The organism is Mesorhizobium sp. BAC0120, assembly GCF_033542235.1.
Lineage (GTDB): Bacteria > Pseudomonadota > Alphaproteobacteria > Rhizobiales > Rhizobiaceae > JAWRCU01.
Genome location: NZ_JAWRCU010000003.1, coordinates 1 through 56381, shown reverse-complemented (window position 1 = coordinate 56381; position 56381 = coordinate 1). Strand labels below are relative to the sequence as shown.

Annotated in this window: 53 protein-coding genes (1 of these 53 running past the window's edge); 30 read left to right on the top strand and 23 right to left on the bottom strand. The window is 62.8% G+C overall.

Annotation, left to right across the window (positions count from 1 at the left end; translation table 11 throughout):
* Nucleotides 1-678 carry the 3' portion of a D-amino acid dehydrogenase gene (locus tag SAZ10_RS07185; RefSeq protein ID WP_318608527.1) on the top strand. 579 nt of this gene lie to the left of the window's left edge, so the window shows 678 of its 1257 coding nt (coding positions 580-1257); the start codon falls outside the window, past its left edge; the stop codon is at nt 676-678.
* Between the two features lie 69 nt (nt 679-747).
* On the opposite strand, the gene SAZ10_RS07180 is transcribed toward SAZ10_RS07185, so the two are convergent.
* Nucleotides 748-1188, bottom strand: coding sequence for a DUF2267 domain-containing protein (locus tag SAZ10_RS07180; RefSeq protein WP_318608526.1), 441 nt, complete (start codon nt 1186-1188; stop codon nt 748-750).
* A gap of 233 nt (nt 1189-1421) precedes the next feature.
* Here SAZ10_RS07180 and SAZ10_RS07175 point away from each other — a divergent pair, with 233 nt between their 5' ends.
* Nucleotides 1422-1913, top strand: a complete 492-nt coding sequence (locus tag SAZ10_RS07175) for an Hsp20/alpha crystallin family protein (RefSeq protein ID WP_318608525.1) — start codon at nt 1422-1424, stop codon at nt 1911-1913.
* A gap of 280 nt (nt 1914-2193) precedes the next feature.
* Nucleotides 2194-3972 carry a sigma-70 family RNA polymerase sigma factor gene (locus SAZ10_RS07170; RefSeq protein WP_318608524.1) on the top strand — a complete coding sequence of 593 codons (1779 nt, stop codon included), beginning with the start codon at nt 2194-2196 and terminating at the stop codon, nt 3970-3972.
* Between the two features lie 12 nt (nt 3973-3984).
* Here SAZ10_RS07170 and SAZ10_RS07165 read toward each other — a convergent pair whose 3' ends face one another.
* From SAZ10_RS07165 to SAZ10_RS07150, 4 genes are all read right to left on the bottom strand, one after another.
* Nucleotides 3985-4893, bottom strand: coding sequence for a DsbA family protein (locus SAZ10_RS07165; protein ID WP_318608523.1), 909 nt, complete (start codon nt 4891-4893; stop codon nt 3985-3987).
* Nucleotides 4894-4897: 4 nt separating this feature from the next.
* Nucleotides 4898-5875 carry a manganese catalase family protein gene (locus tag SAZ10_RS07160; RefSeq protein ID WP_318608522.1) on the bottom strand — a complete coding sequence of 326 codons (978 nt, stop codon included), beginning with the start codon at nt 5873-5875 and terminating at the stop codon, nt 4898-4900.
* Between the two features lie 601 nt (nt 5876-6476).
* Nucleotides 6477-7148, bottom strand: a complete 672-nt coding sequence (locus tag SAZ10_RS07155; RefSeq protein WP_318608521.1) for a universal stress protein — start codon at nt 7146-7148, stop codon at nt 6477-6479.
* Nucleotides 7149-7626: 478 nt separating this feature from the next.
* On the bottom strand, nt 7627-8883 hold the full coding sequence (locus tag SAZ10_RS07150; RefSeq protein WP_318608520.1) for an aminopeptidase: 1257 nt from the start codon (nt 8881-8883) through the stop codon (nt 7627-7629).
* A 145-nt stretch (nt 8884-9028) separates the two neighbouring features.
* On the opposite strand from SAZ10_RS07150, the gene SAZ10_RS07145 reads away from it, so the two are divergent.
* Nucleotides 9029-9526, top strand: coding sequence for a helix-turn-helix domain-containing protein (locus SAZ10_RS07145; protein ID WP_318608519.1), 498 nt, complete (start codon nt 9029-9031; stop codon nt 9524-9526).
* Nucleotides 9527-9598: 72 nt separating this feature from the next.
* Here the strand turns inward: SAZ10_RS07145 and SAZ10_RS07140 are convergent, their stop codons facing one another.
* The 3 genes from SAZ10_RS07140 to SAZ10_RS07130 form a co-directional block, all read right to left on the bottom strand.
* Entirely contained in the window at nt 9599-10645 is a 1047-nt protein-coding gene (locus SAZ10_RS07140; protein WP_318608518.1) for an aldo/keto reductase, read from the bottom strand.
* Nucleotides 10646-10787: 142 nt separating this feature from the next.
* Nucleotides 10788-11669 (bottom strand): LysR family transcriptional regulator, encoded by an 882-nt coding sequence (locus SAZ10_RS07135; RefSeq protein WP_318608517.1) that lies wholly within the window; start codon nt 11667-11669, stop codon nt 10788-10790.
* A 227-nt stretch (nt 11670-11896) separates the two neighbouring features.
* Nucleotides 11897-12361 (bottom strand): MarR family winged helix-turn-helix transcriptional regulator, encoded by a 465-nt coding sequence (locus SAZ10_RS07130; RefSeq protein ID WP_318608516.1) that lies wholly within the window; start codon nt 12359-12361, stop codon nt 11897-11899.
* 304 nt (nt 12362-12665) lie between these two features.
* On the opposite strand from SAZ10_RS07130, the gene SAZ10_RS07125 reads away from it, so the two are divergent.
* From SAZ10_RS07125 to SAZ10_RS07095, 7 genes are all read left to right on the top strand, one after another.
* Nucleotides 12666-13070 carry a hypothetical protein gene (locus SAZ10_RS07125; protein WP_318608515.1) on the top strand — a complete coding sequence of 135 codons (405 nt, stop codon included), beginning with the start codon at nt 12666-12668 and terminating at the stop codon, nt 13068-13070.
* Nucleotides 13071-13579: 509 nt separating this feature from the next.
* Nucleotides 13580-15448, top strand: a complete 1869-nt coding sequence (locus tag SAZ10_RS07120) for an adenine deaminase (RefSeq protein ID WP_318608514.1) — start codon at nt 13580-13582, stop codon at nt 15446-15448.
* 109 nt (nt 15449-15557) lie between these two features.
* Nucleotides 15558-16541 (top strand): BMP family protein, encoded by a 984-nt coding sequence (locus tag SAZ10_RS07115; protein ID WP_318608513.1) that lies wholly within the window; start codon nt 15558-15560, stop codon nt 16539-16541.
* Between the two features lie 64 nt (nt 16542-16605).
* Entirely contained in the window at nt 16606-18183 is a 1578-nt protein-coding gene (locus SAZ10_RS07110) for an ABC transporter ATP-binding protein (protein ID WP_318609109.1), read from the top strand.
* Complete coding sequence (locus SAZ10_RS07105; protein WP_318608512.1) at nt 18180-19247, top strand: ABC transporter permease; 1068 nt, start codon at nt 18180-18182, stop codon at nt 19245-19247. Before SAZ10_RS07110 ends, SAZ10_RS07105 begins: the two co-directional genes overlap by 4 nt.
* On the top strand, nt 19244-20200 hold the full coding sequence (locus SAZ10_RS07100; RefSeq protein ID WP_318608511.1) for an ABC transporter permease: 957 nt from the start codon (nt 19244-19246) through the stop codon (nt 20198-20200). Before SAZ10_RS07105 ends, SAZ10_RS07100 begins: the two co-directional genes overlap by 4 nt.
* 2 nt (nt 20201-20202) lie before the next feature.
* Entirely contained in the window at nt 20203-20934 is a 732-nt protein-coding gene (locus SAZ10_RS07095; protein WP_318608510.1) for a creatininase family protein, read from the top strand.
* A 91-nt stretch (nt 20935-21025) separates the two neighbouring features.
* Here the strand turns inward: SAZ10_RS07095 and SAZ10_RS07090 are convergent, their stop codons facing one another.
* The 4 genes from SAZ10_RS07090 to SAZ10_RS07075 all read right to left on the bottom strand — a co-directional run bounded on the left by SAZ10_RS07090 (nt 21026) and on the right by SAZ10_RS07075 (nt 24054).
* Nucleotides 21026-21505, bottom strand: a complete 480-nt coding sequence (locus SAZ10_RS07090; RefSeq protein ID WP_318608509.1) for an SRPBCC family protein — start codon at nt 21503-21505, stop codon at nt 21026-21028.
* On the bottom strand, nt 21489-21845 hold the full coding sequence (locus SAZ10_RS07085) for a metalloregulator ArsR/SmtB family transcription factor (protein ID WP_318608508.1): 357 nt from the start codon (nt 21843-21845) through the stop codon (nt 21489-21491). Before SAZ10_RS07085 ends, SAZ10_RS07090 begins: the two co-directional genes overlap by 17 nt.
* Nucleotides 21846-21970: 125 nt before the next feature.
* Entirely contained in the window at nt 21971-22858 is an 888-nt protein-coding gene (locus SAZ10_RS07080; RefSeq protein ID WP_318608507.1) for a PfkB family carbohydrate kinase, read from the bottom strand.
* 107 nt (nt 22859-22965) lie between these two features.
* On the bottom strand, nt 22966-24054 hold the full coding sequence (locus tag SAZ10_RS07075; RefSeq protein ID WP_318608506.1) for a LacI family DNA-binding transcriptional regulator: 1089 nt from the start codon (nt 24052-24054) through the stop codon (nt 22966-22968).
* Between the two features lie 263 nt (nt 24055-24317).
* Between SAZ10_RS07075 and SAZ10_RS07070 the strand changes: the two genes are divergently transcribed.
* The 3 genes from SAZ10_RS07070 to SAZ10_RS07060 all read left to right on the top strand — a co-directional run bounded on the left by SAZ10_RS07070 (nt 24318) and on the right by SAZ10_RS07060 (nt 26948).
* Nucleotides 24318-25163, top strand: a complete 846-nt coding sequence (locus SAZ10_RS07070; RefSeq protein ID WP_318608505.1) for an ABC transporter substrate-binding protein — start codon at nt 24318-24320, stop codon at nt 25161-25163.
* A gap of 70 nt (nt 25164-25233) precedes the next feature.
* Nucleotides 25234-26160 (top strand): amino acid ABC transporter permease, encoded by a 927-nt coding sequence (locus SAZ10_RS07065; protein WP_318608504.1) that lies wholly within the window; start codon nt 25234-25236, stop codon nt 26158-26160.
* The gene (locus SAZ10_RS07060) at nt 26160-26948 is read left to right on the top strand and encodes an amino acid ABC transporter ATP-binding protein (protein ID WP_318608503.1); all 789 of its coding nucleotides are present in this window, start codon (nt 26160-26162) and stop codon (nt 26946-26948) included. Before SAZ10_RS07065 ends, SAZ10_RS07060 begins: the two co-directional genes overlap by 1 nt.
* Before the next feature lies 1 nt (nt 26949).
* Here SAZ10_RS07060 and SAZ10_RS07055 read toward each other — a convergent pair whose 3' ends face one another.
* The 3 genes from SAZ10_RS07055 to SAZ10_RS07045 are packed head-to-tail and all read right to left on the bottom strand — an operon-like array spanning nt 26950 to nt 29631.
* Complete coding sequence (locus SAZ10_RS07055; RefSeq protein ID WP_318608502.1) at nt 26950-27888, bottom strand: ornithine cyclodeaminase; 939 nt, start codon at nt 27886-27888, stop codon at nt 26950-26952.
* Between the two features lie 10 nt (nt 27889-27898).
* Complete coding sequence (locus SAZ10_RS07050) at nt 27899-28609, bottom strand: GntR family transcriptional regulator (RefSeq protein WP_318608501.1); 711 nt, start codon at nt 28607-28609, stop codon at nt 27899-27901.
* 20 nt (nt 28610-28629) lie between these two features.
* The gene (locus tag SAZ10_RS07045; RefSeq protein ID WP_318608500.1) at nt 28630-29631 is read right to left on the bottom strand and encodes an SIS domain-containing protein; all 1002 of its coding nucleotides are present in this window, start codon (nt 29629-29631) and stop codon (nt 28630-28632) included.
* 143 nt (nt 29632-29774) lie between these two features.
* On the opposite strand from SAZ10_RS07045, the gene SAZ10_RS07040 reads away from it, so the two are divergent.
* The 3 genes from SAZ10_RS07040 (at nt 29775) to SAZ10_RS07030 (ending at nt 34336) form a co-directional block, all read left to right on the top strand.
* A complete protein-coding gene (locus SAZ10_RS07040; RefSeq protein WP_318608499.1) occupies nt 29775-31265 on the top strand; it encodes an FAD-dependent oxidoreductase in 1491 nt (496 codons plus the stop codon).
* Between the two features lie 122 nt (nt 31266-31387).
* A complete protein-coding gene (locus SAZ10_RS07035; RefSeq protein ID WP_318608498.1) occupies nt 31388-32230 on the top strand; it encodes a sugar phosphate isomerase/epimerase family protein in 843 nt (280 codons plus the stop codon).
* A gap of 21 nt (nt 32231-32251) precedes the next feature.
* Nucleotides 32252-34336: an FAD-dependent oxidoreductase gene (locus SAZ10_RS07030; RefSeq protein ID WP_318608497.1), complete on the top strand. Its 2085-nt coding sequence runs from the start codon at nt 32252-32254 to the stop codon at nt 34334-34336.
* 63 nt (nt 34337-34399) lie between these two features.
* Here SAZ10_RS07030 and SAZ10_RS07025 read toward each other — a convergent pair whose 3' ends face one another.
* Together SAZ10_RS07025 and SAZ10_RS07020 are read right to left on the bottom strand one after the other, a co-directional pair.
* Nucleotides 34400-36505, bottom strand: a complete 2106-nt coding sequence (locus tag SAZ10_RS07025) for an ATP-binding protein (RefSeq protein ID WP_318608496.1) — start codon at nt 36503-36505, stop codon at nt 34400-34402.
* Nucleotides 36506-36523: 18 nt separating this feature from the next.
* Nucleotides 36524-37309, bottom strand: a complete 786-nt coding sequence (locus SAZ10_RS07020) for a response regulator transcription factor (RefSeq protein ID WP_318608495.1) — start codon at nt 37307-37309, stop codon at nt 36524-36526.
* 44 nt (nt 37310-37353) lie between these two features.
* On the opposite strand from SAZ10_RS07020, the gene SAZ10_RS07015 reads away from it, so the two are divergent.
* Entirely contained in the window at nt 37354-38037 is a 684-nt protein-coding gene (locus SAZ10_RS07015) for a response regulator transcription factor (protein WP_318608494.1), read from the top strand.
* Nucleotides 38038-38223: 186 nt separating this feature from the next.
* Here SAZ10_RS07015 and SAZ10_RS07010 read toward each other — a convergent pair whose 3' ends face one another.
* Nucleotides 38224-38385 (bottom strand): hypothetical protein, encoded by a 162-nt coding sequence (locus SAZ10_RS07010; RefSeq protein WP_318608493.1) that lies wholly within the window; start codon nt 38383-38385, stop codon nt 38224-38226.
* Nucleotides 38386-38805: 420 nt separating this feature from the next.
* Here SAZ10_RS07010 and SAZ10_RS07005 point away from each other — a divergent pair, with 420 nt between their 5' ends.
* Both SAZ10_RS07005 and SAZ10_RS07000 read left to right on the top strand, forming a co-directional pair.
* Nucleotides 38806-39264, top strand: a complete 459-nt coding sequence (locus SAZ10_RS07005; protein WP_318608492.1) for a L,D-transpeptidase — start codon at nt 38806-38808, stop codon at nt 39262-39264.
* 328 nt (nt 39265-39592) lie between these two features.
* Nucleotides 39593-39733, top strand: coding sequence for a DUF1127 domain-containing protein (locus SAZ10_RS07000; protein WP_318609108.1), 141 nt, complete (start codon nt 39593-39595; stop codon nt 39731-39733).
* A gap of 95 nt (nt 39734-39828) precedes the next feature.
* On the opposite strand, the gene SAZ10_RS06995 is transcribed toward SAZ10_RS07000, so the two are convergent.
* The gene (locus tag SAZ10_RS06995) at nt 39829-40851 is read right to left on the bottom strand and encodes an aldo/keto reductase (protein ID WP_318609107.1); all 1023 of its coding nucleotides are present in this window, start codon (nt 40849-40851) and stop codon (nt 39829-39831) included.
* 280 nt (nt 40852-41131) lie between these two features.
* On the opposite strand from SAZ10_RS06995, the gene SAZ10_RS06990 reads away from it, so the two are divergent.
* From SAZ10_RS06990 to SAZ10_RS06960, 7 genes are all read left to right on the top strand, one after another.
* The gene (locus tag SAZ10_RS06990; protein WP_318608491.1) at nt 41132-41944 is read left to right on the top strand and encodes a BtpA/SgcQ family protein; all 813 of its coding nucleotides are present in this window, start codon (nt 41132-41134) and stop codon (nt 41942-41944) included.
* Entirely contained in the window at nt 41941-43074 is a 1134-nt protein-coding gene (locus SAZ10_RS06985) for a M42 family metallopeptidase (RefSeq protein WP_318608490.1), read from the top strand. Before SAZ10_RS06990 ends, SAZ10_RS06985 begins: the two co-directional genes overlap by 4 nt.
* Nucleotides 43071-44564: an FGGY-family carbohydrate kinase gene (locus tag SAZ10_RS06980; RefSeq protein WP_318608489.1), complete on the top strand. Its 1494-nt coding sequence runs from the start codon at nt 43071-43073 to the stop codon at nt 44562-44564. The genes SAZ10_RS06985 and SAZ10_RS06980 overlap by 4 nt, the downstream gene beginning before the upstream one ends.
* Nucleotides 44561-45127: an SIS domain-containing protein gene (locus tag SAZ10_RS06975; protein ID WP_318608488.1), complete on the top strand. Its 567-nt coding sequence runs from the start codon at nt 44561-44563 to the stop codon at nt 45125-45127. Before SAZ10_RS06980 ends, SAZ10_RS06975 begins: the two co-directional genes overlap by 4 nt.
* Before the next feature lie 3 nt (nt 45128-45130).
* Nucleotides 45131-45871 (top strand): creatininase family protein, encoded by a 741-nt coding sequence (locus tag SAZ10_RS06970; RefSeq protein WP_318608487.1) that lies wholly within the window; start codon nt 45131-45133, stop codon nt 45869-45871.
* Between the two features lie 232 nt (nt 45872-46103).
* On the top strand, nt 46104-47417 hold the full coding sequence (locus SAZ10_RS06965; protein WP_318608486.1) for a GH1 family beta-glucosidase: 1314 nt from the start codon (nt 46104-46106) through the stop codon (nt 47415-47417).
* Nucleotides 47418-47695: 278 nt separating this feature from the next.
* Complete coding sequence (locus SAZ10_RS06960) at nt 47696-48073, top strand: hypothetical protein (RefSeq protein WP_318608485.1); 378 nt, start codon at nt 47696-47698, stop codon at nt 48071-48073.
* 98 nt (nt 48074-48171) lie between these two features.
* On the opposite strand, the gene SAZ10_RS06955 is transcribed toward SAZ10_RS06960, so the two are convergent.
* From SAZ10_RS06955 to SAZ10_RS06940, 4 genes are all read right to left on the bottom strand, one after another.
* Complete coding sequence (locus tag SAZ10_RS06955; protein ID WP_318608484.1) at nt 48172-49365, bottom strand: heparin lyase I family protein; 1194 nt, start codon at nt 49363-49365, stop codon at nt 48172-48174.
* A 111-nt stretch (nt 49366-49476) separates the two neighbouring features.
* A complete protein-coding gene (locus SAZ10_RS06950; protein ID WP_318608483.1) occupies nt 49477-50394 on the bottom strand; it encodes a carbohydrate ABC transporter permease in 918 nt (305 codons plus the stop codon).
* 14 nt (nt 50395-50408) lie between these two features.
* The gene (locus SAZ10_RS06945) at nt 50409-51530 is read right to left on the bottom strand and encodes a sugar ABC transporter permease (RefSeq protein WP_318608482.1); all 1122 of its coding nucleotides are present in this window, start codon (nt 51528-51530) and stop codon (nt 50409-50411) included.
* Between the two features lie 101 nt (nt 51531-51631).
* Entirely contained in the window at nt 51632-53308 is a 1677-nt protein-coding gene (locus tag SAZ10_RS06940) for a sugar ABC transporter substrate-binding protein (protein ID WP_318608481.1), read from the bottom strand.
* A gap of 288 nt (nt 53309-53596) precedes the next feature.
* Here SAZ10_RS06940 and SAZ10_RS06935 point away from each other — a divergent pair, with 288 nt between their 5' ends.
* The 3 genes from SAZ10_RS06935 (at nt 53597) to SAZ10_RS06925 (ending at nt 56173) form a co-directional block, all read left to right on the top strand.
* Nucleotides 53597-54655, top strand: coding sequence for a sn-glycerol-3-phosphate ABC transporter ATP-binding protein UgpC (locus tag SAZ10_RS06935; RefSeq protein WP_318608480.1), 1059 nt, complete (start codon nt 53597-53599; stop codon nt 54653-54655).
* 118 nt (nt 54656-54773) lie between these two features.
* Nucleotides 54774-55229, top strand: a complete 456-nt coding sequence (locus SAZ10_RS06930) for an RbsD/FucU family protein (RefSeq protein ID WP_318608479.1) — start codon at nt 54774-54776, stop codon at nt 55227-55229.
* Between the two features lie 5 nt (nt 55230-55234).
* The gene (locus tag SAZ10_RS06925; protein ID WP_318608478.1) at nt 55235-56173 is read left to right on the top strand and encodes a ribokinase; all 939 of its coding nucleotides are present in this window, start codon (nt 55235-55237) and stop codon (nt 56171-56173) included.
* Nucleotides 56174-56381 lie beyond the last annotated feature (208 nt).

Here is a 56381-nt window from a genome sequence, read left to right as displayed (position 1 = left end):
GGGGACGAGACCGGGGATTGCAAGATGTTTACCGAGAAGCTCGCGGCCCACGCCGCCGGGCGCGGGGTCACGTTCCGGTTCGACACCACGATCGAGCGGATCGCGGTGGAGGCGGGCAGGATTGCAGGCGTCTGGACAAGCGCTGGATTGCTGACGGCCGATGCCTATGTCGCTGCCCTCGGCAGCTATTCCCCGATCATGCTGCGGCCGCTCGGCATCTCGGTCCCCGTCTACCCGATCAAGGGCTATTCGATCACCGTGCCGATCACCGACCCGGACGGCGCACCCGCCTCGACGGTCATGGACGAAACCTACAAGGTGGCGATCACGCGTCTAGGCGACCGCATTCGTGTCGGCGGCACAGCCGAAATCGCCGGCTATGACCTCAGCCTGCGCGCGGCCCGCCGGGCCACGCTCGAGCATTCCGTCGGTGACCTCTTCCCCGACGGCGGCGACCCTTCGCGGGCAAGCTTCTGGTCCGGCTTGCGCCCGATGACGCCGGACGGACCGCCGATCATCGGCCCGACGAAATACCCGAATCTATACCTGAACACCGGCCACGGAACGCTCGGCTGGACAATGGCCTGCGGCTCCGGACGCGTGCTCGCCGACCTCATCTCGGGCAGGAAGCCGGAGATCGACGTGACGGAGCTGGCAATCGGCCGATATGGATTCTGAGTCCCGCGCTGTTGGGTGCTGACCGGGGATAGCTTCGGCCCGACCTGGTCGAGCCGAATGCGTTCGACGTCAGTGCCGGATGTCGGGATCCGGCCAGAGGTCACGGACGTCACCGGGAAGCGCCAGCCGAACCTTACGCACTTCGCACGGGTCGATGTAGTGCGACAGCACCTTGAACACGCTGCGCACCGCCTCCTTCGAATCGACCGGCCGCGTATATCTGAGTTCCTGCTGGACCTGATGCAGGAACTCGTCCAGCGAGCGGGACTTATCGGGCTGCCTGGAAGGCTCGAACTGGTCATAATAGGTTCCCCGGACCAGCAGCGGAAGCTGTGCGCCCAGATTTGCCGAGAGATCGGTTGTCAAGCGATCGCGAAGCACGTGCAAGACGGCGCTCAGCACATGCCAGGCTACCTGCCGGTCCGGACCGTGATCGGCCATGATTTCGTTCAACCACGTATTGGTGACCTGAATCGTTTTGTCGAAGGCGTCTATGCCGGTCGTACTCATCTTGATCCTCCTGATCGCGTCAGTCTTTCCGGGCAGAACGCCCTGCCATTGCCATTGTTTCGTAATGCCTCGGAGAGGCTGGCGCTTTTTTTGCTCGCGACGGGAACTTCGCCTGACACCGCTGGTTCAGCGGGATGCCGCGCACTTTGTTTTTGCGGCATGGTCTTGTCCGAGAAGTCTACAATTTTTCGGGATCATGCCCCACGTAGCGGCAAATCGAACAGGAGGAAAAGATGCCAAATCGCAGCCTTGCGTCGTCGGGCTCGTTCCGCCGCCCGGCCGTATTCGAGCGTGATCCTTTTCTGTCATTCAGACAGCAGATGGACCGCCTCTTCGACGATTTCTTCGCGCCTATGGAATCGCAGGGGCAGACCTTGTCCTTACGGGCCGGCGGGTGGCCGAGCATCGACATGCATGAAACAGACCAGGCCTATGAGGTCGAGGCGGAACTGCCCGGCCTCGAGCAGAAGGACGTCGAGGTCAATCTGCGCGACAACAGCCTGTTGATCACCGGCGAGAAGCGCAACGAGCACAAGGAGGAAACTGGCGGCCGACACTATACCGAGCGTAGCTACGGTCGATTCGAGCGGATGATCCCCTTCGATGTCGAAGTCGATCCCGACAAGGTCGAGGCTCGGTTCAAGAACGGCGTGCTCAGCGTAAAGGTGCCGAAGAACCCGAAAGCCAGCTCCAAGACGCGCCACGTCGAGGTCAAGGCTCAGTAAAGGTCATGGCTGGCGCGCGTGCCCCCTGAAGAACAAAGAACCCTGCCTGGCAGGGTTCTTTGCTTGTGCGCCAGGCGCGTCCTGTCGCAGTCTTATCGAAAAGATTGATTTTCCGTCGCCCTGTCCCCATCTGGGTGCGAGACTGGCCGCCGGTGAAGCCGGGCGAAGACAGGGCGATCCCATCCCGCAAGGCACCAAGCCGCATCGACAGGTCGATGCGGGGCATGGGTTCGAATTTTTAGTCAATCCGGACCGGCGATCTCGACACGAGCATAGATCCATGAGCTATCCGCACACCCGGTTCGGCACGACCGGGGAAGACACGACGATTGAACTCGAGGACCGCCCTGGCTTCGCCGAGAGCGCCGAGGAACCTGCTGGCCCGCGTGGCGATGCCCTTCCGCGCGAGAATGTCAGCGTATCTGAAGCTCCCCTCGAGCCCGGTCTCGATGACATCGTGAGAAGCGCACTCGAGCAGACGGATCTGCCCAGGCCTGCCGACGGTCCTCCATCGAAGCGAGAGCCCGTGCTCTCGCGCGACCCGGTCCGTGCCTATCTCCGGGATATGGGGGCAAGCGAGCCGCTTACGCGAGAGGAAGAGGTGGCGCTCGCTATGCGCATCGAGGCGGCGCAGAACACCCTGGTGGCGAAGCTGTCCGGTGTCCCGGCTGTTGTCGAACGCATCGCCGAGTGGATCGAAGGCCTTCGTGAAGGTCGCCTTCGCGCTACCGACCTGTTCGAGCTGTTTGGCTCAGGGCAGCATGAGCCTGCAGATTTCGAGGAGCCCGAACAATCCGAGTCCGACGCCGGTGCCGACGAGGCGCAGTCCGGTGCGACCGACAAAGAAGAGATCTTTGCGGCAGCGGCCGATCCACAAGGTGATCTTGCTCCGGTTCTCGACCGCCTTACCGTCATTGCCGCCGAAATTTCGGCCCTGAGGCATGAGCGTCTTGTCGTCGGCGGGGATGACGATCACGACGTTCTGGCCCGGCTCAGCGACCGGCTATCGTGCTTCGCCGAGGCCTCGGCGATTCCCCTGCGGGCGGACCGCGTATCTCAACTGATGGAAATGCTGGAAGCAGAAAGCAAGCTGCTTCGTTCCACGGAGATCAAGCTTGCCAAGCTTGCAGCTGCCTGCAAGATCGAGCGTCGGCAGATGCTGGACATGCTTGCGGGTAAGAGGTTCGATCTTGATCGGTCCCCGCCAGGGATCGAGGACGGCATTGTTTCGCTGCGCGAGGAGCTTGCGGCCGTCGAGCGGCGTGTGGGGCTTCCGCATGCGGAGTTCCGGCGTGCGGCAGCCGAAGCCGGCAAGGCCTGGCGCGAGCTCAGGGCGCAGCGTGAACGGATGGTGCGCTCGCAACTGCCACTCGTCGTTTCGATTGCCCGCAAATACAAGCATCGCACGTCCCTGGAGCTCCTTGACCTGATCCAGGAGGGCAATCTCGGCTTGATGCACGCCGTGGAGAAATTCAACTATCGCCGCGGCGTGAAGGTTTCCACTTATGCGGTGTGGTGGATACGCCAGTCGATTGCCCGCGCGATCGCCGATAAGGGCCGCATGATCCGGGTGCCGGTGCACATGGCGGAGACGACCGGCAAGGTGTTGCGGGAACGCCGTATCTTGCATCAACGCGAGGGCCGGCAGGCCGAAGCGGATGAGATCGCTCGCCGTACCGGCCTTCCCATGGAGCATGTCAAGCGGGCTCTGACGCTCGTGCAGGAGCCGACTTCGCTGGATCTTCCGGTTGGCGAGGATGGCGACGCAACGCTCGGGGACCTGATCGAGGCTCCCGACGCGGTCAATCCACACCAGGCGGCGGAGGCCAGTGCGCTGCGGGAGTCGATTGCTCGGGCTCTCGACGAGCTCACTCCGCGCGAGCAGCGCATCCTTCGGATGCGGTTCGGGATCGGCGACTCGTCGGAGCACACGCTGGAAGAGGTCGGCAAGGTATTTGGGGTCACCCGCGAACGCATCCGGCAGATCGAGGCAAAGGCGCTCGGCAAGCTTCGCCAGGCGCGGCGCTCGCGCGCGCTTTCCACGTTCATCGAGCCATGATGAGCGCTTGATCTAGCTTTTTTCGTTCGACGCCTGCCGATGCAGGTCAGCTGATCCTTGCACGGGTTCACCAGAAGTCCCCGATGAAGGTGTATGGACCGAGCCAGCCGAAATCGCTTGCTGGGAGCGGCCGAACGCCACTGCGACTTCCGGCTCGAGTACGCCGGCCCAATATAGAGCATAGGCGTCGGGATTGGCTGGCTTGCGCTCCGCCCCGAGGTTGGGCGCGCAGTCGCGCACAGCCGCGACGAGCGCTTCCCACGGCCGCCAGCCGACCAGCCAGACTGGTTCAGCCCCGGAGCGACTGAGTCCAAGACAGGGAAAGCGTCTGACTCCCCGGAAACGGGCCTCGCGCACATCCTCCTCGAGTGCAGTGCGCGCCTCGCGTCCGGCGAAGTCGCGCTCGAACAGTTCAGCATCGATCAAATCCGGCCGCTCCTGCGCAAGGCTCTGCGCGATGTCGATCAGCACGTCGTGGCGCGCCACATTGCGGCCCTGGATCATCACTGCCTCACGCACCCGACGGAGGTAGAGATCGGCGGCGGCCGGCAATTGCAGGCCGGCGGCCTTGACGGCCAGGCAAGATGGCCAAGACGAAGCCGGTGCATCGTGCACCCAGACGGTCGGCTCCGCCGCCATCCCCGTGATCGTTCCGGCCTGTATCCAGAGTGGGCCCATCTGCGCCGGACGGTGGATGTCATTCAGCGGATCGCTGAAGCCGTTCCAGTCCCCGATCATGCCGCCCATCCGCAGCCGCAGGGCGATGCGGCCGGCGAAGGCGTAGCGCAACCGCCTGAGCTGGGGCTCGAAACCCCAACTCCAGCAGCAGAGCGGATCCGTGAAGTACGATATCTCGAGAGCCGGTATCGCCGCCCGGAGCGGCGCCGTCGCTCCAGGCAAGGCGGATGGGCTTGCGGCCACGTCCTCAGGTCCGTGTCGTGTCGGCTTCCATTGGGCTTTCGACGGATTCTTGCGGATAGGACGACCATTGCGTCGGAGCAGCAGAAGTCTTCATCTTCACCTCCTCGCTCCGCTGCCTGGAAAGCTCCTTGTCCTTCTCCTCCACCTCTTCCTGGGTGATGTTCACGGTCTCCGGCTGATGATTGATCTCGCCTTGCGTGTCGATGACGTGCCTGTGCGGCTCGTTGATATATTCCCAGCTCTCGCCGGCACTCCAAGGCCCCTGGCCCTCGTTCCATGGGCCGCGTGCATCGGCGCCGTTCGACAGGTTGAAATAGGTATGCGTGTGCCGAGGGTCGCCCTGCAGGATTCCCATCGGGAAGTTCGGCTTGATGGTGTCGAGCGCGGCGCCGAACATCTGGAAATGCGCGATCTCGCGCGTCATCAGAAAGCGCAGGCTGTCGTGAACGAGCGGGTCACTCGTAAATTTCATCAGGTACTCGTAGGTGATCTTCGCTCGAGCTTCGGCGGCCATGTCCGAGCGCAGATCCACAGTCAGATCGCCATTGGCGTCGATATAGCTGCCTGAGAAGGGCACGCCCTGGCTGTTGGTCAGCGTCGGTCCACCTCCCGACTGGATCAGGAAGAGCGGATTGGTCAGCGCCTCGTGCATCAGCTCGTCCTTGCCGTTCCTCGAGGTCAGCTTCCCCAGCGGGCTGGCCTCGGCGGCGTTCTTCAACTCGCCGTTCAGGCCGTCGAGCAGCATCGTGACGGTTGCGCCGACAATCTCCAGATGGCTGAACTCCTCTGTCGCAATGTCCATCAGCATGTCGTACTTGTCGGGATAGGGCTTTCGCGTCGAGAAAGCCTGGGTGAAGTAGCGCATGGCCGCTGCCAGCTCCCCATTCGCACCGCCAAATTGCTCGAGCAACAGGGCAGCGAATTTCGGGTCCGGCTCGGATACCCGCGCGTTAAATTGCAGTTCCTTGACGTGGTAGAACATCGTCGTCTCCATGGCAGAGGGGTGATCGATCCTGCGGTCCGGCACCCGGACTGCGGACGCCGAGAGAGTTCGCGGGACAATGGCCGCAGGCCGAACTTGCATGAGCGGGGTGGGTTCCCCAACCGTGCAGACTTTCTCCGTCGCAGGCCAAACCTGTTCGCGAGACCACTGCGCCGAAGCGCGCGGCGAGATCAGTTCAGGCATAAAGCTTTGACGGCGCGCGGCGCTCGCGCGCTCCACCTTGATCGGCGCCCGCAAGGCGGGATCCGGGGCGCCCGGCAATCGCAAAGCAGACCGAGCTTCCAGCGCATGGAGCGGAAGACAGCCCTGCAGAATCGCTCAAGGTGCTATCTCTCTTTCACGCAACAAAACAGAAGCCCCCCGCCTTTTGGGATAAGGCAGGGGGCTCCGGTTGCGCAGGACGGTCAGCTTGCAACCTAAAACTATGTCAGAATAGGTGCGAGGAACCATTGACGCGAATCAATTCTCCGTACGGCGTGAATGAGATCAGGTTGCAAGGCGCGGATGCATTGGCGCCAACCTCTACCGAGGCACGTCGAGGCGGGGCACGGCCAAGCCGATGTCGAGCAATCGGCGGTGCTCAATGGGAAAGGAGAGTCGGGAGGCGCAAATCACTCAACACGTCTTCTGTGGCGCTGCCGAGGACGAACTCACGAATCCTGGAATGTCCAAAGCCGCCCATCACCAGAAGATTGCAGCCGAGTTCGATCGCCCGCTCCTGGAGCAGCACGCCAATCGGACAATCCTCTGCATTCATGGGGACCGGCTCGGCGGTACATCCACGCTTTCGTAACCCGTCGACGAGGCGTTCCTCAACATCCGTGTTCAGCAGCGGCTTATCTCCGCGAACGGTGAGGACGAATATTCGCGAGGCAGCTTTCAGAAATGGGTGCGCATCCGCAACTGCGCGCGCCGCAACGCGACTTCCATTCCATGCAATTGCGACCTGATCGATCGACCTCACCTCATACAGCTCCGGCAGCAGAATGGTCGGGCGGCCGGAGTCGAAGATCAGGGCTTCTGCTGCCATTCGCGAGGTCGCGTTCCCGGCCTCCCAGCCGAGCAGGACGAGGTCGAAAAGGCGGGCGCGTATGGCTGTGGCCTCACACAACAGCGCGGGCGCAGTTGTGATCTCTTCCGTCGTGATACCGAGGCCCGCGGCCGAGGCTCCTTTCCGAAGAGCACGGAGCAAATGGTCGCCGCGCCTGCTGCTCAGACCCTGGGCTTCGCGAGTGTCGACATTTGCCGCCAATCCATGAATGTCGGCCTCTAGCTGCGCTGCCAGCGCGACAGCGCTTGCAATGACGGCATCCGAGTTGGGCTCAGGGTAGGTGACGAAAGGGAGAAGGATCTGGAGCTGCATGATCCGGTCGCCTGCGTGGCGCTGCCTCCGATCAGATGCGTTTCTACTTCACCCATTGCTCATGGTTTTGGGCGCTGCTGACAAGGTTCAAGTGAAGAGCCTATTCAAGCTCCGCCGATAGCTCGGTGTCGGCATCCTGCGACATCGGATAGAGCACCGCAGTGAAGCAAAACGGGTCAAATCATGGCATGCCGCCGCCGGCCCTTCTCCACCTCTAGCGGCCGCTGAGGAATCTTGCGTTGACGCAGATCAACGCCGGCGAAGGAGCAGCAGACCATGCCTGGCCCCACCCAGGGGCAGACAGATTTTCGAGGGCGGCTAGTCCTGGCGATCGCCAAGGCAGCGTTGCCGTCGCCGCTGCCCGACCCTACGCCCACTCCCCCTGACGGAATACGGCCACCCGGCTGCCGTCAGCGCGGACGCCGTCGATGTCGATGCTATCCGATCCGATCATCCAGTCGATATGGATAAGGCTCTTATTGCCGCCCTGCGCGGCGATCTGCTCCGGTGTCAGCCTGGCGCCGTCGACGAAACATTTCGCAAAGCACTGGCCGAGCGCGATATGGGAGGCAGCGTTCTCGTCGAAGAGCGTGTTGAAGAACAGCAGCCCGCTCTTAGAAATCGGCGAGGAGTGGGGGACCAGTGCTACTTCCCCAAGGCGGCGCGCGCCCTCGTCGGTATCGAGCACCTTGTTCAGCACCTCCTGGCCGCGCGTCGCCTTTGCCTCGACGATACGCCCTTCCTCGAACCTGACCGCTATGTCCTCAATCAGAGTGCCCTGATAGGAAAGCGGCTTGGTGGCTGCGACGCGGCCTTCGACGCGTTGTGCGTGCGGGGTGGTGAAAACCTCTTCGGTCGGGATGTTGGGGTTGCAGATAATGCCGTTCTTGGCTGTCGAAGCCCCGCCCTGCCATTCGTGACCATCGGCAAGCCCGATCGTCAGGTCTGTGCCCGGTCCGGTATAGTGCAGCGCGTGGAATCTCTGCCCGTTCAGCCATTCCGTGCGGCTCCGCAGTTCGGCATTGTGGGCAGCCCAAGCCGCGACCGGATCGTCGGTGTCGACGCGCGAGGCGGCAAAGATCGCCTCGGCGAGCTTGGCAACGGCGTCGTGTTCCTGCTCGCCGGGAAACATCTGGCCGGCCCATGCGGGGGTAGGATAGGCGACGATGTTCCAATTGATGTCGAAGCCGGCGATCTTCTCGAGCGCCGGCTTGTAGGCGATCGAATTGGCCTTGTTGGCGCGCGCAACCTTCGCCGGGTCTTCCTTCGACAGGAGCATCGGATTTTCGCCGACTATGGCCAGCCGCGCAGTGTTGCCGCCAAAGGCTCTCGCAACGCCTTCATAGAGCCAGTCGGGCGCGCGGTCGAAGCTGTCGTCCTGTCCGAAGCGATAGCGCGCGAGCGTGACTTCGTCGTCGGAGAGGATCGGGGTTACGAGGCCGGCGCCTGCCCTGTAGGCATGCTCCGCGATCCGCCGCACCAGCGGCAGCGCCGCGACCGGTGCGGTCAGGAAGAGGTCCTGACCGGCGGTGAGGTTCAGCCCGACCTTGACAGCCACTTCGGCAAGCCTGTCGAGCTTGATGAGGTCGATCGGGCCGGACGTCTTGTGATGCTGTGTAGCCATGGAACCACCAGAGGATAGATCGATCGTCGATACCGGTTTTGGGCCACGGATCATAGTGTGAAGTTTTCGGTTCGGCACCACTTGCCGAGCCGTTGTGGCGCGTCGTGACTGATGCGATAATGCAACTGGTTTTCGGCGAGACAACATGAACGACCAGCACCGCTCCGGCTGCCCCATCAATCTTGCGCTCGAAGTGTTCGGCGACAAATGGAGCCTGATCATCATTCGCGACATCATGTTCGGGAATCGCCGGCATTTCCGGGAGCTTCTTTCGCGCAACGAGGAGGGCATCGCCTCCAACATCCTGGCCGATCGTCTGAAGCGGCTCACCGAAGAGGGCATGCTCACGCGCTCGGACGACCCGACGCACAAGCAGAAGGCGATCTATTCGCTGACCGAGAAGACGATCCAGCTCGTGCCGGTCTTTGCCATGATCGGCGCCTGGGGCCGCAGGCATCTGCCGGTGAGCGAGGAGCTGTCGATCCGCGCCGAGCTTTTGGAAGAGGGTGGGCCTGAGATGTGGGGCGCCTTCATGGACGAGCTCCGCCACATTCATCTCGGCAAGCCGGCGGCTCCGCCGCAGCGTTCGGTAATCGCGGAGCTTCAGCGCGGTTATGAAGCGATTGTGCAAAAAAAGGAGTAGGGGAGTACGGGAACAGGGGAATGGAGGGCCGTTCCCGGCTTCTTTCCCATACTCCCCTACTCACTTACTCCCTTACCCGCGATCAATCACCAAATCCGCCTCGCCGAACCGTCTGTTCGCGGTGAAGGCCTGGTGCCAGTAGGGATAGATCACCGGTGGCCGGCTCACACGATCGAGCCGCGCGCGCTCCTCGGCGGTGAGCTTCAGCTCGGCGGCGGCGATGTTGTCTCTGAACTGCGCCTCGTTGCGCCCGCCGATCACGAGCGTGGCGACGGCAGGCCGGCCGAGCAGCCAGGCAAGCGCCACCTGCGCTGCCGAGACGCCGCGTGCCTCGCCGATCTCGACCAGCACGTCGACAATGTTCCAGAGCCGGTTCTCGTCACGGATCGGCGGTTCGGTCCAGCCGGCGAGCTGGCGCGTGCCTTCCGGCGTGGCCTGGTTGCGGCGGTGCTTGCCCGAGAGCAGCCCCCCGGCGATCGGGCTCCACACCATCACGCCGACGCCCTGGTCGACGGCGATCGGCAAAAGCTCGTATTCGGCTTCGCGCGCCTCGAGCGTGTAGTGGATCTGCTGCGTGATGAAGCGCGGCAGGCCCTGCCGTTCGGAGACGCCCAGCGCCTTCATCAAGTGCCAGCCGGAATAGTTGGAGCAGCCGGCGTAACGGATCTTGCCCTGCTGGATCAGCGTATCCAGCGCGCCGAGGGTCTCTTCCAGCGGGGTCGTGCCGTCCCAGGCATGCATGAGGTAGATGTCGATGACATCGGTCTTGAGCCGCCTCAGGCTGTCCTCGCACTGGCGAATCAGGTGATAGCGTGACAGGCCCTCATCGTTTGGTCCGTCGCCCATGCGCATGCGTGCCTTGGTGGCGATCAGGACGTCGCCAGGGCGCTTTCCGCCCAGCGCCTCGCCGATGATCTCCTCCGAGGTTCCGCGTGAGTAGACATTGGCCGTATCGATGAGATTGATGCCCGAATCGACGCAAAGGTCGATCAGCCTGCGAGCCTCGGCGAGGTCTGTATTGCCGACTTTGGCAAAGGGTCCGCCGCCGCCGAAGGTCATGGTGCCCATGGTCAGGGTCGAGACTTTCAGGCCTGAACGGCCGAGTGTGCGGTATTCCATCGTGAGGTCCTCGCGGTTGGTCGGCCGGCAATCTTCAGGCGGGCCGGGCAGCAGCTATCGTGTGAGCTGTCGGATTTTTCCGGCAATTAGCGCGCAAGCACAAGTGGGCAAACAGGAGCGGGCGAGCGCCGCCTTCAAGCCTTCAAGCAAAGAGCGCGCGGTCCTTCTCCACCCGGCTGGCGATGAAGCTTGCCACCGTCTGCACGCGGCGCATCGGGCGCATGCTCTCGTGATAGACGAGCCAATAGGCGCGGCGGATCGGCCTTGCGGCGAGAACCGGCACCAGTTCCGGGCTCGCACGAGCGATGAAGGCGTGCAGCATGCCGATGCCGGCGCCCGAGCGCACTGCCTCGACCTGTCCGAGTGCCGAGGAAATCTCGAAGCGTGCATTCCATTGGGGGCTGAACTCCGCCGCATAGTCGAGCGACGGGCTGGCGACGAGGTCGCCCACATAGCCGACGAGGCGATGGCATGTGAGTTCGGCGATGGTCTGCGGCAAGCCGTGTTGCTCCGCGTAGCTCCGCGAGGCGTAAAGGCCTAGCGAATAGTCGACGAGCTTGGCCGCCACGAGCCGGCCTTCGGTCGGCCGGTCGACGGTGATCGCGATATCGGCCTCGCGCCTGGAAAGCGAGAAGGAACGCGGCACCGGCACGAGTTGGATCGAGAGATCTCGGTGCTCTGCGGTCAACGCACCGAGCCGTGGCGCCAGATAAGCCACGCCGAAGCCGTCGGGCGCGCCGATCCTGACGCTGCCGGAGACGGCCTCACCCTCGCCGGCGATCTCGTCGCGGGCGGCAATCATGTCGGCTTCCATGCGCTCGGCCACGCCGAGGAAGCGCTCGCCGGCGGCCGTCAGCTCGCTGCCGGCCGTGTGGCGACGGAACAGCTTGGCGTTGAGCGCTGTCTCCAGCGCCGCGATCCGGCGCGAAACGGTTGCGTGATTGAGGTCCAGCCGCCGCGCCGCGCCCAGAATCTGTCCGGCGCGGGCCACGGCGAGGAAGATGCGCACGTCGTCCCAGTTCATAGCGCCCCTCTACAGCCGAACCCGCGACAGGGGTAGCAGTTCGATCGGCTGGTGGGGAGGGGCCTCAGGAGCAGGGAGACGGTCATCGTCCGAAAAGACGGGCGCCGCCGGTAAGGTTAGCCGCCGGGGACAGTTTACTTTTTGCCGCGGAAAGGCACTGCATTTGGCCGAAGTCGCGCTGGCGGCAAAAAGTAAACTGTCTCCAGGAGCGCACTCGCCGGGCGCGACTAGCCTTTCTGCCCTGCTGCCGGCTTGCCCTCTCGCGGCCACACGCCCGAGGCAGCCTTGATCACTTCCTTGAGGGCGTGCTCCAGCGCGGCCCTTTCATCGGCCGAAAAGTTGGAGATCGCTTCGGCGATAGCGGCGGTCGGATCATGCTCGAGGATGGTGCGGGCGTTATCGGTAATTTCCAGATGCTCGGCCCGCCCGGCCGGCTGGTTGTCGGCCTTTCGCAACAGCCCTTTGGAGATCAGTGTCCGCACCGTCCGGCTAACCGGACCATTGGCAAACCCCTGAAAACGGGCCAGTGCGCTTGCCGTGCGCGCACCGTCCGACGCCTTCGAGAAATATCGCAAGGCGGTCCACTGCGCCGGATACAGACCGTCGGCATAGCCGATCGAATGCAGCGACCTGCCCGCAAGTTCGAGCAGTTCGATGAGAGCTGAGACGGATGCAGGATCGTCAGGAATCAAGGTCTGGTCTTCACGAAGTCTGAGGGGCTGGTAGCCACGCCTACAGTGATTCTATGCCATCGCCGACATTATGAAAATGGGCATCCCCACGAGAAGGGGTGACGGGCTGTCGAAGGCTCGCGGCTGCACGGTTTCTCAATCGTACGATCCCCATTTCGCCTGCCCAGGCTTTGCCCGAACTTGACCGGATTGTGGCAATTTCCCTGAATCAGATCGGTTACACGGGCGCACCCGCTGCAGCATCGGTCAGAAACAATCGGTGCCTAGTATTCTTTCCCAAGGGAATAGATCACAGGCAAGAACAATGTCCGGAATAACCAGAAATCCGAAGTCGGACCTCATCACGCAAGTGACCGAGCGCCGCACGGTGTTTCAGCGGCTGGCGCTGCGGCGGCGTTCGCATGAGCATCCAATCGCCATGTTTGCCACGATCGTGGCGGCTGCTTTCGTGTGGATACTGGTGCCGGGCGAGCCGGTGGTGAGACCTGCCGCGAGCGCACCGATCAAGACGCTCGATCATACGACGACGGGCAAGACTTCTCGGCTGCCGATGTCCGCGATCGATCTTGCCTGCGAAGGCCAGGCCTGGGGCGGAGAATCGCTCGACTGCGTGAGGATGATCGCTCGCGAGAGCGGCAAGGCGGACCTCAAGGTCCGCATGATCGCCGATGCCGCGCCCGCCGACCTCAACACCCCCAATATCTTCTAAGGACAGATTTCAAGAAGTCCGCTGACCGTCCAGCGCAACCAGAAACCTCCTGCCGTTTCCCTAGCCGGCAGGGGGTTTTTGATTCATGGCCCGGTGATTGAACCTGACGCTCGGCGTAGGTGCTTCGCCTTGTTCGATCGCCTGCTCGGTCTCAGAATTAAATTAGCAGCTGCGGCGAAGCGGAACCACTTGCTGTTCACTCTGCCGGGTGCTTCGGAGTCGGTAAAAATTATACTGGGCGACTTCGTTCTCATGCTTGAGGGCCGCCTCCGCGCGCCTGGCCATCGGGATCGAGTGGTCGGTTCCTGTGACATTGCGCCTCTCCGTCGCCGCTGCCACTCGCTTTACGATGGGAACGTGTTTCTACCCATTGTTTTGGCGAGCCTGCTTCTCTAGTGAGAGCCGGGAAGAAGCGTGATGCGACCAAGAGATAAGGCGGGCCGAATGAAGCACGCCGTGAAGAGGACACGACGAGGACGAATCATGAGGCCCGTAAGATAGACGTCCGAATGTCACAGACTGCCTCAGCCGACCTTCTGATCGAATCCGGAAATGAAATTGCCGTTCGCCAGGACCTGACCCTTGTCGCGCTCGGCAAGCGACCTGCCGATCTCGTCCTGCAGGTTGGCCGCCTGCTCGACGTCCATTCGAGAAGTTGGCTCGCTAACCAGGAAATAGTCATCAAGGGCCGACGCATTGCCTATGTCGGGCCTGCCGGTTCATGGACCGGTGAGGCTGCGCGGCGCGTGCACGAGCCCGACCTCGCTGCCGTGCCTGGGTTTGGCGAGGCGCATAAGCACATTGAGAGTTCGCACCTGACGCCGGAGTATGAGGCCGCGCTGGTGATGCCGCATGGTGTCACCTGGGTTTGTGAGGCGAGCCACGAATTTTCGAACGTGAACGGCACGCGGAATCTCGAATTTTGGCTGGAAACCCGCCGCCGCGGTCTGCCCATGAAGATTTTCCCGCTGCCGGGCTCGGCGGTGCCGCCGACCGCCTATGAATGGGGCGGAGGCTGGTATGGGTATGATGAGCAGAAGGCCTTCCTGAACGAAAGTCTCATGGTGGCCGGGCTCGATGAGGTGATGGACTGGCCTGCAGTCTGGAATCCCGAGAACCCTTCTTATTCCCGGCTCTGGGGCATGATCCGCGCAACCTTCGAGGCGCGTGGCGTTATCGAGGGCCACGCGGCCGGGTTGCGCGACATCCCGACCATCAGCGCCTTCGCCGCTGCCGGCATGGCGTCGGACCACGAGGCCTGGTTTCCGGACGAGGTCTGGGACAAGCTTACCCATGGGCTTTTCGTCGAGCTTCGGCCGCACTCGCTGCCCGACATCATCAAGGGGCTGATCGCAAAAGGGCTTTCCGACTGGTCGCAGGTCGCCTTCGTCACCGACGACCGCAGCGCGACCGATACGCTCAAACTCGGCGCAACTGATTACAATGTCCGGCTCGCGATAGAGAGCGGCCTCGCGCCAGAGATCGCCATCCAGTGCGTGACAATCAACCCGGCACGCCACATGCGGCTGACCCCCTGGGTCGGCTCGATTGCGCCCGGCCGTTTCGCCGATATCGTGCTGCTCGACGACGTGGCGGGGCTTTCGATCGCCAAAGTATGGGCCGATGGCCGGCTTGTGTCGGAAGGGAAGGTCTTTGTCGGTGAACTGCCAAAGATCGACTGGCCGGATTGGGCAACCAGCACGGTTAAGATCGAGCGAACGGTGACGGCTGAAGATTTTCGTATCCCAGCGTCCTCGAACGGCCCAACGGCGAAGGCGGCGCTGCTACGACCATTTCACTGGCACGACGATTTCATCACCATGGACCTGCCGGTGGTCGACGGCGCGGTCGAGCGCGATCCGGACCGCAATGTCACAAAATTCGCGATCGTCGATCGCTTCTCCGGCCAGGCGAAAGTCGCAAAGATGTTCTGGCTCGGCACCGGGCCGCGCACGCCGAACGCCGCGCTCGGCAGCACGCTCGGTCATGACAAGCACAATATCTGGGTCGTCGGCTCATCCGATGCAGCGATGGCAATGGTCGCGAATGCGCTGGCCGAGCAGCAGGGCGGCTGGGTTCTGGTCACGGGCGGCAAGGTTGTGGCGCGCGTCCGGTATGAGGTCGGCGGACTGATGACCGCGCGCCCGGCGGAAGCGCTCGACGCTGAGATGCAGGCGCTCTATGCCGAGGGCGCCAAGATCGACTGGATGTATGAGCCGACCTTCTCGCCGCGCTGGTGGCCGGGCTTTCCCGAGCGCCTCGCCTTCGCAACACTCACCTGCGCACCGTGGCGCTGGGTTCTCGTAGCGCCGTCGGAGCACGCGCCGGAAGGCTTCGTCAATGTGGCCACGGGCGAGACGCATCCGGTAGTGTGGTGAACATGGCAAAACGAACACCGTCCAACTCCGGGTGTGCCTGGGCAGATGGCAGTTTTCCGCTCCCGGCCGAATTCGGGCCCAGCAAATGCAAGCTGAACTAAGGGGAACAATGATGATCAACAGAATGATGCACGGTCTGAAGCTGGCAGCTCTCGCGCTGTCGCTTGTTTTTGCGGTTACGCTAGCCGCCGCTGCCGATAGCCTCAAGATCGCGATGGTGATGCCCGGTCCGATCAGTGACAATGACTGGAATTCGGTCGGCTATAACGGCCTGCAGGCGGCAGCAAAGGCACTCGGCGTGGAGGTCGCCTATTCGGAGAACGTTTCCGACGCAGACGCGGAGCGCGTTCTGCGCGATTATGCCTCGCGCGGCTATGGACTGATCTTCGCTCATTCCTTCTCCTTCGGCGACGCGGCGCTGAATGTCGCCGAGGATTTTCCCGATACCGTCTTCATGGCCGGCACGGCGAAGGAGCTTTCGGCCAATCTCGGCACCTATTCCAATCCCGACTATCAAGGCGCTTATCTCGCAGGTATGCTCGGCGCGGGCGCCTCGAAGACCAAGATGATCGGTTGGGTCGGTGGCATGCCGGCACCGAACATGGTGGCGAACCTTCATGCATATGAGGCCGGCGCGAAGGAAATGGTGCCGGACGTCAGGGTGCTCCATACCTTCATCGGCTCGTGGTTCGATCCGCCTAAGGCCAAGGAGGCCGCGATTGCGCAGGTCGAGCAGGGCGCGGATGTGCTTTCCGCGCAGGGCGTCGGCGTGATCGATGCAGCGATCGCCAAGAATGTCTATGCGCTCGGCGCCATGACCGACCAGAACCACCTCGGCCCGAAAGTGGTGCTGACCAGCGTCACCTGGGATCTCGGCCCGTTGGTGACCGCTGTCGCCAAGGCGGTTCAGGACAAGAGCTGGAAGAGCGCGAACTGGTCCTACGGCATTGCCGAAGGCTCCGTGAAACTTGCCGACTTCCACGGCCTCGATGCGGGGGTCCCGCCAGAGGTGCTGAAGGCGGTCCAGGCGAAGTTCGAAGCCATCAAGTCCGGCGCCTTCACGGTGCCGCTCGACACCACGGATGTGCAGTAAGGGCAGGTCCGGTTCACTCTGACCTTAGAGCGGTCATGGCCGGAAAAGTCCGGCCGTGACCGCCATGTCGGCCACAAGCTCGATGGACAATTCTCCATTTCCTCTCCTCGACATGCGTGGCATCCGCGTCGTGTTCGGGCTGCTCGTCGCGAACGACGCCGTAGACCTTGCGGTTCGTGCAGGCGAGATTCATGCGCTTCTCGGTGAGAACGGCGCCGGAAAATCGACGCTGATGCGCGTGCTGGCCGGGCTCATCGTTCCCGATGCAGGCGAAATCCGCATCGGCGGCCGGATCGAGCCGGTTGGTTCGGCGCACGAGGCGATGCGGCTCGGCATCGGCATGGTCCACCAGCATTTCATGCTTGTCCCGACGCTTACAGTTGCCGAGAATGTCTGCCTTGGCCTGGCGAGCACGGGCCGCTTCTTCCCCGACCTGAAGACGGCTGCAGCGAAAATTCGCGATCTCGCCTCGACCTATGGCCTCGATGTCGATCCGAACGCCCGTGTCGCCGACCTCTCCATCGCCGGGCAGCAGCGCGTCGAGATCCTCAAGGCGCTGTATCGCGGCGCGCGCATCCTGATCCTCGACGAGCCGACGGCGGTACTGACGCCGCAGGAAACGGAGGGCCTGTTCCGTATCCTGCGCGCGCTCGCGTCTGAGGGCACGGCGATCATCTTCATCAGCCACAAGCTGAACGAAGTGATGGCGCTGACGGAGCGCGTCACGGTGCTGCGGCAGGGCAGGGTGGCTGCGTCGGCCGTGACGGCCGAGACGGATGCGCGCCGCCTGGCTCGGATGATGGTCGGGGCGGAGATCGAACTGCCGAAATTGGAGGATGTTAGCGCGGCAGATGATGGCGGCCATCTGCCTGTCGGCCGGGAAAAACGCAGGGGCGACATCCTTCGCGTCTCGGACCTCACATGCCGGGATTCACGCGGCAGTCTTCGGGTCGACCATGCCAGCCTGGTGGTCGGTGCCGGCGAGATCGTCGGTGTCGCCGGCGTCGACGGCAACGGCCAGCAAGAACTCGCCGAGGCAGTGGTTGGACTGCGCCGCGCCGAGGCGGGCACGATCAGCCTTTTGGGTCAGGATGTCACTGCCGCGCCGGTGGCGCGCCGGATTGCACTCGGCCTTGCCCATATCCCTGAGGATCGCCACCGCACCGCATTGGTGGAACCGATGTCGATCGAGGACAACGTCATCCTCGAACAAGTCGGCCGTTCGCCATTCTCCAGGGGAGGTTGGCTCGATCGCGGCGCGACCCGCGCGCTCGCCAGTCAAATTATAGCCGATTTCGACGTGCGCTCGACAGGCCCGGCGCAGAAGGTCGGCACGCTTTCCGGCGGCAATCAGCAGAAGGTCGTGCTTGGGCGGGCACTCTCGCGCGACCCCCGCCTTGTCGTCGCCGTGCAGCCGGCGCGTGGTCTCGACGTCGGCGCCACGGCCTTCGTCCACCGTGCGCTTCTCGCCCGCCGCGCGGCCGGGGCCGGCGTGTTGCTGATCTCGACTGAACTCGACGAGATCCTCGCGCTTTCCGATCGTATCGTCGTGATGTTCAAGGGGGCGATCATGGGAGAGCTTTCCCGCGCCGCGGTGACGGTGGAGAAGCTTGGGCTGCTGATGGCAGGGCAAGCGGCATGAGCACTGCCGAACTCGCCCCTCAGCCGCGGTTCAAGCTTCCGCCTGCGTTCGGCGGCGGCATCATCGCCGTTGTCTCGGCCTTCCTCGTCGGCGCAGCGCTGATCGCCGCGGTCGGCGTCAATCCGCTCACCGCTTATGCCGCGTTGTTCGAGGCGGCGGTCGGAACGAAGAACGGCCTCGCCGAAACCCTGGTGCGCACTGTGCCGCTCGGGCTCTGCGGTCTCGGCATCGCGCTCGCTTTCCGCGCCGGCGTGTTCAATGTCGGCGCCGAGGGCCAGCTTTTCCTTGGGGGCACTGCCGCTGCCGCGGTCGGGGTGGCGTGCGCCGGCTGGCCGAGCTTCATTCTGCTGCCCGCCATGGCGATCGCAGCGATGCTTGCGGGCGGCCTCTGGTCGGGTTTGGCTGCCTGGCTGAAACTGCGCTTCCGCGCCGATGAGCTGATCACCACGATCATGCTGAACTATGTTGCGATCCATTTCGTCGGCTTTCTGCTGCACGGGCCGCTCAAGGAGCCAAACGGCGCGCTTGCCCAAACGGCGCGGCTCACGAGCGATGCGCGGCTGCCTGTGCTGCTCGCCGGAACACGGCTTCACGCAGGTATCCTGATCGTCCTCGTTGCTGTCGTGCTGGCGCATCTCTTCCTCTGGAAGCGCGTGAACGGCTTCCGGCTGCGGGTCGTCGGCCTCAACCCACGCGCGGCCGAGAACGCCGGCATCAATATCCGTGCCATGATGCTTTTCGGCTTCCTCGTCTGCGGCGCGCTCTCCGGCCTCGCCGGCTTTGCCGAGGTCGCCGGCGTGCAGCGGCGCATGATCGAGAATCTGTCGCCCGGCTTCGGCTATACGGCGATCATCGTGGCGCTGCTCGGCTCCACCAATCCGGTTGGCGTGCTTGCAGCCGCTTTCCTTTTCGCGGCGCTCCAGATAGGCGCGACGACGATGGAATCCGCAGCGGGTGTTCCTGGCACGCTCACCACCGTCATCCAGGGCCTCGTCGTCCTCTTCCTGATCGGTCGCCCGGCACTTTCGCTGCTGCGCGAGCGGTTGGCGGGGAGGCGCACATGAATACGCTCGCCTTTCTGGCCGACCCCGCTTTTGCCGGGTTCCTGGCGGCGTCCATGCGGCTTGCTATCCCGATCATGCTTGCCGCCCTCGGCGGGCTGTTCTCCGAGCGCTCCGGAGTGCTCAATATCGGCCTTGAAGGCGCCATGCTGATCGGCGCGTTCGTCGGCTTCGTCGCGGCTTATCTCTCTGGAAGCCTCGCACTCGGTGTCATGGCGGCCGTCATCGCCGGAATGGCCTTTGGCGTGATCCTCGGCCTCTACACGATCACGCTCGGCGCCAATCAGGTCGTGGTCGGCATCGCAATGAACCTGCTCGCTCTGGGCGTTACTGCGTTCTTCTATCGGCTGATTTTCGGTTCGGGCACGCAAAGTCCGCGCGTCGATGCCTTCACGCCGCTCGATCTCGGTCTGCTCGCCGATATCCCACTGATCGGGCCACTGCTGTTCCGGCAGGATATTCTCGCTTACATCGCGCTGGCACTGATCCTCGCCGCCTGGTTCGTCATCGCGAAAACCCGCTTCGGGCTAAACATCCGCGCTGTTGGCGAACATCCGGAGGCGGCAGAGACACTCGGCGTCGATGTCTTCCACATCCGTTATGCCGCGATTGCGATCTCCGGATCGCTTGCCGGGCTAGGTGGTGCCTTCCTTTCCCTGTCGGCGACCGGCATCTTCATTGACAACATGACGGCCGGGCGCGGCTATATCGCGCTCGCGATCCTGATCCTGGGCCGCCGCCACCCCTTCGGCGTGCTTCTCGCTGCGCTTCTCTTCGGCGCAGCCGACGCGCTCCAGCTTCGGGCGCAGTTGCTGCCGACCGGCGTGCCGTTCCAGTTCCTTTTGATGCTGCCCTATGTCTTGACCATCATCGTCCTCGCCGGCTTCGTCGGCCGCGACGGTGCCCCCGCAGCGCTCGGCGTTCCCTTCCGGCACAGCCGATCCGGAGAAACTTGACCATGCTCGATCTTAACGCCGCCACCTGGCCCGAAGTGAAGGAAGCCGTCGAAAAAGGCGCCGTTGCGGTGCTCGCCGTCGGCGCGCTCGAACAGCACGGGCATCATCTGCCGCTCTCGACTGATACCGTGATGTCACAAGGCGTCGCACGCCGGATCGCCGAGACTATCGATGGGCTTTTGCTACCGCCAATCGCCTATGGTGACGCCTGGAATAACGAGGCGTTCGCCGGCACGATCTCGCTCGGACCCGATACGATCCGCGCGGTCTTGATCGACATCGGCCGCGGCCTCGCGCGCGGCGGGTTCAAGGCGCTCGTCATTATCAATGGCCATTTTGGCAATCGCGAGCCTATCGCACTTGCTGCCCGCGCTCTGAAAATGGAGCATGGCTTTCCGGTCCTGCATCTCGACTATCCCGGCATGGAAAGGATTGCGTCGGAGGTCTGCGACAGCAAGCCCGCAGCGCCGACTTTCTATCACGCCGACGAGGTCGAGACCTCGATGATGCTGGCGCTCGCGCCGGAATTGGTGCGGATGGACAAGGCCGCGTCCGAATATCCGGTATTCCCGAAAACCTTCGGCATGGAAGCCATGGGCCTCGACACATTTAACAGGAGCGGCGTCTTCGGCGATCCGCGCCCCGCAACCGCTGTGAAAGGCGAGGCGCTCATGGCCGGGATCCTGGAACAGAGCGTTCGGCTCATCCAGGCATGGCTCAGCAAAGTTGGATAGAGCGGCGTGGCGGTTCAATTGAACGCACGCCGCTCTAGTTGTGTCCGCTTGGTGGCGTCGCCGCGATTTTTGTCGGCAGATCGTCCCTGGCTCAGCCGTTCAGCCAGTCGGCGAGGCCGTCCAGCGTCTGCAGCCCGTATTCCACCGCGCCGAAGCCGATGACCACCTGACGCCGCTCGCGGCTGGGGTGGAGCTGGCGCATGGTCAGCACGGTCTTGCCGTCCGCCTGCTCATCGAAGGTCACTGTGACGCGGAAACGGTCAGGGTCGTCAGGGTCGGGCGTGCCGTAGTCCATCACAATCCGCTCGTTCGGCACGATCTCCAGAAAGCGCATGAGGTTGGGGAAGCGCCGCTCCTGACCCTCGAACACGCCCACCATGTCGAAGCGCCAGAGCCCGCCCTCGCGGATATCGGCCTCGTGGCTCTCGATCGTGAGGCCGGCCGGGCCGTACCATTGGGCCAGAGCCTTGGGGTCCATCCAGGCGGCAAAGACCTTATCGCGCGGGTGGTTCAGCAACTTCACGAGCACGATCTCGCGATCGAGCGACCACGTCTCAAACAGATTTGCCATGTCCTTCGTCATCCTCTTCCGTCTTGTCCAAGTAGACTTCCAGCCGATCCAACCGCTCGGCCCAGCGCCGGCGCTCCGCTTCCATCCAGTCCGCCGCCTCGTCGAAGCGCGCCTGCACCAGCCGGCACCAGCGGCTGCGCCCGCGCTTCTCGCTGGCGATCAGCCCGCAATCTTCCAGCACCTTGAGATGCTGGGAGAAGGAGGGCAGCGCCATGTCGAAAGGCTCGGCGAGGACGGTGACCGGCACCTCGCCCTCAGCCAGCCGCGACACCACCGCGCGGCGGGTCGGGTCGCTTAGGGCATGAAAGGCAAGGTCGAGGGGATTCGAATGGTAAGGCATATGCCTTATTAAGACGAGTCAGGGAGCTGGTCAAGGACAATAAGGCAGTTGCCTTAGTGTCCGGTGTCCCCACAGCTCGAATCCCCGAAGTTGAACTCCGGAGACCGGTAAGCCAATCGACCTTGTCAGACTTCCTGAGGAGCTTCCGCAGGTCTGGTGGCGCGGTAGATTTCATCGAGCGTCATCATGTTTGACAGATCTACGCTCATGGGTGCGGGATGACCGAATGCCCCGCTGGTCAGGCAGGTATCCGCCGCGGCCGCGGCCGCTCTCGCAAGGATCGCGTTCGGCTGGTCGCGATGAAGGAGCCCCACCAGAACGGTCGCGATGAACGTGTCGCCCGCACCCAAGGTATCGACAGCTTTGACCGGGCTGGCGGTCGCCTCGAAGACACCCGCCTCGCCGATCAAAAGGGCGCCTTCGACGCCCCTCGTGACGAGGCTCCAACTCGCGCCTGCCGCGTGCGCGCGACGGCCGAGCGCAAGGGCCTCATCGCGGGATGTCCCGCCGCCTGAAAAGGCGATCAGGAAGCAATGCGGGGCAACCTGCGCAATGCGTGCCGGGTCGTGAACGGTTGCCAGGTCGTAGGAGACCTTCGTCGCCCGGGCGAAGCGCGGCAGCCAGGCATCGACATGGCTGGACCGCCCGGTGTGAATGGCGTCGAAATCTGGAAGCCGCGCCAAGTCTTTCGCCGAGGGTGCGATAATGGATACGCCAAGATGGGCCCCGACGAACATCCGCTCGCCGTCCTGAGTTTCGATCACGCAGTAAGCGGTCTGGCCCGGCTCTATCCGCAGCGAGGAAACGTCGACCCCTTCCTCGATCAGCGCCTGCCTGATCAGGCGTCCGGCATCGTCGTCACAGACTGCCCCAACATAGGCCGTCTCGGCGCCGGCCCGGTGGGCGAAAACGGCGTGATTTACGCAGTTTCCGCCGGGGAACATCAGGTCCTTGTCACGGTAGCAATCAACCACATTGTCGCCGAAGGCGAGTATTCTGACGGCGCGAGACATCAGGCAGGACTCTCCTGAGAAAGGGAAAGTGAGAACGTTCTCAATTACAGAACTGGTTCACGGTAGGCAAATGGAATCCTGCACCCCGCATTGCTGGCCGGTGCGGGTCAGAGCCGGGCAACGGACCCGCGTTCGATCAGTTCGGCCGGCATCAGAACGGTGCGTGGCGGATAGTCCTCGCCCCGAATGCGCTCGAGCAGCATTCGCGCGGCGGCCTCGCCCATGGCAAGGCGAGGTTGCGCGACTGTCGTAATGCCCGGGCGATGGAAACTCATCCAGTCGAGATCGTCGAAGCAGATAATCGATACGTCCTGCGGGATCGACACTTTCAGTTCGGAAAGGGCACGCATTGCGCCTTCGGACATGGTGCCGTCGGTGGTGAAGAGCGCTGTCGGCGGATCGGTCGCCTCCATCAGGCGCGGGACGACCGCTTGCGCCGCAACGGCGGAATAACTGCCGGCTCGTAGGGCCAGGCGCGGGTCCACGGGCAGGCCTTCGATCCGGTGCGCCCGGATATAGCCGAGAAGGCGTTGCCAACTCGGGTAAAGCGTCTCGCTTTCAATCGGATCGCCGGCGACGGCGCGCGCCAGGAACGTGTCCAGTCCGCCGCTCTCCTCGTCCACGAGTTCCGCCACGATGCCAATTCGCCGGTGCCCGGCGGCGATGAGATGACGTACCGCGTGTTCGGCCGCGGCGATATTGTCGGTCGCCACGCGGTCGACCATCAGGCCCGCCACGGCGCGGTCGATCAGCACGAGCGGCACGCCCATGCCCTTGATATTGTGCAGATGCCGCGCCTTGCGCGTGTCACTGGGGGTAACGATCAGGCCGTCCACCTGTTTCTGCGCAAGAAGTTCGACCGAGTGAACCTCCTTGGACTGGGCTTCGTCGCTGTTGGTGATCAGGAGCCCGAAGCCGTTCGCCTCAGCGACATTGGAGATTCCGCGCAAGACCGAGGCATAGAAGGGGTTCTGGATATCGCCGGCCACCACGCCGAGCGTTCGGGTCTTGCCGGTGATCAGGCCTCGCGCCAGCGCATTGGGTCGGTAGCCGAGAGTTTGGGCAGCCCTGAGGACCTGGTCCTTTTTTTCTTCGCTGGTGTAGCCGTAGCCACCCAGGACTCGACCGGCCGTGGCCGTAGAAACGCCTGCAACGCGGGCCACATCCGCGATCGTCGCCTTGCCCTTCTCAGCCAAGTGGAATCCTTCTCACATTGGGATGTCAACAGAATGAGAATTTATCATGTCCATTCTGCAGATGAACGGCAAGCCCTTCCCGACGTTGGCTGCTCCAATCCGCTTTTCTGGGCTGTGGAAACAGCTATCCCTAAAAAGCGGCGCTTGACGGATGATGCTTCTCAGTATCTCATATGTGAGAGCGTTCTCGCCGCAATTTCACAGAAGGGGACAAGTGAACGCTATGGGGGACCTTTGGGTCTAATCACAAGAAGGAGGCTGTGATGTTGAAATCCGTACTGGCTGGTTGTGTGCTGAGCGCGGTGCTGGCGATGCCGGCGCTTGCCGACGTCATCCCCGCCCTGCACGACGCCCTGCCGCAGGAATACAAGGACAACGGCATCAAGGCCGCGGTCTTCAACGACTGGGCGCCCGATGAATACCTCGATTCCGACGGCCAGCTGAAGGGCTGGAGTGTCGATATCGCCAAGGAAATGGAAGATCGCCTCGGCGTGCCCTTCAAGTTCGAGGGCACGAGCTTCGACGCCATCATCCCGGGCCTCCAGTCCAAGCGTTTCGACGCGGGCTTCTCTTCCTTCGGCACCACCGCCGAGCGCCTGAAGACGCTCGACTTCGTTTCCCAGCGCAAGATCGGCACTTCATTCGCTTATCCGGCGGACAGCAAGCTTGACATCAAGTCCGCGGCGGACGCCTGCGGCCTTACGGTCGCCGTGCTGAACGGCTCCTGGGACATCGGTCTCCTCGAGAAGCTGAACGCCAACGAGTGCAAAGACAAGCCCGTGGTCATGCAGACGCACAGCACGCAGGCCCAGGCCGAGCTTGCCGTTCGGTCATTGCGCGCGCAGGCGACTGTCGCCGGCTCCGTCAAGCTCGCCTACATGGCCAAGCAGACGGGAGACCTGAAGGTGTCGGAACTGGTCCTGTCCCCGGTCAACAGCTGCATCGGCGTTCGCAAAGGCGATCCGCTCGGCAAGGTGATGGCTGATGCGATTCAATCGATGATCGACGACGGCACCTATGAGAAGATCATGGCCAAGTGGGGCCTGAACGACTCCGGTGTGCTGACCAAGGCGCTTCTGATTACGGAAGAGAATCCGGCGGACCTCTAAGGGCCACCCCGGCCCGGGGATTGCTTCGGGTCGGGGGCCAGGTGGCCCGGGATCGCAGCAAGGAATGACGATGTCTAAAGAACCGCCACGCCGCCCTTCGATCCACGACCTCAAGCCTATCGCGGTACCAAAGATAGGCCACTGGATCGGCGGCGTGGTTCTGGCGGTGTTCGCAGTCATCTTTCTGCAGGTTCTCGTTACCAACAAGAACATGCAGTGGGGCGTCGTCGCCGAATACATGCTGAGCCCGGCCATCCTGTCGGGCCTGGGCATGACTCTGCTGCTGACGTTCCTTGCGATGGTCCTGGGTCTTGCGATTGGCGTCGTTCTGGCGATCATGCGCCTGTCCAGCAGCCGCGTCTTCCAATCCGTGAGCTGGGGCTGGATCTGGTTCTTCCGCGGCGTGCCGCCGCTCGTGCAGATGATCTTCTGGTACAATCTGGCGCTTCTTTTGCCCGAGCTTGCCATCGGCGTCCCGTTCGGCGGGCCGAAACTGGTTGCGTGGCAGACGAACGACCTCATTACTCCCTTCAGCGCCGCCATTATGGGCCTTGCCTTCACCGAAAGCGCCTACGCGGCCGAGATGATCCGTGCCGGCATCCAGGCGGTGAATGTCGGCCAGACGGAAGCTGCCGCGACGCTCGGCATGACACGCGGCCAGACGCTTCGCCGGATCGTGCTGCCGCAGGCGCTTCGCATCGTCATCCCGCCGATCGGCAACGACACGATCTCGATGCTGAAATTCACGTCGCTGGTCTCGGTGTTGGCGCTGCCCGATCTCCTCTATTCCGCACAGATGGTCTACGCACGTACGTATCAGACGGTTCCTCTGCTGATCGTCGCGACCATTTGGTATCTCGTGCTCACCACGGTCCTGACGGTCATAGAACACGCCGTCGAGCACCGGTTGAAATCCGAACATCCCCGCGCCGGCTCGAGGAAATCCCGTGGCATCCTCTCCTTCCGTCTGTTCGCGTACCAGCAGGAGGCTTTGTGATGGGTGAACGTCCGAGCGTCGAGCCCCTCCTCAAAGTTGAGCGCCTGCGCAAGAGCTTCGGCACGCACGAGGTACTACGCGGTATCGACGTCGCGGTGACGCGCGGCGACGTCACTTGCATCGTCGGCCCATCGGGCTCGGGCAAGAGCACGCTTCTGCGCTGCCTGAACTATCTCGAAAAGCCAAGCGGCGGGGCGATCTTCCTCAACGGCGTGCCGGTCGGCGTGCGTTGGAAGGGCGACAAGCTGTACGAGATGAGCTTCAACGAACTCGCCCGCCAGCGCCAGCGCATGGGCATGGTCTTCCAGGGCTTTCATCTGTTTCCGCACAAGACCGTGCTGGAAAATGTCATCGAAGCTCCGGTCCTCGTGAAGCGCGTCCCGCGCGCCAGGGCGATCGAAGACGCGATGGTGCTTCTGGATCGCGTCGGCATGAAGGAGCGCGCGAGCTACTATCCCGCGCAGCTTTCCGGCGGCCAGCAGCAACGCGCGGCCATCGCCCGTTCATTGGCGATGAAGCCGGACGTCATGCTGTTCGACGAACCGACCTCGGCGCTCGATCCCGAGCTCGTGGGCGAGGTGCTGGCCGTGATGCGCCAGCTCGCCGATGACGGGATGACCATGGTTGTGGTGACCCACGAAATGGGCTTCGCCCGGGATGTCGCCGATCATCTGATCTTCATGGATGGCGGTGTGATCGTCGAACAAGGCAACCCGGTCCAGGTGCTGACGCGCCCGCAGCATGAGCGCACGCGCGCGTTCCTGGCGCGTGTTCTGGCTGAAGCCTGAGTCAGCCGATCGCTCCTGCAAGGGCCGAGGCAGTGAACAGGTCGAGATGGGCGCCGCCATTGTTCTTGAAGACCGTGATCTGATCGGCGCGGGTGCGCCCCTCAACGCTTCCCTGAACGAGCTCGAAGAGATCTGCCCTGACAGCATCCCACGTGATCGCGCCCGAGGCGACGGCCTGTGAGAGGTCGCCGCCGCCTTTCATGTTGTTTCTGGTGTCGATGAAGATCGTGCCTCGCGCGAGGGCCGTGTCGTCGGCCTCGCGAAGCGTGGGGAGATATGCGCCCACCAGATCGAGGTGCGTGCCGGGACGCAGGAGCGCCCCCTTGACCAGCGCCTTGTCCGACATGGTGACGCAGGACACCACATCCGCTTTCGAGACCGATGCATCCAGATCTCCGCTGACCGTGGAGTCGATGCCCTTTTCGCGAAGCTGGGCGGACACGGCCTCGGCTCGGGTCTTTGTGCGGTTCCATATTCTCACTCGGCGCAGGGAGGGTCGCGCTGCCAGATGCGCCTCGGCGAAATGCGGTGCGAGCGCTCCGGCCCCGACGATCAGTAGCTCCTCCACGTCTTCCCGGGCCAGGATGGTCGCGCCGAGGGCGGAATCGGCGGCTGTCTTGCGTGCCGTCATGGCCGCGCCGTCCGCCACAATGAGCGGTGCGCCCGTTTTGCCGTCGAAGAGGGCTACCAGACCCTGAACTGCGGGTTGCGGCGGCTGAAGGGTCGTGTTCTGCGGAAAGACGCCGACCATCTTCACCACGATCGGCCCGCCGGGCGCCCAGCCTGGCAAAGTGACGAACTGCGCCTCGCCGCCCGCGGGATCGGACTGCACCACGACATCCGACACGGGCATCTGCCCCAGATGCGCCTTGCGCAGCGCTTCGATCAGAAAGGGCCAGGGAAGCGCTGCATGGACGGCGCTCGCATCGAAAGCATGCATGTCGAACCTTTCAGATCTTGATCGTATAGGTGACGAGATGGCTTGGGGTAACGAGTTGCGACAGCGCGAGCGGCCGCCCGTCCGCATCGGTCACCATCTTTTCGATCCGATAGACCGGCTGGGTCGATTTCACCGAAAGCACATTGCGCTCGGAAGGCGAGGCGAGGCCGACATCGATCTGCCGCTCGGCATGGGCCGGCACGATGCAGGCCTTGTCGCGGAGTGCAGCAAAGAAGGATCCGCCCGCGGCGACCGGCTCGATCACCTCCGGAAAACGCGCCGCATCGAACCAGAGCGTTTCCAGCGTCATTGGCATGCCGTTGTCTTCCAGCAGGCGGTCAAACCGTATCAGGGCCGCAGCCTGCAGCCGACCGCGGATAGCCGGTGCGTCTGGATTGTCTTCGCGCGACAGGATGCGATGCCCTGCCTTGCGCCCCAAGCCGTCCATGGTCTCGGAAAAGCCGGACAGCGAGACGAGCGTTTGCCGCACCTTGGCCGGCATGACCACCGTGCCGCGGCCCTGCTGTCTCTGCAGTCGGCCATCGGCGCACAGATCGCCAATGGCGCGTCTGAGCGTAATCCGGCTGACGCCGTAGAGCGACATCAGTTCAGGTTCCGGAGGCAGGAAGCTGCCTTCGGCGAACTGGCCAGATAGAATTCCGGCCAGGATCGAGCGTCGTACCTGTTCATAGAGCGGCAAGACGTTCGTTTGATCTTCCATCCGCCCTTTTCCAAACTCGATCAGTAGCTGATCTTCTTCATGTAGCGCCGGCCCGCCAGCATTTCGTGCTTGCGGAGATCGGCGATCTTGTAGGCGAAACGCCAGAGCGTGTCGAAGAAGATCAAAGGTACCACATTGCCGCGGAACCGCGGATCGATGCCGGAGAGATTGAGCTTCTCGGCATCGAGAACCAGGATGTTCTCCGCCGAGCCGAACCGGTGCAGAAACACGTCGGCGCGTTCCTCGAGCGGGCGTGTGCTGTCGATGCCCTTCAGCAGAATGAAGGAGCGGTCCTTGTCTAGCACCTCGAATGGGCCATGGAAGAACTCGTTGGCGTGGATCGCCTGGCTGTTGATCCACTGCATTTCCATGAGCACACATATGGCGAAGGAGTAGGCCGCACCGAAACTCGCACCGCTGGCGACGGTGTAGATCACGTCTTGTTTGGCGAAGCGGGGCGCGTAGTCTTCGAATATCGGCGCAAAGGCGGCGTGAGCGCGGTCGATCGCCGGCTGCAGGGCACAGAGGCTGTCGATCAGCGTCTCTGTCAGGTTTTCGCCGCCGGTCAGCGCAACGAGCCCCATCACGATCTGATAGATCCGGGAATAGTTGCTGTCCTTGGCATCGATCGGCACGCCGGTCGTGTATGGCGCTTCGAACCCGACGACGTGGTCGACCGCTTTTGCGAGCGGTGAGGCGGGCTCGACCGTCAGGCCGATTGTCGTCGCGCCCTTCGCGCGCGCGAATTCGGCCGCGGCCGTGGTTTCCTTGGTGGTGCCGGTCATCGAGCACAGGATGACAAGCGAGCTCTTGTCCAGCGAGCGTGGCGCGCGGGCGACGAACTCGGCGGCGTTGTAGACGTCGGACGGCAGCGGCGAATGTTGGTCGAGCAGGAACTTGGCCGGATGCATGATCGACAGCGAGCCACCGCAGGCAACGAAGAAGACGTGCTTCACCGAATTTGCATCTAGAGCGGAGAGCGCCGCAACGACGCCTGGGTCGAAGGTGGAGGGCAGAGACATTGGTGCGCCTTTCGATATGACGTTATAATACGTATTATAAAAATTCGCGCTTGGGTCAACCCAGCTTGACAGCCATGTCGAAGATTTGCGAACGTTCTCACATTTGGACGCCTATGTCGTCTATGGCAGGGACGGAATTGAATGTGAGTCAGGTCTACGACGCCGTGGTCATTGGGGGCGGCATCATCGGCGCGGCCGCAGGGCAGCATCTGACGGCGGCGGGCTATCACACGCTGCTGGTAGAGCGCGACGACTATGGTTCGGGCACCTCCAGCAAGACGTCGCGGCTGCAGCACTGCGGGCTTGGCTATCTCTCCGCCGCCAGCGGCTCGATTGCCGCCTTTCTCGCCCATCCGCGAAGCGCGATGGAGTGTTTCAACCTGATGCGCCGCTCGATGCAGGGGCGGGCGGAATTCGTGCGAACCTCGCCCGAGCGGGTCAAGCCCGTCACCTTCGTTGTTCCCCTGACGCGGGAGAACGCCATTCCGCGCTGGAAAGCACGCCTGGCCTTCAGGCTGATGGCGGCGAGCGATGCGGGCCAGGTTCCGCTGGACCTCCGCATCCTGTCCGCCGCGGAGGCGCGGGCCCATCCGGCCCTGGAGGGGATGGCGGGGCTCGAGAGCATTCGCGGCGCAATCATCTTCACCGAGTACCAGTACCATTGGCCCGAGCGGATCGTGGTCGACACGGTGATGACGGCGCGCGCGATCGGCATGGAGGCGCTGAACCATACCGCCGTTACTGCCCTGGCCCGTGAGGACGATCTTTGGCGGCTCACGCTCACGGCGGAAGAAGGATCGCGCGACGTAATGGCGCTTGCGGTCGTCAATTGTGCGGGCGTCTGGGTGGATGAGATCACGGCCCTCGCCGGTGCTACGCATATTCGCAAGAATATCGGCGAAAAAGGCACGAACATCGTCCTCCGCCTTCCCGAGAACCTGCGTGGCATCGGCTTGGAAACGGTGACTGCGGCCGGCGCGCCGTTCTATCTGATACCGTGGGGTGAGCTGCATTATGTCGGCCCGTGGGATTGCGCATCGGACGGCAAGCCCGAAGGTTTTCGTGCGACCGAGGAGGAGATCGCCGCCATCCTCGATCAGCTGGGGCGGCTGTTTCCCCGGCTTGGCGTGAGTCGCGCGGACGTGCTCTACTCCTGGGCGGGCGTACGGCCCCGCAGCATCGCCAGGGACGGCAAAGGCCCGGGCCCCGCGGTCCGGGAGCACGATCTTACCCCCGAAGGACTCCCGAACCTCTTCACCTTTACCGGCGGGCTGCTGATGACCCATCGAGATGCCGGAAGGCGGCTCACACGTGCGGTGGCCCGCCGGGTCAAACCATCCGGGCCCCCGCGCCCACTTCATCCTACATCGCTGCCACGGAAGGATCTGGATTCGATTACGGAAGCGTACGTCGCTCATGCCGTGCTCAACGAGCAGGCCCGCACGCTGTCGGACATCCTGCGTCGACGTCTTTCGGTGGGTTGGGAGCCGGACCTCGGCCTTAGTCATGCGGAAACGGCTGCGAGATTGGCCGCTCCGCATCTCGGCTGGACGCCGGAGGAAACCAAGGCTCAGATCGCCGGCTTCATTCGTGAAACAACTGCCGAATTCGGCCTGAGGCACGCACTGCACTGATCAGCAACAAGTCTGCCGATAAGCCTAAGCGGCGGCCATTTGTGAGCGGAGAACGCTCTCACACAATTGACGAAAGTTCCTGAATTCGGCCGCTCAGGCGGCCTCTGCTGGAGGGGAATGCAATGGCTCTGGATGAGCGCAACATCAGCGCGATGAACTTCCACTATGTCCGGCATACGATGGACCGGTTTCTTGCCGATGTATTGGACGCTGGCGTCTCGCGCATCGAGCTCTGGGCGGCCGCGCCGCACTTCTACATCGGAGACAAGACACTGACCGAGGCACGCGCGCTGGGACAAAAAGTCCGCGGCATGGGTCTCGAGATCGTGGCCTTCACGCCGGAGCAGTGCATCTACCCTATCAACATCTCCGCCAAGGAGCGGGAATTGCGCGATCGGTCCGTGCGCTATTTCCTCGAATCCATGGAGTTCGCCGTCGAATGCGGTGCTCCGGCGCTGCTGGTGACGGCGGGCGGCGGATATCGCGACGAGCCGACCTCCGAAGCGCTGGACCGCTGCGTGGAGTCCATGGGCATTCTTTGCGACCGCGCGCAGAAGCTTGGTCTCGACCTCTGGATGGAGTCCCTGCCAGACTCCTTCGCCAACATCATCCGGTCGGCCAAGGAAATCCGCGATCTGATGGACGAGCTCGCCAGTCCCGCGCTTTACGCCGTCTACGATGTCGCGGGCGCTCTGATGACCCGTGAGCAGCCCGAAGACTATTTCACCCATCTCGCCGGCCGCGTCGCGCATGTGCATTTCACCGACTCTGACGCAGCCGGCAGCCATCTCGCATGGGGCGACGGCATCATCGATCTCGACAAGCTCGTCGCCTATCTCCGCAGCCAAGACTACGAGGGTTCGCTGACGATCGAGCTCACCAACTGGAAATACAATGTCGACCCCACCCCGCCGCTGAGGCAGTGCGTCGAGGCCATGCGCAAGGCGCTCGCCCCGGTTCGCTAACCCGCATTCAGGGAGAGGGACATGGAGGAACGGCTATCACCTGACGCGCCGGAGGAGGCGGCCTCCACGCCAACCGATGCTGCGAGGGGCAAGACGGATCCGCTGCTGCGCTCGTTGCAGATCGGGCGGCTCACTCTGCGCAATCGGATCATGAGCACCAGCCATGAAACCGCTCTCGACGACCGCGGCTATCCGCTCGAGGCCTACCAGCGCTATCACGAGGAGAAGGCAAAGGGCGGTCTTGCCCTGACCATGTTCGGCGGATCGGGGCGCATCTCCGCCGATACGAGCTGGGGCGGTACGCAGCTTGATTTCACAAGCGACGCAATCATTCCGGTCTTCCAGCAGTTTGCCGAACGCATCCATGGCCAGGGCGCGGCGGTGATGTGTCAGATCTCGCATGTCGGCCGGCGGGCGAACGCCACGGTCGGCCCCTGGCTTCCTGCGCTTGGTCCTTCCCATTCCCGCGAGGATTACAACCGCAGCTTCGCACATGAGATGGATCGCCAGGACATAGCGCGCATCGTGCGCGAGTTCGGCCAAGCCGCCCGGCGGGCGCGGGAGGGCGGGCTGGACGGCATCGAAACCATGACAGGCGGCCATCTGATCGGACAGTTCCTGTCACCCATGGTCAATCGCCGCAAAGACGAGTTCGGTGGATCGCTGGAAAACCGGATGCGATTCCTTCGCATGGTCTATGTGGAAATCCGCACCCAGGTCGGCGCTGATTATCCGCTCGGCATCCGCTTTACGATCGACGAGGACCACGCCGACGGGTTGAGCTTTCCCGAAGCAGTCGAGGTCGCCAACATGCTCGAGCGCGAGGGGTTGGTCGACTTCCTAAACTGCATATTCGGCCGGTTCGACACCCGGCTTAACCTGCTTGTCTACAATATCCCCGACATGACGGCCGCATCTGCGCCGTGGCTTCGCCGCGTCGGAGCGTTCAAGGCGGAGACGAGCCTGCCGGTCTTCCACGCCGCCAAGATCTCGGATGTCGCCACGGCGCGACATGCTGTCGACGCCGGGCTCGTCGACATGGTCGGCATGACGAGGGCGCACATGGCGGATCCGCAGATCATCAACAAGCTGCGCTCGGGGAGGGAGGAGCAAATCCGTCCCTGTGTGGGCGCCTCGCACTGTCTCTACCGTCCCGTCCATTGCATTCACAATCCGGCAACAGGACGCGAGACCTGGCTGCCGCAGGTGATCGAGCTTTCGCCCAACGCTGGGTGGAGGGCGGTCGTTGTGGGCGGCGGGCCGGCAGGGCTGGAAGCAGCGCGCGTGCTCGCCGAGCGAGGACACAAGGTCTTGTTGCTTGAGGCGGCGGACCGTCTGGGCGGGCAGCTCGTGCTCGCCGCAAGAGCCCGGCTTCGGCGTGACCTGATCGGGATAGTCGACTGGCGCATCGCCGAGCTGGAGCGGCTCGGCGTGGATGTTCGTCTCAACACCTATGCGGAGGCGTCTGATGTTCTGGCCGAAGCACCCGATCTCGTCCTTATCGCTACTGGCGGCATTCCGGATTTCGGCCCCGTCACCGGCAGCGAACTTTGCCTCAGCGCGTTCGACGCTTTGGGCAACACCACGCAGGTGGCAAATGACGTGCTGATCTATGACGCGACCGGGCGTCATCCCGCACCTTCGGCCGCCACGGAGATCGCGGCGACGGGCAAACGAGTGACCTTCGTTGCCCGCGATCCTTCGATTGCGCCCGAAATGGAGCATCATTCGAGCATCATCTATCGAAAGGTTCTTGCCGAGCATGACGTGCGGGTTCTGCTGGAATACGAACTGGTCTCGGTGAGCGCACGGAGCGGGCGGCGGGAGGCTGTGCTGCGCCACCTGCTGACGGGACGGGAGCTGCGCTCGACCCACTCCCAGATCATCGTCGAGCATGGGACGATCCCGGTGAGCGAACTTTTCGATGAACTGCGGCCCATGTCGGTGAACGATGGCGTAACCGAGATTGAAACCCAGATCGGTCCGGCGCCTCTGCGCCCACGCCCGCCCAGTGGCTTCGAACTTCACAGGATCGGCGACGCCATAAGCAGCCGGTCGGTGCATGCCGCGATGTTGGATGCCTTACGCCTCGGCATCCAATTTTGATGAGTTTGGGCAGCAATTGCCCGCTGGTTTGAACAGAGCCTTGGGCTACCGAGCGCCGGTCATTCACTTAGCCAGGCTTATCTGGTCGTTGATGACCCCGAGCACGCCGCGAACATCCAGTGTGCTGAACGGCTTCTCGAGGAGCTGCGGGCGCAGATGCGCGGCGAGGTTCTCGATCTCGGCCCGCGCACCGATCATGTCGCCGGTGACCAGCACGAAGCGGCGGGCGAGCTCCGGGCGCTCGGCAAGCAGCTCGCGATAGATGGCGATGCCGCTCTTTCCGGGCATGCGCAGGTCGCTGAAGACGATATCGGGGTCGATCCCGGCAAGCACCTCCGGCGCCGAGGTCCAGCTCGAAACGATTTCCGAGCGAAGCCCCATCAATTCCAATATGTCGGCGAGCGAGCCGGCAACGTCGGGTTCGTCGTCGATGATGAGGGCGCGACGCAGGTCCGCGCCTGTCGCCTGCGCCGCTTCTGCACCTTGGGCATGGCCGGCGGCCAGCGGCAGCTCGACCACGAAACGCGCCCCGCCTTCCGGTGCTTCCTCGAACCAGAGCCGACCGTTGTGGCGCTCGACAATCGAGCGGGAGATCGACAGACCAATGCCGGTACCGACACCGGCCGGCTTGGTCGTGAAGTAGGATTCGAAAATGCGGTCACGGATGTCGGAGGGTATGCCGGGGCCGTTATCCTCGACCCAGAAGCCGGCCATTTCCGCCGCCGTCCGATAGGTGCGGACCTTGATGCGGCGCTCGGTCGGCTGTGCGGCGAGAGCGTGCTGGCTGTTGATCAGGAAATTGGCCACCACCTGCGTCAGGTGGTCGGCATCGCCAAGCACCAGCAGCTGGCCTCCGGCAAAGTCGGCATCGACACTTATCCCGGTCGAGCGCGCACCATAGGCGGTCACCTCCAGAGCCGAGCGGACGACCTGGTTGACGTCGGTCTCGACCTGGGCAGTCGGATGCAAGCGCACCATCCCAAGAAAGCTCTTGACGATACGGCCGCAGCGCTCGGCCGCCGCGCGCACCTTCTCGGCGCGCGCCTTGGTCTGCGGGTCGGCGGCGAATTCATGGAGCAGGGTCGACTGCGCGACCACCACCGCCAGCGGATTGTTGAGCTCATGCGAAACGCCGGCCAGCAACGAGCCCATCGCCGCCATCTTCTCGTTCTGGTGCAGCTTGTCGCGCTGTCGGTTGATCTCGTCCTCCGCCCGCCGCCTTTCACGCAGGTCGCGGATCGAGCCGAGGAACACACGACGGTCGGCAACCTTCACCTCGGAAGCGGTGAGCTCTATCGGGAAAATCTCGCCGGCGGCGTTCTGTGTCACCGTCTCCATGCGGCGCCCGAGCATCGGGGCGCCGCGCCCGCCCAGATAGTCGCCGCCATTGGCGTAACCCTTCCGGTAGAAATGCGGGATGATTGTTTCGAGCAGGTCCTTGCCGATCATTTCCGCTTTCGACCAGCCATACATCCTCTCGGCAGCGGGGTTGAACTCGATGAACTTGCCGGTCTCGTCGACGAGGATCACCGCATCCAGCGAAGCCTGGACAAGTGCGGCGCGTATCACCTCGCTCACATGCGCCGCCGACTGCCCGCGTTCGATCGCGTCAGCGAGCGCAAGCGCGACAATCTCCATGGCCGCCTTGTCTTCGTCGGTCCATATTCGCTCGTAAAGGCAGTCGTTGATCGCCAGTGAACCCCACGAATTGCCGTTGGCGAAAATCGGCACGGATAGGAAAGACTTGATCTTCTGCCTCTCGAAATCCTTGCGAAGAAAACCGTCGATGTCCCGCGTGAGACCAGCGAACATCTTGCCCTGACGCCCTTCTTCGGCGATCCGCCCAAGCAGGGGGTCCATATGAACAACCGCCTGAACGATCACCGTCGGAGGATTGGCATTGCCTTCCACCGTACGGTCGACCCAATAGGTCGCTACCGACTGCGTGAGACCTTGCCCCGGCACCTCGTGCAGGCGAAAGACAATGGCGCGATGCGCCGACATCGAGCGGCCAAGGAGCTCCAGCAGCTCGTCGATCTCCCGGCGCCAGTCGACCGCGTCGCGTAGGCGGCGGACGATGCGCGCGGCCGCGACCGTAGCGCTCTGTTCCTTCCGCGCTGTACTGCTGCTCGGCAGGTTCTCCTGGACCCTGTGCAGGGGAGTCTCCATGTGGAAGCCTTGAGCCCTTCAGCGCTCGGCCGCTTCCTCGCCGGGCAGGGAAAAGATGTATCCTTCGCCACGAACCGTTCGTAGGAATTTCGGATTGGCCGGATCCTCCTCGATCTTCTTGCGCAGCCGCATGATGCGTATGTCGACGGCGCGGGAATTCTCCGGATCTTCGCTCAACCCGATCGCTTCGGAAATCGTCGTGCGGGTCAATAGACGGTTGGCGCGCTTGAGAAACACTTCGAGCACGTCGAATTCGCTCTTGGCCATGTCGAGTATGCCATCGGGCCCGGTCACGGTTCGTGCGTCGAAATCGGCCTGGTAGACGCCAAACCAGGTCCGGCGGCGTGGCGCGTCCGCGTCCAGCTGTTGCGTCAGGCGCGGCTCCGACGGCGGCGGCACGCGGCGCAGAACACTGCGGACACGCGCCAGCAGCTCGCGCAGCTCATAAGGCTTTACGATGTAGTCGTCGGCGCCGAGCTCGAGGCCGACGATGCGGTCGATCGAGGTTCCCGACGCGGTAGCGAAGATGATGCCGATCGGCATCAGCGAACGCAGCCAGCGCGCGAGCGACAGGCCATCCTCGCCGGGCATGGCGATGTCGAGGATGGCAAGGTGGAATGCCTCGCGTTCGGCAAGCGCACGCATCGTCGCCGCGTCCGGAACGGGCGTCACGTCGAAGCCGTTCGCGACAAGATACTCCGCGACCGCTTCGCGCAGATCAGGCTCGTCCTCGACAACGACAATTCGCGCGCGCAGTGTAGTCTCGCCTCCGCTGTCAGCGGAAAGTAGATTCGGTATGAACATGATGTCCAGTCTGATTGCAATTCATTGTTGCTGCGGGTCTAACCATGGCGGGTAGACCTGTTGTGGCTCTTGTCGGCGCATTCGACGAGGCGAACGTCTCGGTCGAAGACTATCTCGAACGGCGCGGCCTCGAGATTCGGGCGGCCCACTCGGGATGGCAGGCCGAATCCTTGCTTGCAGAGCCCGATCTCGATGTCGCTGTCGTCGACCTCGACATCGAACACGGATCCGGCCTTGCCCTTCTCAAGCAATTCGCTCGCCAGGGCGGGCCGTTCTTTGTGATCGTCAGCGACCGGCCCGACATGGTCGAGAAGGTGCTGGCGCTCGAGCTTGGCGCGGCCGACGTCGTCGAGAAGTCGGTCAGCGTGCGCGAGCTTGCCGCGCGTGTCCTTCGTCTTGTGGCGCGCCGCGGCAAAGCGGCGAGCGAACTGGTGGTCCTCGAAAATACGACCGTGGACCTCAAGGCGGCCCTCGTCATGCATCGCAGCGGCATCGAGGAGGGCCTGTCTCCGGGCCAGGTCGCGCTCTTCAGGCTGTTCCTCGCCAATCCGGGCAGGGTACTGACGCGCGACGACATCATCGCCGCCGCCCCAGCCGAAAGCGCGGACGCTTTCGACCGCTCGATCGATTCGCGCATCGTCAGGTTGCGACGCAAGCTCGACACCGAGCGCATCGTCACCATACGCGGCTCGGGTTACAGGTTCGACCCCCCGACGGGCGCCCACTAGAGCGGCGTGCGTTCGAATTGAACCGGCATGCCGCTCTATCTCTTTGTTTAGAGATCGGATTCGTCCGAAAACCGCTACGCACTTTTCGCTGACGCGGTCCTTCGGTTCGGTCCGATGCTCTAGCGCGTACGCCGTTTCAGCAAGAAGCCGACCGGTCGACAGGCCGACGTTCAAAGGGCGCGCCATCTAGCGAACCAGGACAAGGCCTTCGTCGGCGGCCGATATGGCCGCAACGCGATGCTCCTTGCCAGGCTCCTTCATGAGCACGGCGGCGACTGCAGCGAAACCAAGCAGCCCCTGCGCAAAAAGAAGCGACGAAACAATCGCCGATCCAAGCCTGGTCTTCATGATCCCGCTTCCTTCGCCGGCCTAAGCGCAGCCGTACCCACCCGTTACTTATGGCAGCGAAAAATACCGGTCGCCTGTATCCGGATCGTGCCGCCGCAACACTTCGCTGAATCACGCCTGTTGCAGAACCGAAAGCCGCCCTTTCCTGCTGTTACAGGCTCAATTCGCCCAAGTGTTTTCGAATTTCGGCTCGCCGAGGAAAAACGAAATTTGCCATGATCTAATTTTGTGCAAAGTGACCGGATTTGTCCGCTTGTGCAAGAAATGATGCCTGAATCGGTCATTTTTCTCACGGAAACGCCGCGAACGGAAACGGATTCGAAACAAAACTGCGCATTGGACGAAATGCATCGGTTACACGACGCAAAGATAAGTCCTCATCCAATTTCGGCGGCATGAAGCCGCCTCGGAGAGGCACGCATGATCACTGTTGCAGATAAGCTTATTCACATTTCGGCGGCGGCGTTGACCGGCGCCATGCTCTTTTTAGCGACCGGCTCCGGCACCGCGCATGCCACCGGCATGATCGTCGCCCATGTCGATATTTCCAGGCAGCGCATGGAAGTGCTGGTCGACGGCCGCCCGACGTTCCAATGGAAGGTATCGACCGCAGGCCGCGGCTACGTGACGCCGACCGGTTCGTTCAAGCCGACCCGCATGGAAAAGATGTGGTATTCGCGCAAGTACGACATGTCGCCAATGCCGCATTCCGTCTTCTTCGCGGGCGGGTATGCCGTGCACGGCACCAACGCGATTAGGCGGCTCGGCACGCCGGCGTCGCATGGCTGCATCCGGCTCCATCCCAAGAATGCCGCCGACTTCTATCAACTGGTTCGGCTATTCGGTCCGGCCAACACCAGCATCGTAATCACCAGGTAATACCGGGGCAGGTTTACGAGCCCTCGAGCGACGCGGATGCGCATCCGATTGCTCGGCGAGGCCGTATTTGGATCGCCGGCCGCGGCCTCTTGTTCGTCGCGCGGCACGGCCGGTTGGGCTGATCAAGCGCCCCTCGGGCAAGGCAATCACAGTGGTCGGTGCGTTTGTTGGCGACCGGCGAGAGGAACTGGTTGAGCAGATAGCTTTCGTTAACCAGCAATGCGCCGAATGCAAGCCGGCTATGCAAAACGGGGACTTTAAATCGGTTCGACAATCACCCATTTGTGCATTGCAACAACGCACGACCAAAGAGGATGTGAGGGATACAATGAATTTGATCCGTAGCTATCGTAACTGGCGCCGCTATCGCGACACCGTGAATGAGCTGAGCCGCCTGTCTAACCGCGAACTGAATGACCTGGGTATTTCCCGAGCCGATATTCATGCGGTGGCGCAGCGCACGCTGTAAGCGCCGAAGATACGGCGAGGCTTCCTCCTCCCAACGCCTCGCCGCTACCGAAACCCGCCGGTGCTCCCCCGGCGGGTTTTGTCTTTCTCGGCTCCTCAGTCGGTCGGGGCATCCTCCCGCATCAGCCCTTCTGCCTTGAGGTCTGCCCAGAGCGGGGCCGGTATCTCCCGATCGAGAATTGTCCGGTTGGCCTTGACCTGATCGACGCTCTGGCCGCCGGGGATGACAGAGACCACGACCGGGTGCATGAGCGGGAACTTGAGCGCTGCCTCGACCAGCCTGATGTTGTGGCGACGGCAGACGGCCTCGATGCGCGCCACCTTGTCCAGGATCTCCTTGGGCGCCTCGGAATAGTTATAGAAGGCGCCTGGCCTGGGACCGGTCGCCAATATGCCCGAATTGTAGGGCCCGCCGAGCACGATCCCGATACCGCGCTTTTCGCAGAGCGGCAGAAAGCTTTGGAGCGATTCCTGCTCGAGCAGCGTGTAGCGGCCGGCGAGCAGGAAGAGATCGAAGTCGCCCTGTTCGGCAAGCCACTGGCAGGACTCCCATTCATTGACGCCGGCGCCGAATGCTTTGATCACGCCTTGGTCGCGCAACGACATCAGCGCGCGGTAGCCCGATGCCATGAGCTCGTCGAGCTTGACCTGCAGCGCCTCCTGCGAGCCCTGGTTGTACCTGTCGAGATCGTGTGCGTAGAGAATGTCGATGCGATCGACGCCGAGCCGCTCGAAGGAAAATTCGACCGAGCGCATCACGCCGTCATAGGTGTAGTCGTAAACCTCGCGACGCGACGGCGTCTCGAAGAACTTGCCGATGCCGGTGCGCTCTTCCGGTGCAGAAACCGAGAGCAGCCGCCCGACCTTGGTCGAGAGCACATACTCGTCGCGCTTCTTGCCGCGCAGGAAGCGGTTTAGCCGCGTTTCCGAAAGCCCGAGCCCGTAGAGCGGCGCCGTATCATAGTAGCGCGAGCCCGTCTCCCACGCCGCCTCGAGGATGGCATGGGCATCGTCGTCGGAAATGGCGCGGTAGAGATTGCCGAGGGGAGCGGTGCCGAAGCCCAGCTCGGTGAATGTAAGCCCACCATTTCCAATGCGGTCCCAATGCCTCAACTTCATCGCCAACTAGTCCTCCTGACAATTCACCTGCGAACAGCTGCGGGACACTAGCACGGGATGGATTGGGGTGGAGTCATTCATCCCGTTCTAGCCATCTGCTTTTGCAGCATGATCTTATCCGAAAGTCTGCAACTTTTTGCTGCGCTGACCTCCGGTTCGGGATCATGCAGTTAGCACAAACCCATCGGGCCAGAAGCCTCGAACCGTGGACAGCGATTCCCGCTATTGGTAGATCCATGCTCCTAGCCAGCAGCCGATCCAACATCAGTCCGGGGGAATTGTGACAGCGAAATTCAGACGGGTTTTCGGACAAGGCAAGCCAATCATCGCTATGGTGCATTTCGGTGCACTGCCTGGCTCGCCGCTCTACGACACCGCAGGCGGCATAGACGGCCTGATCGAAGGCGTGTCCAAGGATCTCGACGCGCTGCAGAGAGCCGGCGTCGACGCCGTCATGTTCGGCAACGAGAATGACCGCCCCTATGAGTTCAGCGTCGACACCGCCTCTACCGCTACCATGGCCTATGTGATCGGCCGTGTGCGCGACAAGATCAAGGTGCCGTTCGGCGTGAACGTCCTCTGGGACCCGATGTCTTCCATCGCGCTCGGCGCTGCAACGGGCGCCGCTTTCGTCCGGGAGATATTCACCGGCACATACGCGTCCGACATGGGGCCGTGGACCCCAGACGCCGGCAAGGCGATGCGCTATCGCGATCGGCTCCACCGCTCCGACATGGCGCTGCTCTACAACGTCTCGGCCGAGTTCGCCTATTCACTCGACCAGCGCCCGCTACCGGACCGCGCGCGTTCGGCAGTCTTCTCCTCGGTCCCCGACGCCATCCTCGTCTCCGGCCAGATCACCGGCGAGGCAGCCTCGATGAGCGATCTCGAAGCGGTGAAGAAGGCTTTGCCCAATACGCCGGTGCTCGCCAACACGGGCGTCAAGCATGCGACGGTCGGGGAGATCCTGAGGATCGCCGATGGCTGCATCGTCGGTTCCTCGCTCAAGGTCGACGGCAACACCTGGAATGCGGTCGATCCCGACCGTGCAGCGGAGTTCATGCGGCTGGCGCGGGCAGCACGCGGCGAATGAGCAAGCGTGCGGTGAAAATTGAAGCAGCATCGCGCGAGCGGCTTAAGAAACTGCTCGTCGATCTCATGCTTATACCCGGTCTTTCCGGCCATGAAGGCCGGGTGCGCCGCTACCTAAAAAGGGCGCTTGAGGAACTCGGGCTGGAAACCCGCAGCGATCGGCTCGGCAATCTGATCGCAACGCTTCCGGGGGCGGCAAACGCGCCCTCGGTGATGCTCTTCACCCACATGGACCAGCTTGGCTTCGTGGTACGCAAGATCGAGGCCGACGGCTTCATCCGCGTCGAGCGCCTTGGCGGCGTGCCCGAGCGGGCGCTGCCCTCGCAAGAGGTGCTGATCTGCGTGGCCGAGGGACGCGACAGGACGGGCCTCATCGCCAACAAGAGCCACCACGCGACGACGCCGGACGAGAAGTACAAGGTCGTGCCGTATATGGACCTTTATATTGATGCCGGCTTTTCGAGCCGCGAGGAGGCACTAGCTGCCGGGGTCGATATCGGCTTGCCGGTCGTCTACCGGCCGCATGCAATCGCGCTTTCGGAAAGCCGCATCGCCGGCACATCGGTCGACGACCGCGCCGGCTGCGCCGTCATCGTCGAAGCGGCGCGGCTGCTCGTGAAGTCGAAGCAACGGCCGACAGTCCATTTCGTCTTCGCAGTGCAGGAGGAGTTCAACCTGCGTGGTGCGTTGACGGCTGCGCAGATCCTCTCGCCCGACATCGCCATCCAGCTCGACCTGCTGCTTGCGACCGACACGCCGGACATGGGCTATCGCGGCGACGTCCGGCTCGGCGGCGGGCCGGCGATGAGCCTCTATTCCTTCCATGGCCGAGGCACACTGAACGGCACCATCCCGCATCCGGCGCTGGTCTCATTGTTCGACGGCACCGCGAAACGCCTCGGCGCCAATCTGCAGCGTAGCGCTCATACCGGGGCGCTGACCGATTCCTCCTATGTCCAGCTCGTCGGGCAGGGTGTCGCTTCGATCGATCTCGGATTTCCGATGCGCTACTCGCATTCTTCGCTTGAAGTGTGCGATCTCGACGACCTCGAAGAACTGACGCGTCTCCTGGTCGAGGGGATCGCGTCGATCGGGCCCGGCTTCAGCCTCGATCGGGACGACTACGAATGAGCTACTATCTCGGCATCGACATCGGCACCTTCGAATCGAAGGGCGTGATCGTCGATGGCGAGGGCAGGATCGCGGCCTCCGCCTCGAAGCCGCACAAAATGCTGGTGCCGCAACCGGGCTGGGCCGAGCACCGGCCCAAGCAGGACTGGTGGGGCGACTTCACCTTCATTTCGCAGAAGATGCTGGCGGATTCACGGATCGATCCGAAGTCGATCCGCGCCGTCGGAGCAAGTGCGATCGGCCCCTGCATGCTGCCGGTCGATTCCGACGGCGAGGCGCTCAGCAACGCCGCGCTCTACGGGGTCGATGCGCGGGCCGCGAAGGAGATCGAGGAGCTCAACGCCGCGATCGGGCCCGGGCGTATCCTCGAGCGCTGCGGCAATGCGCTCACTTCGCAGTCGGTCGGGCCGAAAATTCTGTGGCTCAGGAAAAACCGGCCAGAGATTCTTGCGAAGGCTGCCAAGATCGTCACCTCGACGACCTATCTCGTGCAGAAGCTGACGGGCGAATGCGTCATCGACCATTATTCGGCCGCCAATTTCTCGCCGCTCTATCTCATCGACCGGCAAGGCTGGAGCACGGAGCTGGCGCCCGACATCATCGAGACGGAACGGCTGCCGCGGCTCGTCTGGACCACGGACATCGCCGGGCGGGTGACCGCCAGGGCGGCTCGCGCGACCGGGCTTGCCCCCGGCACGCCGGTGATTGCCGGTACCATCGACGCTGCGTCGGAAGCGCTCTCGGTCGGCATGATCCGGCCGGGCGACATGATGATCATGTATGGATCGACCATATTCACGATCATGCTGTCGAAAACCCGCATCTCGGATTCGCGGCTGTGGTACGCGCCCTGGCTGTTCAAGGGCGAACACGCCTCCATGGCAGGACTGTCGACCAGCGGCACGCTGACCCACTGGTTTCGCGATTTCGCCGCGCGCGAGCTCGAGCCGGCAAAGGCCTTTGCCACGCTCGCAAGGGAGGCGGAAGCATCGCCGCCGGGCGCGCGCGGGCTCGTCATGCTGCCCTATTTCTCCGGCGAACGGACGCCGATCCACGACCCCAATGCCAAGGGCGTGATCTTCGGGCTGAACCTCACGCACAGCCGCGGCGATCTCTATCGCGCCCTGCTCGAAGGCATTGCCTGCGGCACCCACCACATCATCGAAACTTATCGCGAGATCGGCGAGCTGCCGAAAAGGCTGCTCGCCGTCGGCGGCGGCACCAAGAATAAAGTCTGGTCGCAGGCGACATCGGATATCTCCGGGAGGCCGCAGACGGTCTGCAGGAAGACTGTCGGTGCCTCTTATGGGGATGCATTCCTGGCCGCGCTCGCCGTCGGCGATGTCGGCAAGAAAGATATTCTCGCCTGGAATCCGGAGGAGCGGCGAATCGTGCCCAACCGCAAGAACCGCGCCGTCTATGAGCGGCAGTTCTGCGCGTTCAGGGAACTCTATCTGCGCAACAAGGATCTGATGGCGGAGCTGTCATGACATCAAGAAAGGAGAGCCCGTTCGGCGTAGCGCTCGACGAGCTCGGCACAGCGCTGAAGCGGATCGACGAGAATTCTATCGACAGAGCCTGCGACATGATCGCCGGTGCCGGCAAGCTCGGAACCTATGGCTGCGGACGCGAGGCCCTGCAGGTCAGGGGCTTTGCGATGCGGCTCTTCCATCTCGGCCTGCCCGTGGCGGTGGTCGGCGACATGACCATGCCAGCGCTGGGGCAGGGCGATGTGTTCCTAGCGAGCTCAGGGCCGGGTGAGACCTCGACCGTACTTTCTCTAATGAAGGTTGCCCGGCAGGCCGGCGCGACCAACCTGCTGCTCACCGCACAGCCCGAAAGCAGCGCCGCCAAGCTTGCCGACTTCACGCTGGTAATTCCGGCGCAGACCATGGCGAGCGATCAAGGCACAAGCCGCACGTCGGTGCTGCCGATGGGCTCCGTCTTCGAGGGTGCGCTGTTCCTGCTGTTCGAGATCATGGTCCTGAAGCTGAGGACATTGCTCGGCACCACGCCTGAGGAAATGCGGGCACGCCACACCAACATGGAGTAGCCCATGCGCTACGAATTGATGCTGCCGCACCAGATCCGCACGGCCATTGCCGAGAACTGGCCGGTCGTGCTGCCGCTCGGCGTTCTCGAATATAACGGCGAGCACATGGCCGTCGGCATGGACACGCTTGCCGTCGTCAAGATGCTCGAGCTCGTCGAGCGGGAGATGAACCTCGTCATCCTGCCGCCTTTCTACTACGGCGCAGCGAGCTATGCGGTGGAGCCGCCGGAGGGCAACGGCTCGCTGCAGGTCGGCGGAAGCGAGCTCGCGCCCTTCGCTGAAGCGCTGTTTTTCAGCCTGCTCAGGGTCGGCTTCCGCAACATCCACGCGATCATCCATCATCAGACGGAGAATTTTGCCGCCGGCATGCCGACCGATCTGTCGTTCAAGGTCGCCGGCCGGCAGGCGATCTTCCGCTTCATCGAGCGGGAAAGCGGCGAGGGCTGGTGGGGCAACGAGAAGACCGCCAACTACTATGCCGAGCACGCGGCGGGCAGCAACCCGTTCAACTGGGTTCAGGTCCACCCGCTGATGACGCCGGAGATTCTCACGCAGTATCCCTTCGACCATGCCGGACAAGGCGAGACCTCGCTGATGATGGCGCTCTGCCCGGAGGCAGTCGACATGGCGAGATTCCCGGAGAACAAAGGCTGGTACACGGCCTCCGCAAAGGACGCTTCGGCCGAGCTGGGCAACAAGGGCCGGGAGTTGATTCTGGAGCGGCTACGCAATCTGTTCCGCTAGACGTCGGCGTGGCTAAGGTACTGGCCGGAACTGCGGTCCCGAGCTTCAATAGCGGGTCTGAGCTTCGTTCAAGCAATTCTGTTGTCGCCCGACGCTATTCCCGGTGTCGAAACATGGTAAAATCTGTAGCCATGAAACGACCTAGCTCGAGTGCTCTTCGTGAGCGGCCCAAGCGATTGCCTCCGGGGAGTCACTGACGGCCGCCTACATCTCTGCAGGGCTGGAACGCATAATGTTTTCCGTAAATCGCGGCCAATTCGGACCGAATTTCGTGTTTGGCGCGGCGACCGCGGCCTACCAGATCGAAGGCGGCCAGGGCGACGGCCGTGGCACCTGCATCTGGGACACTTTCGCGGCGACCCCCGGCAACGTGAAGAACGCCGACGACGGCCGCATCGCCGATGACCACTACAACCGCTGGCCGGCAGATCTCGACCTGATCCGCGATGGCGGCTTCGACGCCTATCGCTTCTCAATCGCATGGCCGCGCCTGTTCCCCGAAGGGACCGGCGCCATCAACCAGGCCGGCCTCGACTTCTACGACCGGCTGATCGACGGCATGCTCGCGCGTGGCATCAAGCCGTTCGCGACGCTCTATCACTGGGACCTGCCGTCGACGCTTCAGGACAAGGGCGGCTGGATGAACCGTGACATCGGCGAATGGTTCGCCGACTATGCCGCGCTTGTCGCCAGGAGCTTCGGCGACCGTCTGCACGCGACTGCGACCATCAACGAGCCGTGGTGCGTCTCGGTCCTGGGCCACATCATCGGCCGCCACGCGCCGGGCTATCGCGACCTGCGCGCCGGCGCCCGCGCTATGCACCACGTACTTTATGCGCATGGCATGGGTGTCGATGCCCTGCGCGCCAATGGCGCCAAGAACATCGGCATTGTGACAAACCTCGAGAAGGCCGAGGCGGCGAGCGACAAGGACGAAGATCGGCGCGCGCTCGAGATCGGCGACGCCATGTTCAACGGCTGGTTCCTCGGCGGCGTCTACAAGGGCCAGTATCCCAAGGTGCTGACTGACCTGCTCGGGCCCTATCTGCCGAAGGATTGGCAGAAGGACATTGAGATCGTGAACCGCCCGCTCGACTGGGCCGGCATCAACTACTATTCGCGCGGCCTTTACGCCCACAACCCGCATCCGGCGTATTACTCGATCCCGATCCGTACCGTTCCCGGCACCCTCGAAAAGAACGATCTCGGCTGGGAGATCTATCCCAAGGGCTTGACGGACCTCCTGGTCCGCGTGTCACGCGACTACACCAAGTTGCCAATCTACGTTACCGAGACCGGCATGTCCGAGACCGACGATACGCGCCGCGTCGCCTTCTACGACCGTCATTTAAACGCCGTTCTGGATGCGCAGAAGCAGGGCGCCGACGTGCGTGGCTTCTTCGCTTGGTCGCTGCTTGACAACTACGAGTGGGGTGAGGGCTACTCGTCGCGCTTCGGCATCGTGCATGTCGACTATGCGACGCAGACACGTACACCCAAGGGCAGCTACCGCGCCTTCCAGGGCATGCTGCATAACACTAGGTGAACTGGCGTACCCGCGGGCTACGCACCCCACCGCCCTGGGGGGCGGCGACGGGGCAGCTGCAAGAAAAGGGGCACTCGCGCCCGGGACTCCGCGAGCAGGTGGGTATATTGTCCCGTCCAATACCTCCGAGCGCGTCCAGCGCCCGGCTCGGGGTCAAGAAGGGGCGGTGGCTGCAGGGAAAGCGCCGGTCGAGATTGCCTGCCAATTACCCTCGCCGCTGTTCGTCGATCCGGAGCCGGGCGGCGGCAAGGAAAGGGGCCCTGCCTCAGGAGGGCGAGATGAAGATTGTGACGGCGATTGTAGCGTTGGTGACCGGGTGCATAACCGGACAGACCGCAGCTGAGGGCATGGACAAGCTCTATCTCTGTCATGAAGTGTCAAATTCTCAAGGGGGGAAACTCACACGCAAGGTAATCCTGGGCGTCAATCCCAGCGCGTTGGAGCCAGAAGGCCGCTCCATCTCAATCTTGTATCCCAGCGGTTATTCCGAGGAGATGCGATGTGAGACGCTCGGCACGGTATGGATTTGCACCTTGAAGACGGACTTGGGCACTCTGAAATATGTGCTCGATACTGAGACGGCTGAACTATCGATTCCGTATTTGCTAAAGCGATGGTCTAAACTCGACTGCGAACCCTTCGACCCGTTTCAATAGTCAATAATTCGAGTAGCTAAGAGGGGACGTGCCGTTGATGGCCAAGAGCCGGAGTTTCAACGGAGTGTCTCCTTGCAGCGGCTTGGGCGAGCCGGAGGCTAGTCGGATCGCTCAACCTCAACCCGGTCAATATCCATGGTATCGATCGACGGCAGATAATCGCGATAGTGACCGATCTTGAACTTGACCTGCGGTATCTTGCCGGGCGCCGGTTCATAGCCGATCTTTCCGGTGACCCTCGCGACGAACCGTCCATTCGCATAGATTTCGATTGCCGCGGCCTTCGAGCGACTCATCTGGACCCTATACTGCATGTCAACCCACGCTCCACGCGGAGAGGGTAGAACGGGATCCGCACCATATTCGACCGTAAGGTTTGCCGTACACGCCGTGTTGGCAGGATCGCTTGGGCGAGTTGATATGCAATCACGCGCAACGCCGGGTCTGGCAGGCCAGATCGAGCCGTCGGGCATGGGGGCAGAGGCCACTCGGCAACGGCAATCTTCGTCCTGAACAGTCACATGCAGCACGCCGTCGTCGAAGCGTTGAGCCAGTGCCGGACTAGGGTCCTCATAGACGGGGCTGATCGGCTCTTCTTTCCACTGCGCGATCACCCAACGGACCGAGTTCTTCGTATCCTGAATGACTGCTGGCATGCGGAATCGCAGCTTGTAAGTGAATGGTTCGTCGGCGGCATGGATATATTGTGACTGAAAACGCAACTCTTGGCGTTGGATGCATTCGCCTTCCTCACCTGCGGCTAGAGCCCTTTGGATGATTGCGCTGTCACAGTAGGGATCCCCGTTTGTGTGAACGGCTGCGAACGGAATCGTTTTTGTATCGTTGAAGCTTGGCCCATGGAGGTTCGGCTCATCGGATTCTTCCACCGGCCGGTCAGGAGGTGGTGAGAATGCCGAAAGGGGCGTTATGCGAGGGCCCGGCGGCTCCTTGCGGCACTTTTTGCCACCCAGCGAATTGATGTCGACCGTGATCCGCGCGAACTGGCTGCCTGGATCATCGGGATCGTGCAGAAACTCGATCGGAGCCTTGTCCATATTTATCTGACAGGGAGACCACAGGCTGCGATTTAGCTCTGAGGTCGAGAAGTCGTCCGACCACTTGTCACCGGCCAAAGCCGGCCCGATCACGACAACGTACAGGCAAATAGCCGTCTTCCAGCAAAAGTTCATATGACCCGTCCGGGTCTGGAATTGCGCTCTCGGGTCCTCGCCGGGCTTGATCAATTGCCGCTCGATACCGATGATTTCGGCGCGACCGGAAGTCGCCGCCATTGCGGGGTCCTATGCCAGCGAGTGATGTCTGCTCGCTTGTCCCGATGATACCGTGCGCAGCGCAGCCCGTCACGGTCGAGATGCGCGTGCAGGTAAGGGTGAGGGCCGCTTCTACTTCACCGCGCCTGCCGTCATGCCCTTGATCAGGTAACGCTCCAGCAGGATGCCGATCAGCGCGAGCGGCGTGATTGCGGCGGTGGCAAGTGCTGCCATCGCCCACCAGTTGATGCCTTGCGAGCCTGTCTGGCTGGCCACCATCACAGGCAAGGTCTTGGCATCAGCCGACGTCAGAAGAGCGGCGAAGAAATATTCGTTCCAGCAAAGCACCAGCGCCAGGATGAAGGCTGCTACCATGCCCGGCAGCGCGATCGGCAGTACGATGCGGAAGAACGCGCCCCAGATCGACAGGCCGTCGACCAGCGCCGCCTCTTCCAGCTCGACGGGGATGGAGTTGAACTGGTCGCGCATGATCCAGATCGCGATCGGCAGCACCATGAGCGTATAGAGGAGGATGAGGCCGATGCGGGTGTCGAGCAAGCCCACCTCCTTGTAGAGGACCAGGAACGGCAGCGCGAGCACGACAGGGGGCAGGATCAGCTGCGACAGGAAGAAGAAGGAGATGTCCTCGTTCTTCATCCACAGGAACTGGTAGCGGAAGCGGGTGAGGCCGTAGGCTGCCAGGCTGCCGATGATGATCGCCAGCGCTGAGGCGCTGATCGAGCAGACTACCGAATTCATGAAACGCTTCACGAACTCGTCGCGTACGGTCGAGGTCTGGAAGATGGTGTCGGGCGATAGACCGAGCGAGCGCCAACCCTTCCAGTCGGGCATGAAGTCGACGAACGGGACGAGATGGCCCTGCGTCACGTCCACGGCGACTTTCATCGAGGTGGTGACAGTCCAGTAGATCGGGAAAAGGCAGATGAAGGCCCAGAAGATCAGCGCCGCATAGATGAAGACGCGGCTCGTCCAGAACGCGGCTGGCGAGCCCACTTGGGATGGTGCGTATTCGGTTTCAGCCAAGGCCATTTCAGCGTCTTTTCTCAGGTGACGTTGCGCACGAAGCGTTGGGCAAGCTTGAGGAGCAGCGTGACGAAGATGATGATGAGGATGAGGTAGACCATAGCCAGCATGGTGCCGTAGCCGACATTCGAGCGGTCGCGATATTCACGGTAGATGAAGCTCGTCACAGAATCGGTCGCGCCGCCGGGGCCGCCGGAGGTGACGGTGATGATGATGTCGGCGAGCTTCAGCTTGAAGATGATCCTCAGGATGATCGCCGTCACCGAGACGGGCAGCATCAGCGGGAAGGTCACCTGCCAGAAGCTTTGCCAGGCGTTGGCACCATCGACCTTGGCAGCCTCGTGGATCTCCTTGGACATCGCCTGCAGTCCGGCAAGCAGCATGATCATCATGAAGGGAATGTAGGTCCAGGCGTCGAGCGCCATGATCGACAACCTGGCAAGCGTCGGGTCGGCAAAGAAGGTCGGACTGCTCCAGCCGAGGTGGCGCGCCAGTGTCGCTGCCGGTCCGAAGCGGTATTCGAGCAAGGATTTGCCGATCATCCACGAGACGGCGACGGGAGACAGCATCAGCGGCAGCAGGAAGACGACGCGGAAGAATTTTCGCGCGCGGATCTGCGCATTGAGGAGCAGAGCGAGGCCGAAGGCGATCACATACTCGACGAGCACCGCGAGCACGTAGAGCACCATGTTGAACAGCGCGTTGCGATAGTAGGGGTCGCCAAGCATCTGCCAGAAATTGGCAAGGCCGTTGAACTGCCGGCCGGTGAAGGAGCTGAGGTTCCAGTCCGTGAAGGCGATGTAGAGGCCGAACAGGGTTGGGAAGATCACCATGGCAACGGTGAAAAGCACGGCCGGCAGCACGAACAGCGCCTTGTAGCCGTCCTCGCCGCGCCGCAGCACCTGGGCGATTCCCAGCGCTATTCCCCAGATTACGTAGGCATAGATCAGGGGCCGCCAGTTGGCGAAGCCGATCGTCGTGACACCTGAAACGAACAATGCCTGCACGACGAAAGTTGCCGCCAGAACAAGAGAGGCGGCCGCAAGTATGAACCAGCCGAGGCGCTTGCGGCTGTCCGGAATGAAATCGGCAGGCGTGGCAAGTGCCAGACCTGGCGTCACGGCAGAAGCTTGATCAGCCATGCATCATCTTTCGGGTTATGTCAGGGAGAGTCTACTGAAAGATGCCGAAACACGAAACCCGGCAGCGATTGCCGCCGGGTCCCGATCCTGAGCTCGCCGGACTACAGCCCGAGAGAGGCCTTGTAGAGCTTGATCTGGTTCTCGCGACCGATCTGGTCGGTCAGCTTTTCCCAGGCGGCAGCAATGTTGTCGGCACCCTGCTGGGCGGTCATCTGCCCGGCAAAGACCTTGGCCAGCTCGTCCTCGGCGATCGAGTAGTATTGGAAAATACCGGGAATGCGCGGTTCGATCGCTGCGTTCGGATGATTGTAGGAATCGCTCTCTGACTTCAGGTAGGATGTGATGAACGCCTCGTCATAACCGGCCGCAACCCATTCCGGAATGTTGAAGTGGCTGTTCCGGTACGGCTGGAAGCCGGACGGATAGGCCGCCGTCCACAGCGAAAGATCCTTGCCTCCGAGATGAGCGGCTGCGGACCAGGCCGCCTTCTTCTTCTTCTCGTCGGAATCCACGCGCGCCATGACGTAGACGCCCCAGCCGAGATAGGCGCAGTTCGGAGAATAGTTCGGGCCGCTCGCGAGCTTCTCCCACTGGCCGGTCTTGGAGTTGTAGACGTCGTCCGAACCGGGCAGGATCGAGAAGCCGGTGACGTCGCCGACGACCGACGAATCATTGGTCTTGACGTTCGAGCCGACATCACCCCACCAGGCAACCATGGAGCCGGTGCCGCCGAGGAACTGCGAAAAGGCAGTCTGGTTCGGGTCGGCATTGATCTGGTCCGCCGGCTCGAAGGGGAGGGCATCGATCACGTCCTGGATCGCGCGAACCCAGGCGGGATTGTTGATGCGCGGCTTCATCGTGTCCGGATCGAACAGCCATGCCTTGTCGTCCGGATGCTTGGCATAGGCGGTGGCGCGGCTGCCGAGGAAGTAGAAGCCGAACCCGCCCCAGGGCTTCGGGGCATCGAGGTAGCCATAGATGTCCTGGCCGTTGACCTGCTTGCCCTTCAGGAACTTGGTAACCGCCTGCACCTGCTGCCAGGTCTTCGGCACGCCCCATTCGGTCAGGCCGGCCTTGTCACCGGAATCGGCTTTCCAGGCTTCGGCCAGGCCGGAATCGGAGAAGACGTCGGTGCGGTAGTTGAAGTTGTGGGTGTCGCCGTCGACCGTGACGCGGTACTGCTTGCCGTCCCAGGTGCCGACCGGCGGCTTCAGGTAGTTCACGAGGTCGTCGAAGTCGATCTGCTTCTTCACCCAGTCGGGCATTTCAGAAGCAAGACCCTTGCCGCAGACGTCACCCTCGAAAGGCGCGCCCATCTCGAGAATGTCGAAATCAACCGTGCCGGTTGCGATCGATTGCTGGAGCCGCGGGTTGTAGTCGGCCTGAGCGAGGTCGATCCAGTTGATTTTTGCGCCGGTATATGCCTCCCACGGCTTCAGGAAGCCACGGAAAAGCACGTTGTGCAGGTTCTGATTGTTGAGGCCCATGAATGTGAGCTCGACACCTGCGAACTCGCCTTCCTTTACATTCGCCTTGGTCGCGCCAAGGCAAAGTTCGCCGACCTTCTGGAAGTCGGCGTCCGTCGGCTGACCCTTGCCGACCCCGGGGATCTGCAGGATCTGTGCGCGCAGATTGTCCTGCGCGGAGGCCTGGCGCGTCAGCGCTGTAAGACCGCCGCCTGAGATCGCGGCAAGCACGGCGGCGCTTACCCCGCCCTTCAGCACGTCGCGCCGGGTCGCACCCGCGCGCACGAGCTGTTCATAGATGTGTACCTTCATGTCTTATAACCTCCCACGACATGGCCAAGGTGAACCGGATGCATCGATGTCCGGCAAGCGAGCCGCCCATATTCACCGCCCGGGCGCCTCGGTTGAACGATCTAGGTCTGTGTTACTCCCAATCCAGATAGTCCGGAAAATTCGATGCAGCTAAGATCAGTATCGGGGAACTCGCTGCGGTGTCAACGCGGCGGATTTCGTCTATGAATGACAATTTCAGTGGTGGACTTGAAAACGGGCCTTTATTAGCTTCAGCGCCCTGGGAGCAAGGACAGGCCGGGAGGACTGATGGCGCAAGTAGCGATCCGCAACGTATCGAAATCATACGGCGCCGTGCCGGTGCTGCACGACGTCAGCGTCGACATTGCGGATGGAAGGTTCGTCGTGCTCGTCGGCCCGTCCGGATGCGGCAAATCCACGCTGCTGAGGATGGTGGCGGGACTGGAAAGCGTGACGAGCGGCGCAATCGAGATCGCCGACACGGTGGTCAACCACCTGCCGCCCGCCAAGCGTGACATCGCCATGGTGTTCCAGAGCTATGCCCTGTACCCGCACAAGACCGTGCGCGACAACATGGCCTTCGCGCTGAAGCTCAGGGGCACTGACAAGAAGCTCGTCGAGGAGCGTGTCCGCAAGGCCGCGGAGATCCTGGATCTCGTCCCCTATCTCGACCGCTATCCGCGCCAGCTCTCAGGCGGCCAGCGCCAGCGCGTCGCGATGGGGCGCGCGATCGTGCGCAACCCGCAGGTCTTCCTGTTCGACGAGCCGCTCTCCAACCTCGACGCCAAGCTCAGGGTGCAGATGCGCACCGAGATCAAGGAGCTGCATCAGCGGCTCAAGACGACCACGATCTACGTCACGCACGATCAGGTGGAGGCCATGACCATGGCCGACAAGATCGTCGTCATGCAGGCCGGTCGTATCGAACAGATCGGTGCGCCGCTCGAGCTGTTCGACAAACCGGCGAACCTGTTCGTGGCGGGCTTCATCGGCTCGCCGGCGATGAACATGCTGAAGGGCAGGGTACGGCTCGGAGAGAAGAGGGGTGTCGAGGTCGGCGGGGTGTTGCTGCCCTTCTCCGGCGATCCTCAGGTGAACGACGGCCAGGAGGTGATCTACGGCATTCGCCCCGAGCACATCGCGCTTTCGCCAGATGGCTTTCCGGCGCGGGTCTCGGTGGTCGAGCCGACAGGTTCCGAAACGATGGTGTTCCTGCGTTTCGGCGAGAGCGAGATGGTCGCTCTTTTCCGCGAGCGCCACAGCTTCAGGCCGGGCGACACGCTGACGCTGATGCCGCGCACCGAGCTCGCCCATGTGTTCGACGCGGGTACAGGCAAGCGGCTCTGACGGCTTTCCGCATTGACCCCTCGGTCGAGGGCTACTAGAGCAGGATGAACTAGAACGCTGTCCTCTGCCCTGCTCTAGCTGTTTGTTTTCGCAGTAGAAAATCTCGGGAGGAATTCTCATGCTCAAGGGTATCAGCCCCCTTCTCAATGCCGACGTGCTCTACGCGATCAGGGCGATGGGGCATGGCGACGATCTGATCATGTGCGATACCAATTTCCCGGCGGACTCCATCGCCAGGCAGACGCGTCTGGGGAAGTTGCTGCGCATCGACAATGTGACGGCCGGCGAGGCTGCGGCCGCGATCCTTTCGCTGTATCCGCTCGACACCTTCGTCGACGATGCGGCCGCACGCATGGAGATCGTCGGCAAGCCGGACGAGATCCCGGCGGTGCAGCAGGAAGTGCAAAAGGCGATCGACAAGGCCGAGGGCAAGCCCTGGCCGATGATGAGCATCGAGCGCTACGCCTTCTATGAGCGGGCGAAGCAGGCCTATTGCGTGATCCAGACCGGCGAGCGGCGCTTCTACGGCTGCTTCGCTTTCCGCAAGGGCGTGGTGCCGCCGGACGCGGAGTGAGCAGGATGACTTCGAAGCCGATCGTGATCCTCGGCGTCTTCGTCGCCGACACGGCCTATCGCGCGGAACGTCAGCCACGGATGGGCGAAACCATTCTCGGGACGAGCTTCGTTCTCGGCCCCGGAGGCAAGGGCTCCAACCAGTCGGTCGCCTGCGGCAAGCTCGGCGCGGACGTTTCCTTCATCACCAGGCTCGGCAAGGACGCATTCGCCGAGATGGCGATCAGGACCTGGAAGGCTGCCGGCGTAAAGCCGGCCGTCATCGAAACGCCTGACAGCTATACCGGTGCCGCCTACATTTTCATCGAGAACGGTACGGGCAACAACGCCATCATCATCAGCCCGGGCGCGGCTGCGCTGATCTCGCCGGCCGACATCGACGCCAATGCCGATCTGATCCGTTCCGCCTCGATCTTCGTCACGCAGCTCGAGCAGCCGATGGACGCCGCGATCCGTGCGCTCGCGATCGCCAAGGAAGCGGGCGTGACGACCATCCTCAACCCGGCGCCCGCGGCCCCTTTGCCGGATTCGATCTATCCGCTTTGCGATTACGTGACGCCGAATGAAACCGAGGCGGAAGGGATCACCGGCGTGCCGGTGGCTTCCCTCGACGATGCGCGCAAGGCCGCCGACGTCCTCCTCAGGAAAGGCGTCGGCGCGGCTCTCATCACGCTCGGCGAGAAAGGGGCACTCCTGCACACGCCGAAGAGCTCCGACCTCGTGCCGACCTATTCGGTCGGCCCCGTCGTCGAGACGACCGGGGCAGGCGACGCCTTCAATGGCGGATTTGCGGTCGGGCTTTCGCGTGGCTTCACGCCGCTCGATGCAGCGCGCTTCGGCTGCGCCGTCGCCGGCATCTCCGTGACGCGGCCAGGCACCGCACCTTCCATGCCGGCGCTCGATGAAGCGATGGCGGTGTTCGAGCGGGCGCCGGTCGGCGGCTGATCTAGAATGTGTGGATATCAATCCGCGATCCGGCTCGCCTACTGGAGTACCCCTCATCCGTCTCGGCGCTAAAGCGCCGAGCCACCTTGCATTGGAAATTGTGTACGAAGACGGGTCTCGCAAGGGACGCCAATGGCCGGGTGGCCACCCGGCCATTGGCGCCGATCGTCGGATCGCATCCACCTGAACCTGGAGGGTTGAGGAGAAG

Coding starts and splice junctions, on each gene's coding strand:
- SAZ10_RS07095 (WP_318608510.1), top strand. CDS start 20,203: ATGCTCGATCTTAACGCCGCCACCTGGCCCGAAGTGAAGGAAGCCGTC.
- SAZ10_RS07150 (WP_318608520.1), bottom strand. CDS start 8,883: ATGGCTACACAGCATCACAAGACGTCCGGCCCGATCGACCTCATCAAG.
- SAZ10_RS07145 (WP_318608519.1), top strand. CDS start 9,029: ATGAACGACCAGCACCGCTCCGGCTGCCCCATCAATCTTGCGCTCGAA.
- SAZ10_RS07180 (WP_318608526.1), bottom strand. CDS start 1,188: ATGAGTACGACCGGCATAGACGCCTTCGACAAAACGATTCAGGTCACC.
- SAZ10_RS07015 (WP_318608494.1), top strand. CDS start 37,354: ATGGCGGGTAGACCTGTTGTGGCTCTTGTCGGCGCATTCGACGAGGCG.
- SAZ10_RS07135 (WP_318608517.1), bottom strand. CDS start 11,669: ATGAACTGGGACGACGTGCGCATCTTCCTCGCCGTGGCCCGCGCCGGA.
- SAZ10_RS06930 (WP_318608479.1), top strand. CDS start 54,774: ATGCTCAAGGGTATCAGCCCCCTTCTCAATGCCGACGTGCTCTACGCG.
- SAZ10_RS06985 (WP_318608490.1), top strand. CDS start 41,941: ATGAGCAAGCGTGCGGTGAAAATTGAAGCAGCATCGCGCGAGCGGCTT.
- SAZ10_RS07065 (WP_318608504.1), top strand. CDS start 25,234: ATGTCTAAAGAACCGCCACGCCGCCCTTCGATCCACGACCTCAAGCCT.
- SAZ10_RS06935 (WP_318608480.1), top strand. CDS start 53,597: ATGGCGCAAGTAGCGATCCGCAACGTATCGAAATCATACGGCGCCGTG.
- SAZ10_RS07105 (WP_318608512.1), top strand. CDS start 18,180: ATGAGCACTGCCGAACTCGCCCCTCAGCCGCGGTTCAAGCTTCCGCCT.
- SAZ10_RS07010 (WP_318608493.1), bottom strand. CDS start 38,385: ATGAAGACCAGGCTTGGATCGGCGATTGTTTCGTCGCTTCTTTTTGCG.
- SAZ10_RS07035 (WP_318608498.1), top strand. CDS start 31,388: ATGGCTCTGGATGAGCGCAACATCAGCGCGATGAACTTCCACTATGTC.
- SAZ10_RS07020 (WP_318608495.1), bottom strand. CDS start 37,309: ATGTTCATACCGAATCTACTTTCCGCTGACAGCGGAGGCGAGACTACA.
- SAZ10_RS06975 (WP_318608488.1), top strand. CDS start 44,561: ATGACATCAAGAAAGGAGAGCCCGTTCGGCGTAGCGCTCGACGAGCTC.
- SAZ10_RS07080 (WP_318608507.1), bottom strand. CDS start 22,858: ATGTCTCGCGCCGTCAGAATACTCGCCTTCGGCGACAATGTGGTTGAT.
- SAZ10_RS06965 (WP_318608486.1), top strand. CDS start 46,104: ATGTTTTCCGTAAATCGCGGCCAATTCGGACCGAATTTCGTGTTTGGC.
- SAZ10_RS06995 (WP_318609107.1), bottom strand. CDS start 40,851: ATGAAGTTGAGGCATTGGGACCGCATTGGAAATGGTGGGCTTACATTC.
- SAZ10_RS06980 (WP_318608489.1), top strand. CDS start 43,071: ATGAGCTACTATCTCGGCATCGACATCGGCACCTTCGAATCGAAGGGC.
- SAZ10_RS06945 (WP_318608482.1), bottom strand. CDS start 51,530: ATGGCTGATCAAGCTTCTGCCGTGACGCCAGGTCTGGCACTTGCCACG.
- SAZ10_RS07085 (WP_318608508.1), bottom strand. CDS start 21,845: ATGCCTTACCATTCGAATCCCCTCGACCTTGCCTTTCATGCCCTAAGC.
- SAZ10_RS07090 (WP_318608509.1), bottom strand. CDS start 21,505: ATGGCAAATCTGTTTGAGACGTGGTCGCTCGATCGCGAGATCGTGCTC.
- SAZ10_RS07140 (WP_318608518.1), bottom strand. CDS start 10,645: ATGGAATACCGCACACTCGGCCGTTCAGGCCTGAAAGTCTCGACCCTG.
- SAZ10_RS06950 (WP_318608483.1), bottom strand. CDS start 50,394: ATGGCCTTGGCTGAAACCGAATACGCACCATCCCAAGTGGGCTCGCCA.
- SAZ10_RS06925 (WP_318608478.1), top strand. CDS start 55,235: ATGACTTCGAAGCCGATCGTGATCCTCGGCGTCTTCGTCGCCGACACG.
- SAZ10_RS07175 (WP_318608525.1), top strand. CDS start 1,422: ATGCCAAATCGCAGCCTTGCGTCGTCGGGCTCGTTCCGCCGCCCGGCC.
- SAZ10_RS06970 (WP_318608487.1), top strand. CDS start 45,131: ATGCGCTACGAATTGATGCTGCCGCACCAGATCCGCACGGCCATTGCC.
- SAZ10_RS07115 (WP_318608513.1), top strand. CDS start 15,558: ATGATGATCAACAGAATGATGCACGGTCTGAAGCTGGCAGCTCTCGCG.
- SAZ10_RS07045 (WP_318608500.1), bottom strand. CDS start 29,631: ATGTCTCTGCCCTCCACCTTCGACCCAGGCGTCGTTGCGGCGCTCTCC.
- SAZ10_RS06960 (WP_318608485.1), top strand. CDS start 47,696: ATGAAGATTGTGACGGCGATTGTAGCGTTGGTGACCGGGTGCATAACC.
- SAZ10_RS07120 (WP_318608514.1), top strand. CDS start 13,580: ATGTCACAGACTGCCTCAGCCGACCTTCTGATCGAATCCGGAAATGAA.
- SAZ10_RS06940 (WP_318608481.1), bottom strand. CDS start 53,308: ATGAAGGTACACATCTATGAACAGCTCGTGCGCGCGGGTGCGACCCGG.
- SAZ10_RS07100 (WP_318608511.1), top strand. CDS start 19,244: ATGAATACGCTCGCCTTTCTGGCCGACCCCGCTTTTGCCGGGTTCCTG.
- SAZ10_RS07005 (WP_318608492.1), top strand. CDS start 38,806: ATGATCACTGTTGCAGATAAGCTTATTCACATTTCGGCGGCGGCGTTG.
- SAZ10_RS07050 (WP_318608501.1), bottom strand. CDS start 28,609: ATGGAAGATCAAACGAACGTCTTGCCGCTCTATGAACAGGTACGACGC.
- SAZ10_RS07055 (WP_318608502.1), bottom strand. CDS start 27,888: ATGCATGCTTTCGATGCGAGCGCCGTCCATGCAGCGCTTCCCTGGCCC.
- SAZ10_RS07030 (WP_318608497.1), top strand. CDS start 32,252: ATGGAGGAACGGCTATCACCTGACGCGCCGGAGGAGGCGGCCTCCACG.
- SAZ10_RS07170 (WP_318608524.1), top strand. CDS start 2,194: ATGAGCTATCCGCACACCCGGTTCGGCACGACCGGGGAAGACACGACG.
- SAZ10_RS07110 (WP_318609109.1), top strand. CDS start 16,606: ATGTCGGCCACAAGCTCGATGGACAATTCTCCATTTCCTCTCCTCGAC.
- SAZ10_RS07125 (WP_318608515.1), top strand. CDS start 12,666: ATGTCCGGAATAACCAGAAATCCGAAGTCGGACCTCATCACGCAAGTG.
- SAZ10_RS07060 (WP_318608503.1), top strand. CDS start 26,160: ATGGGTGAACGTCCGAGCGTCGAGCCCCTCCTCAAAGTTGAGCGCCTG.
- SAZ10_RS07070 (WP_318608505.1), top strand. CDS start 24,318: ATGTTGAAATCCGTACTGGCTGGTTGTGTGCTGAGCGCGGTGCTGGCG.
- SAZ10_RS06955 (WP_318608484.1), bottom strand. CDS start 49,365: ATGGCGGCGACTTCCGGTCGCGCCGAAATCATCGGTATCGAGCGGCAA.
- SAZ10_RS07025 (WP_318608496.1), bottom strand. CDS start 36,505: ATGGAGACTCCCCTGCACAGGGTCCAGGAGAACCTGCCGAGCAGCAGT.
- SAZ10_RS07160 (WP_318608522.1), bottom strand. CDS start 5,875: ATGTTCTACCACGTCAAGGAACTGCAATTTAACGCGCGGGTATCCGAG.
- SAZ10_RS07000 (WP_318609108.1), top strand. CDS start 39,593: ATGAATTTGATCCGTAGCTATCGTAACTGGCGCCGCTATCGCGACACC.